Genomic DNA, 54,413 nt, shown 5'->3' on the forward strand with positions numbered 1-54,413 from the left:
CGCCTCGGGGAAGACGACGAGCCTGAACGCGGTCTCGCTGTTCATCCCCTCGAACGCGAAGATCGTCTCCATCGAGGACACCCGCGAGGTCGAACTGCCGCAGCGCAACTGGATCGCCTCGGTCACCCGCCCCTCCTTCTCCGACGACGACAAGGGCGACATCGACGAGTTCGACTTACTGGAGGCCGCGCTCCGGCAGCGCCCCGACTACATCGTGATGGGCGAGATCCGCGGTGAGGAGGGCCGGACCGCCTTCCAGGTGATGTCGACCGGCCACACCACGTACACCACCTTCCACGCCGACACGGTCGGCGAGGTGCTCAAGCGGTTCACCACGGAGCCGATCAACGTCTCGAAGACGATGTTCACCGCCCTCGACCTGGTCTCCGTTCAGACGTCGACCCGGGTGCAGGGAAAGAAGGTGCGCCGAAACAAGTCGCTGACCGAGATCAACCACTACGACGCCGAGAACGACGAGATCAACGTTCAGGACGTGTTCCAGTGGCAGGCGGAGACGGACGAGTTCCTCCAGATGGGCGACTCGAACACCCTCGAAGACATCATGTTCGACCGCGGGTGGAGCCGCGAGACGCTGAACGAGGAGCTCCGGAAACGCCGGGTCGTGTTAGCGTACCTCATCGACCGCGGGCTCAACAGCTACGCGCAGGTGGCGGCGACGTTCCAGGCGTTCATCAACGACCCCGAGACGGTGCTCGCGCTGATGGCGAACGAGGGGCTGGAGCGCTCGCTGGAGGACCTCCGGGAGATGGAGTCCGTGCTCATCAACGTCGACCGCGACAAGGAGGAGATGATCCCCCGCCCCGAGCCGGACGAGGCGGGCCGCGCGGAGGTAGAGCGGATCCTCGCCGACGCCGGGGACCTGTTCGCCGAGTACCGGGGACGGATGCCCGACTCCGTCGCCGACGCGCTGCTCGACGTCGCGCCCGCCGCCGACGTCGAGGCGACGCCCGACGACCACGGGACGCTCGCGGAGGCGGCCCGCGAGGCGGCGGCGCTCCACCCGGAAGCGGCCGGCCCCGAACTCCCCCAGATCGCCGCGGAAGCCGAGAGCGCACCGATCGACGGAACGCCGCCGGAGGCGGTGACGGCCGACGTCGGTGCCGGCGTCGAGTCGAGCGATCGGTCCCCGTCGTCGGAGGAACCGGCGAACGGGACGGAGGCGGCGGATGGATCGGGGTCGGGCACCGGGGTCCGTGACTCGAATGGCGCCGATTCGGGCGGTGGAAGCGGCGCTATCGACTTCGACGAGCCGTTCGAGGAGGGGATCGACGTGTTGGACCCGGCCGCGGAAGACGGCGAGGCAGGGCCCGATGACGACGCGGAGAGCGACGGCGAGGAGGGAGAGGCGGAGAGCGACGACGGGGAGAGCGCTGACGACATCGACGACTGGGGGTTCGGCACGGTCGAGTCCCCGGAGGAGCGGTAGCGCCGTGACCCCGACGAGGTGGCTCGCGTGAGCCTCGACGCGGGGGTCGGCGACGGCTCCGCCGACGCCGACGTCCTCGCGGAGCTGTTCTACCCCGTCTTCGAGCTGCTGTTCGACCCCGACGGCGACTTCGTCGGCGACGTCGAGCGCAAGCTCGCGGAGGCGCGGATGCCGGACCAGGTCGAGATGTACGTCTCCCGAGCGCTCGGCGCCGGGCTGCTCGCCGGTGGGCTGCTCTGGGCGCTCGGCACGCTGATCGGGTACGGCGTGTTCTCGCTCGGGCTGATCGACCCGAACACGCTTTCGCTCGGGATGCCCGCGCCCACGCCGGCGATCCAGGAGCTGTTGCGGTCGCTGGTCGTGCCGACCGCGGTGCTGATAAGCGGGCTCGTCTTCGGGTCGATCGGCTTCGCGCTCGGGTTCGGCGCCCTCGTCGCGGTCCCCTACTCGCGCGCGTCGTCGCGGAAGCGCGAGATCAACCTCCTGCTCGCTGACTCCGTCTCGTTCATGTACGCGCTCTCCGTCGGCGGGCTCAATCAGCTCGAGATCCTGCGCGCGATGGCGACGGCGGAGGACACCTACGGCGAGGTCTCCCGCGAGTTCCAGAGCATCGTCAACGAGACGGAGTACTTCGGCACCGACTACCGGAACGCGATCCGCCAGCAGTCGATGGAGACCCCCTCCGACGAGCTCTCGCAGTTCCTCGCCGACATGCTCTCGATCGTCAACTCCGGCGGCGACATGGAGAGCTTCCTGAAGGACAAAAAGGAGAAACACCTCCGCACGTCGAAACAGGAGCGCGAGATGACCCTGGAGACGCTGGAGCTGTTCGGCGAGATGTACATGACGCTCTCGCTTTTCCCGCTCCTTCTCATCATCATCCTCGTCATCATGGGGATGATGGGGGAAGCGGACGACCGGCTGCTGTACGCGACGGTGTACGTCCTGATCCCGCTGACCGGGATCGGCTTCCTCGTGCTCGTCTCGACCGTCAAGCAGGACGAGCCCGGCGACGGCTACCTCCGCCCCGACGGCGGCAGCGAGCGGCTCCGACAGACGAGCCAGGAAGGGCTGCTCCACTTCGGACTCATCGAAGGGTTCGTCGGTCGATTCGGCGTCTTCGACCGGATCCGCGACCGGGAGGGGACGTACAAGACGAAACGGATCGTCTCGGCGCCGCACCTCTTCCTGCGCGACAACCCGCTGTACACGCTGGCGCTGACCGTGCCGGCCGCGGGTCGCCAGTCGTTCGCCTCGGCGGGCTCAGGCAACGCGCACGACGACCTTGCGATCGGATGGGTCGCACGCCGGTCTGGTCGGCGTTCGCTGGGTCTACGTCCGGCGTAATCCGTGCGGGCCCTCGCATTGTTCCAACGAGTGGAGCCAGCGCTCGAAGCGGCGATCACGGGCAAGGCTCTCCGGAAGAGCCTCCGGAAGTCCTCTCCTCGGCCGAACGGACACGGACAGAACCCTGGCTGGAGTCGGTCCAGACGGTCTCGAGACCGTCGACGGCCAGCTCGCCGAGAGTTTGAAGTTGATTCACGCGAAGGTGAACTACGGATGACCTCCGGGACACCATGGCGAGTTCAACAACACGTAGCGTCCCGCGGCTCGCCCGGACCGGTGAGCTCCATCTGGAGGCGCAGGAGGCCTCCTCGCCCAGATCACGGACGTGCTGACGACGGCGGCGCAAGGCCTCGAGAACAGGACGACATCGAGCGCGAACGGATCTCCCGGACCCGGTATGCAGGTGGCCATCATCCGTGATGACGTACCGTCACGCTGCTCGGCGTGATGGCATCCTCCCAGACCCAGTTCATCGACGTGATGGGCGACCTCTCGTGCAGGCGGACGGCTACGGCGCGGGGCGGCCGGGGTGGCGGCGCCGGCTGGGGGCGGGGCGGCGTCGACCCCGACGTCCTCTCATTGCTGTTCTTCCACGCGGTGACCCTGCAGGCGGTGCTCTCCGGCTTCATCAGCGGCTACATCCGCAACGCCGACATCGTCTCCGGGGTCAAGTTCGCGGTGGTCCTGATGACGCTCGCGCTGGGGGTGTGGATCTATGTCGGGTGAGTCGCGAACGGGGGGATTCGCGTCGGGCGGAGCGGGCCGAGCGCAGACCCCGATCGACTTCGCCGTCGGCGCGAGCGTGTTCCTGCTGACGCTCGGGTTCGTGATCGCGTTCGTGCCGACGGTGTTCGACCCCTTCGCCGGCGCCGAGACCGCCTCGCCGGTCGTGAGCGACCGCGTCGCCGCGGGGCTCGTCGGCGACTTCCTCGCCGCGTCGCCCGCGGAGCCAGCGGTGCTGTCGCCGGCGTGTACGGCAGCGTTCTTCGACGGCGACGGCGGCAACGCCACCCTCGCCGCCGCGGCCGGGTGTCCGGCCGGCGTCGCGAACGACACGGCCGCGGAGTTCGGCCTCGACGACGACGTCCTCGTCGTCGTCCACGCGATGGGCGAGGCGGACCCGGTCGGAAACGCCTCGACCGTCACCGTCGACACGCGATACGGGACGCACACGGTCGACATGCGCCGCAGCACGAGGGACCCGGTCCGCGTCGACCGCGGCGGCGTCAGCGTCTCGCAGCGGCTCGTCTCGATCGAGGGGACGCAGTACCGGCTCACGGTGTGGGTGTGGTGACCGTGTTCCCGGACGACCGCGCGCAGGCGCACACGCTGGAGGCGTTCGCCGCGGCGATCCTGATCGTCGCCGGGCTCACCTTCGCGCTACAGGCGACCGCGGTGACCCCGCTGTCGGCCAGCACGTCGAACCAGCACCTAGAGAACCAACAGCGAGCGGTCGCGAACGACCTGCTGGAGACGAGCGCGGCCAGCGGCGACCTCGAGGCCGCCCTGCTCCGCTGGGACCCGGAGAACGAGTCGTTCACCGACGGCCGGAGCCCGAGCTACTTCACGGGCGGCGGCCCCCCGAACGCGTTCGGCGAGGGGCTGAACGCGACCTTCGGCGAACGCCGGATCGCGTTCAACGTCCACGTCCGACACGGGCCGGACGGCGCGGCGGAGACGACGCTGGTGGACATGGGATCGCCGAGCGACAACGCCGTGACGGCGACGCGTACCGTCGTCCTGACCGACGACGCGAACCTGACCGCGCCGGGGTACGAAGACACGACGCTCCGAGCCCTCTCGAACGGGTCGGAGCCGGGCGAGTTCTACGCGGCCGACGTCGGCGGCGGCGCGGTGTACGACAGACTGGAGGTGCGCATCGTCGTATGGCAGCTGTGATCCCCGGACCGTCCGACGGCGACGGGTCCCGCGACGGTCCCCGTGGTGACGACTCCACCGGCGACGGTCCGCGCGGCGACCGGCGGTTCCGCGACGCGGACCGCGGCCAGCTCCTGTTGATCTCCGGGCTCGTCGTGGCCGTCTCGCTCGTGGCGCTCGTGGTGCTGCTGAACGCGAGCATCTACAGCGAGAACGTCGCGACCCGCGGCATCGAGGCCGCCGACGGCGAGGCGCTGGAGGTCCGCGCCGCCGCCGTCGAGGAGACCGGCGCGCTGATCGACGGGACGAACCGGAACCGGCCTTCGGACCACGATGCGGCGGCCACCGCCGTCGAGGACGGGATCGCCGATCTCGACGCGTACCTCGCCCGGGCGTACGCCGATCGCGGTGGAGTGACGCACGTCTCGGGGAACCGGACGACGATGGAGAACGGGAGCTACGTGACCGGCGATCTCACCGCGAACGGCACCGGAGACGCGAACGCGACCCTCGCGGCCGACGTCGATCGGACGCGCGGGTTCGTCGTGGCGGTCGATCCCGCAACGCTCGCCTCCACCGACGCGGCCGGGGCACCGACCGACGCCTTTTACGTCGAATTCGACGACGGCGTCAACGAGACGCGGGAGGTGTACGTGTACAACGCCACCGACGACAACGTCACCGTCGCCGTCGGCGAGAACGGGAGCGACCTGACCGTCGTCTGCTCGGCGCCGGCCGCCGACCGCGTCGCCGTCGACCTGACCGGCGGGACGCTCGGCGACGAGCGCTGTCCGGGGCTCTGGACGACGAGCGCCGGGGCGCTGGGCGCTCCCTACGACGTGACCCTCGAGCGGACGGACGAGGCGAACGGGACGGCGACCGCGACCGCGCTCCCCGCCTCCGGGAAGTCCGTCAGTTCGGATCACAATGCGACTCCCGCCGTGTACGAGGCGCGGATCGAGCTCCGCTACCGGACCGCGGACCTTCGGTTCGAGACCACGGTCCGGGTCGCGCCGGGTGAGCCCGATGCGTGACCGCGGACGGAGCGACGAGGGCCGCTCGCTCCGGAGCGACGAGCGCGCCGTGAGCGTCACCGTCGGATACGTGTTGACGCTCGCGATCGGCGCGGTGCTGCTCTCCGGGGTCGTCATCGGGATCGGCGGCGTCGTCGACTCGCAGACGGACCGGGTCGTCAGGGGCGACCTCGCCGTCGTCGGGCAGACCGCCGTCGCGAACCTCGAGAGCGCGGACCGGCTCGCCCGCGCGGCGGAGGTCGACCGTCCCGGCGGCGCCGGCGACGCGACCGTGGCCGTCGATGTCGACTTGCCCACCCGTATCGCCGGTCGTCCCTATCGGATCGCGGTCGACAACGAGTCGGTGACGCTGCGGACCGACGACCCCGAGGCGGTCGCCGAGATCCCGCACGTCGCGAACCTGTCCGTCGAATCGTCTCGCGTCCGGGGGGGACCGATCCGACTCCGGTACGACAGCTCCGCCGGCCGGCTGGAGGTGACGGAGCGATGAGCCGGCGGCGGAGTCGGACGGTCTCGGTCGGGGGCCTCTCCTCGTTCGCCGATGACGACCGCGGCGTGAGCGACGTCGTCGGCTACATCCTCGTGTTCTCGCTGATCACGGTCACGATCGGCACGGTGTTCGCGGTGGGGGTCACCGGCGTGGAGGACCGGCGGGAGGCCGAGCGCGTCGCCAACGTCGAGCGCGCGTTCGACGTGCTCGACGACAACCTCCGGGACGTTCAGCGGTACGGCGACCCGAACCGCGCGACCGAGATCCGGCTGGCCGGCGGCACCCTGTCGACGTCCGCCGAGTCGCGGTTCGTCCTCGCGAACACCAGCAACGCCAGCGACGTCGCGAACGGTACCCTCGGCGAGTGGACCTCCGGGACGATCGCGTACGAGGAGGGCGACACGACGATCGCCTACGAGGCCGGCGCCCTGGTCCGCGGCGACGGCGACGGCTCGGTGATGCTCTCGGAGCCCCGCTTCGCCGCCGCCGACGGTCGGACGACGATTCCGATAATGGCGTTGGTCCGCGGCGGCGGAGAAGGGAGCGTCACCGGCGAGGGAACCGTCCAGATAACCGCGGTCGACGAGGCGAACGCCGACTCGGAGACGACCCGGTTCGACGCCGCGAGCGGCGAGACGCTGTACCTCTGGGTGGAGACGGACCATCCGGACGCGTGGGCGCGCTACTTCGAGCGCGCCGACGACTTCGCGGACGCGACCCCCGCCGACGCCGACGGCGTCGCCGTGGCGGAGCTCGAACACGGCGACTCGGTGTACGTGCGCGAGGTCGTTCGCGTCGTCGGGTTGCAGCGCTGACGGTCGCCCCGCGAGGGGCCTCGTCCGACCGGCTCGGCCGAGCTAGTCGTCCTCGATCGTCACGCGGTGGCGGGAGACGTGCAGGTGGCTCACCACGGGAACGGACGCCCCCCCGAACGGCTGCAGCGTGGCGAGCGACTCGTCGTAGTGGAGGTTGAGGTCGGCGTCGTTGAACGTGAAGCTCCCGGAGGTGAACGACCCTCTGAAGGTCATATTGTTTGTAAGCGTCATGTCGCTCGTCGGCGCGTATACCACTCCCGCGACGTCGATGCCGTCGCTCGGAGCCCCCTGAAAGTCGATACTGCCGCCGCTCGAGTACACCCATAGGTTCCCCGTTACGTCGTCGTCGGCTGCGATTCGCGCCTGATGCGTCACGTCGACGTTCCCGGTGTTGTACAGCTCGAAGCGGGTGCCGGTGGCCGCCGTGATCGCCGCGTCGTCCCGTACCCCGACCGCGCCGTCGACGAACAGGTCGCTGCTGCCGCCGCCGCGCGCGCGGAGGGTCGATCCATCCCGCATGGAGAAGCCGCCCTCGGCGAGGACCGCGACGTCGCCGCCCCCGCCGTCGAACTCGACTCCGCTGCCGTCCTCGCTCACGTCGAGCCGCCCGTCGACGTGGACGGTCGCCCCGTCCTCGATCCGGAGCGTACTCCCGTCCGAGACCGTGACGTCGCCGTCGACGTATGTGTCTTCGTCGATGGTGCGGACGGTTCCGTCGTCGTGGACGAATCCCGTCGTGGAGGCGCCGCTGGACTGGAGGTTCAGATCGCGGACCCGTTCGATCCGTTCGGCGATGGCTCCCGCGACGGGGTCCGCGCTCCCGACCGAGTCGTCGACCCGCTTCTCCCCCGTGATTGTCAGCTTCTTCTTCGCCTGTCCCTTCGGGATCTTGAACGACTCCGCGACGAGGTCTCCGCGGATTTCGATCGATTCGGTGTTGCCGCCCCCCTTCGACGTGAGGTGGAAATCGCTGGTCGTCTGGAGCACCGCGTTATCGCTCGCGTTGCCCTTTCCCGGATACGATCCGACGGTGGAGTCGTAGCTGTCGGCGTACAGGGTGTTTATGCCGCCGAACTCGAGCCGTGACGTGCCGAGCGCAGAGACGCCCGCGCTGAGCGTCGGGTGGACGGTCTCGGTTCGGAGCGCGACGCGGACCTCCGTCGGCGACACCTGCGTGACGTTCGCTCGCGTCCGGGTCTCGAAGAACCGCCCCCACGCCTCCGCGTACTGGCTCTCGACCGTGACCGTCACGTTCCCGCCCAGCAGCGGGTTCGAGACGTTCTCGGAGGGGAACAGCCCCTCCGGGTGTTTCGAGGTGCCCGTCACGACGGCGTCGTCGCCGAGCCGCCCGTCGACCCCGTCGATCGTCACGAGCGGGAGCGTGAGGGTGTCGCCGCGGTAGTGGAACTCGGGCGGGGACACCATCCACGACCCGTCGCCGTTCGACCGCCAGACCCCGCCGCCCTGATACGCCACCCGGTCGTCGCCCCGCTCGTAGACGACGGCGCCGAGCGTGACGTTCTCCGTCACCGTCTCGATCCCGCCCGTCTCGTTTTCGGCTTCGACCTCGATCCGCATCACTCCCGCCTCGTCGTCGACGCGCACGTCGGCGCTCCGGCCGGGATCGAGCCGGATGCGCTGGCTCGTCGACCCGCCGTGCGCCACGAGGCTGGCCTTCGAGTCGACCTGCGTCATCGCCCCCTCGATCCGCTGGACGTCGGCCGACGACTGCACGTCGCCGAGCGCCGTCGACCCGAGCGCGACCGTGACCCCGACCGCCGTGATCGTGAGCCCGAGGAGGAGCACGACGCCGATCACCTCGCTCTGGGCGCGGTCGGGACCGTTCATGAGGCCGCCTACGTCGGGAGCACGCATAAACGTCGACGTCCGAGTATCGGATCTGAGATCGTCTCCGGTCTCGACCCCGACCGCGCCGTCGCCGTCACCACTCCCGGCGCGCGCCGCTCCCCGAGCGCACCACCTAAGCCGGCGGAGCCGATCTCTCTCGGTATGACCGAGGAGCTGTACCTCGCCGACGACACGGTGACGACGTTCGAGGCGACCGTCGAGCGCGCGCTCGAGGACCGCGTCGTCCTCGACCGGACGCACTTCTACCCGACGGGCGGCGGGCAGCCGCACGACACGGGGACGCTCCGCCTCGCCGACGGGGAGCGCGACGATCGGTGGCGGGTGGTCGACGTCCGGAAGAAGGACACGATCTACCACACCCTCGCGCCGGCGGCCGAGGCGGGTGACGGCGGTGGCGCGGCGACCGACGGCGACGCGCCCTCGCCGCCCGAGCCCGGTACCGCGGTCGTCGGCGAGGTCGACGCGGCGCGCCGGGCGGCCCACTCCAAGTACCACACCGCCCAACACCTGCTGTCGGCGCTCCTCTTGAACGAGTTCGACGCGCAGACCACCGGAAACCAGCTGTACGACGACCACGCGCACCTCGACGCGGCGTACGACCGCTTCGACGACGCGGACCTCGACCGCATCGAGGCCCGGCTCAACGACCTCGTCGCCGACGAGCGTCCCGTGACGAGTTACGCGATGGACCGCGCCGAGGCCGAGGCGACCCTGGACTCGGAGCGAACCCGCATCGACCTCCTCCCCGACTCGATCGAGGAACTCCGGATCGTCGAGATCGGCGCGGCCGGCGCGGACGACGCGGGCCTCGGGACCGACGCGGACCCCTACGACCGCACCGCCTGCGCCGGAACTCACGTCGGTAACACCGGCGAGATCGGCGAGGTCGTCGTCACCGGCCGGGAGACGAAGGGGGCGGACGAGGAGCGCGTCCGGTTCGCGCTCGCCGAGCACCTCGACGGCGCCGAGTGAGGCCGTCGACCGGCGGACTCGGCTCCGTCGTTCGGTCGCGATCCCGCCGCTTATATACGATCCGCGGCTGGTTCCGCCATGAAGTTCTGCGACGAGTGCGGCTCGATGATGAAGTCCGGCGAGGGCGAGGACCACTGGGTGTGTAGCTCCGCGGACTGTGACAACGAGATCGGCCGCGAAGACGGCGACGACGAGTGGACCACCGAGTCGCAGGTCGAGTCGGAGGTCATCGACGTGAGCGACGCGGAGGACAAGGGACTGCCGCAGACGACCGCGCACTGTCCGGAGTGCGGAAACGACCGCGCCTACTGGTACATGCAGCAGATCCGCTCGGCCGACGAGTCGGAGACCCGCTTCTTCGTCTGCACCGAGTGCGAGCACAAGTGGCGCGAAGACGACCACTGACCCGATCCGCGGCGGCCCGCTCTCCCCTCGCCGGCCGCGCCGCCCCCGTCCCCGCTCGCTTTTAATTACCTCCCCGGCGAACGGCGACCATGGACCCGCCGGTCGTCCCCCCGGACCGCCTCGACGGCTGGCGACGCGTCGCCGAGACGACGGACCGACCGTTCGCCGCCGGCCCCGTCTCCGTGACCGCGAGCACGGTGCGGTACGAGCGGGCGACCGACCCGCCCCCGCGGCCCTTCTGTTTCGCGAGTCGCCTGCGGATCCGCCCGGAGACGGCGCCGAACGCCGCGCTCACCCGTCTGGTCGAGCGACGGGCGAGAGAGGGGTTCCGCGACCGGCTCGCGGCCCGCGACATCGCGGCGGTCGAGCGCCGCGGCGACCGCGAGATGGCCGTGGACGACCCGGCCGCCGAGCGCGCGACGGTCTGGACCTTCCGCGGCGACTGCCGGCTGGAGGAGGACGGGACCGGCGGAGACCGCGAGGTCCCGATCGAGGCGCTGCTCGCGGTGTGGGCGGCCGACGAGTACCTCCTCGCCGGCGGCGCGTACCCGGTCGTCGCCGCCGCGTACCCGGAGGGTCGGGGTCCCGAAGACGCGCGCCGCGAGCTGTTGGGGATCGTTCGCGGTGTCCGCCCGCCGGCGGACAACGGGGATGAGGAGGACGGGGAGTAGCAGAAGCGAGGCGCGCTCCGGGTCAGCAGGCCGTGACGCCGGCACCGGACTCGATCGGAGAGCCGCTGTCGCTGTACTCCGAGTCGTCGATCGCGCCGCCGAACATCGGGAGGGTGAGCTCGTACGCGTACAGCACGCCGAACGCCGCGAACGGGTCGACTCCGTTCGCGACCGCCTCACGCGCGGTGAGGCGGACTCCCGCGGCGAGCACCACGATCGGATCGCCGCCGAGCGCGCCGGCGGCTTCCAGCCCGATCTCGTTGCCGGCGGCGGGGTCGGTCAGCACGGAGAGGTGGACGACGGCGTCGATCGTCGCGCCCGTCTCCCCGATCGAGATCGGGTAGCCGTCGCCCGCGAAACACCGCGTGGGCGGCGTCGCGGCGTCGTCTGGTGTGCCGCCGTCCGAGGCGTCGCCGCCGGACGCGTCGCCGCCCGTTTGCGCCGCCCCGATACCGACGGCCGCTCCGCTCGCGGCGAGCGCCGAGACGAGGAGCAGCGCGGCCGCGACCGCCGCGATCCGGGTCATCGGGTGCCGGGTCATCAGTGCGGGGTACGACGGACGGACGTAAAACGCCGCGGCTCTCGGTATCCGATATGATACTTGGACTCGGGGAGGCTCACGTCGAGCCGAGGAGCCCCTCGACGAGCAGTTCCCCGGAGGCGACGTTGGTCGCCAGCGGGACGTCCTTCACGTCGCAGACGCGCAGCAGCGCGGAGATGTCCGGCTCGTGCGCCTGCGCCGTGAGCGGGTCGCGGAGGAAGACGACGCCGTCGATCGCCTCGTCGGCGATCATCCCGCCGATCTGGAGGTCGCCGCCGTACGGCCCCGACGCCTGCCGGTTCACGGCGAGGCCGGTCTCCTCGGCGATGCGTTTCCCGGTCGTCCCCGTCGTCACGAGCTCGCAGTCGTCGAGGGCCGCGGCGTGCTTTGTGACGAACTCCACCATCTCGTCTTTCAGCTCGTCGTGGGCGATGAGCGCGAGACGCATACCGTCCGTTCACGGGTATGGTATAAGTGTATACTGAAAAGCAGTATCTGTATTGATAGGTGGGCCGACGAACTCATACGACCCCCACCGAACAGGCGAGTATGATATCCGACTGCGTCGCCGGCGACGGGGTGATCGATGCGCGGTAGCGACGACCGCGGCGTCAGCACCGTGGTCGCGACGATTCTCATGGCCGCTATCGTCGTGATAATCGCGGCGAGTATCGGCGTCACAGTTTTCGATATCGGCAGCGCGCTCACGGAACCGCAGGAGCCGCGCGCGTTCGGTGACACCGAGGTGACGCTCGGACCCGAACACCGGGCGTGGGGCGGGTGGAACTCACGGGTCAGCGATCCGCCCCGAGGCGACGTCGACGTCGTCCGCATGGAGTACGTCGCCGGCCCGTCGTTCGAGGGCGACGAGGTGGGTTCGATACTCGTCCGCTGGGAGGGCGGTGACGGCGAGGGCGGACAGGTTCGCTTCCTGAACCCGAACCTGTTCGACGAGGACTCCGAACAGGAGTTTCACTCGCAGAACGTCGGTGAGTTCTGTACCGGCGATTTCGCGGTCGGCGACGCGTTGACCGTCCGGATGGTCCACAATCGGTACCAAGAGGACGGGGAGACTGGGGTCGACGGTCCGCCGTACGAGTACGTCGAATCGGGTCAGAACGACGTTGCCGGCGGCGCCGGCGACGAGCCGTTCTTCCGCGTCGAGAACAGGTACCCGATCGAGTTCAGCGGCGACCGTCCGATGGAGCCCGGCGACTCCGTCGAGATCCGCTTCATCGGCGTCGAGGAGGAGCAGCCCATCGCGCGTACGACGGCGGTCGCGACCGCGGCCACCGACGGACCGACCGAGCGGGACAAGCCCGGTTGCGACGCCTGACAGCCGCGTCCCCGACGCCCGCTCCACCGATGGCCGGCGTTACTTGAACCGGAACGTCTCCAGGTTCTTCGGCGCGAACGTCCGCATGTTGTAGTCGTGGTACAGCGCCGAGGAGAGGTCCTGCACGGAGCGCTCGTCGCCGTGGACGCACAGCACCTTCTCCGGCCGCGGGTTCATCGTCTTCACGAAGTTCTCTAACCCCTGCCGGTCGGCGTGGCCGGAGAAGCCGTCGACGACCTCGGTCCCCATCTCTAGGGTGAGCGTGTCGCCGCGGCTCCCGCCGCCCCAGCCGTCGACCGGGATCTCGTCCCAGCCGTTCTGGATCCGGCGGCCGAGCGTTCCCTGCGCTTGGTAGCCGACGAAGACGAGGTTCGAGTCCGGGTCGGGGCCGATGTGGCGGAGCCACGACATGATCGGCCCGCCCTCGATCATCCCGGAGGTGGAGATGACGATGCACTCGTCGCCGTCGGCGACCTCCTGTCGCTCGTCCTCGCCGGCGTCGATGTGGTTGAACTGCTCCGCGAGGAACGGGTTCTCGTCGTCGTGGAAGATCCGGTCGCGGAGGTCGTCGCGGAGGTATTCGGGGTAGGTCGTGTGGATCGCGGTCGCCTCCCAGATCATCCCGTCGAGGTGGACGGGCATCGTCGGGATCTCGCCCTTCCGCATCGCCTCCTCTAAGACGAGCATGATCTCCTGGGAGCGCCCCACGGCGAACGCGGGGATGACGACCTTCCCGCCCTGCTCGTACGTCTCGTTGATGACCTCCTTGAGCGCCTCCTCTGAGTCGGCCTGGTCGGTCTGGTAGTCGTCGCGGCCGCCGTAGGTTGACTCCAGCACGAGCGTCTCCACCCGCGGGAAGTCGTTGACCGCGCCGTTGAACAGGCGGGTGTCCTCGTAGTGGATGTCGCCCGAAAAGGCGACGTTGTAGAGCCCGTCGCCGATGTGGAAGTGCGTGACGGCGCTCCCGAGGATGTGGCCCGCGTTGTGGAAGGTGAGCTTCACGTCGGGCGCCACGTCGGTGACGTCACCGTACTCGAGCGGAATGGTGTGTTTGATCGCCTCGCGGACCTGCGCCGATTCGTACGGCGGCGTCCGCCCCTCCTTGGCGGCGACGTCGAGGTAGTCCAGCGTGAGCAGGCCCATCAGGTCGCGGGTCGGCTCGGTCGTGTAGATCGGGCCGTCGTAGCCGTACTTGTACAGGAGGGGGATCAGCGCCGAGTGGTCGAGGTGAGCGTGCGTGAGAACGACGGCGTCGAGCGTCGCCGCGCCGGCGCCGAGCGCCTCGGGGACCTGCAGGTACGGCACCTCGCCCTCCGCGCCGGGCTTGTCGCCGCAGTCGATGAGGATCCGGGTCTCGGGCGTCGAGAGGATGAACGCGGCGCGGCCGACCTCGCGACAGCAGCCGAGCGTCGTGATCCGGACCCACTCGTCGTCGGACATCTCCTCGCGGTGGATCTGGCGCCCGACGCGCTCGAGGATGTCGCGGCGCTCCTCGCGCTCGGTCTTCAGGAAGCCGCGCACGTTCGAGACGGTCGAGGACTCGATCGGCGGCGTCCGAACGACCTCGGGGGTCCAGCCGACCTCCTGGGTGATCTCCCGCAGCGTGGAGCCGCGTCGGCCGATCACCATCCCCGGCTTCTCCGCCTCGATGACGACCTCGCCGGTGTCCTCGTGGAAGTCGAGGTCGGTGACGCCGGCGTCGTCCGGGATCACCTCGCGGACCTCCTCCTCGGCGCGGGCCGGCGGAGAGAGGGCGCTGGGGTCCGGGCGGACCGTGATTCGTTTCCGGAGCTTGGAGGCGAGCCGGCGGATCAGGTCGCCGTCGCCGGCGAACCGCTTCGGGTCGCGGGTGTAGACGACCAGTTCCGGGCCCTCGTACTTGACGTCGGTGACCGTGATGTCGTTCGGAATCTCCTGTTCGATCTCTGATTTCAGTGTATCGAGCTGCTTGTCGACTTGACTCATATCTTACCGCGGGTAGTCGGGGTCGCCGCCGCCGTCGAACGCGTCCGCGCGCCGGTACGTGGCTCGTCGCCGAACGGTCGACCGTGACGGGGTAGGCATAGTGGTAGTACTGTCCGTAGGTGGTACCGTGCGGGAACAGCCAGCGAAAACCCGCTTAGGTGGACGTATACCCCCGTTATTATAAAACCCTTCGCAAAGGGCAAGCCCCTTGCCCGGCGGTGGCGTTCGAATCCCCATGCGCGTTACCCCCGAAACGGTCCGCGACGAGCGCGCGTGGGTCCGCGACCGCGCGCCGGTCGTCGTTCCCCTGATCAACGAGACCCGCGAGCGACTGGGGACGCTGTTCGAGACGGACGTCGCCCCGGTGAGCCGCGAGGCGTACCGCCGCGAGGTCGACGCCGTCTTCGCCGACGGCGAGGTCGCGGTCAACGTCGCCGGCTGCGTCGCGCTCCTCCGTGACCTCGACGTCGCCGACGACTACCCCGGCTTCGTCGTCGACGAGGCCCTCGGCCGCGAGCTCGCGGCGACGCTCGCCGGCGGCCGGCCGCTCTCGCTGCTCGGGCAGGCGACGTTCCACTTCGTCGACGTTCACGTCAGCGAGGACGAGACCGCGTCTGGCGACGACGCCGGCACCGCCGGCGCCGACGACCTCGACGCGGCGCTCGCCGCCGGCTTCCAGACGCGGCTCCCGGGCTGGGAGTGGCGGGAGGGAGAGAGCCCGTTCGCGTTCGCGCCGGGCCGCGACGAGTCGGGGACCGGCGGCCCGGAGCGGGGCGGCTGACGCTACGACGTGAATTTCAGGACGAACTCGTAGCCGCGGTCGAGCACCGCGTCCGGGAGGAAGCGCGCGAGGACGCCGACGCGGGCGGCGGTGCCCGGTTGCACGCGCGCGGGCGGTTGCGTCGCGCTCGCGACATCGTAGATCGCGCCGGCGACGACTTCCGGCTCGACCGCGCCGGGACCCCCGCCGCCGACGAGCTTCGCGTCCTCGAACAGCGCGTAGAACTCCTCGTAGGCGCCGGAGCGGTCGTCGTCGCCGTTCGACGCGCCGCTCCCGCCCGCGTCGTCTCCGTCGCCCTCGCCCCCGTCCGAACCGACGCCCGCCTCCGCCTGCGCGCGCTTCGAGAAGTTCGTCTTCACCGGTCCGGGCTCGACCACGACGACGTCGATCCCGTGCTCGGCGACCTCGTTGCGGAGCGCGTCGGACATCGCCTCGACCGCGAACTTCGAGCCGCTGTAGACGCCGCCCCCGGGGAACGAGACGCGCCCGGCGACCGAGGAGACGTTGACGATAGTCCCGTCGCGCTCGCGGCGCATCGCCGGCAACACCGCCTTCGTGAGCCGGTGCGGCCCGTACACGTTCACGTCGAACTGCTCGTGGACCGCCGCCGTCGACACGTCCTCGATCGGGCCGAACTGGCCGTACCCCGCGTTGTTGATCAGGGCGTCGATCGCGCCCTCCTCGTCGAGGATCCGGTCGACGACGCGGTCGTCGTCGGACTGGTCGGTGACGTCCAGGGTGGCGAGCTCGCAGCCCGCCTCGCCGAGCGTCTCGATGTCGGCGGGGTTCCGCGCGGTCGCGTACACGGTCCACCCCTCGTCGTTGAACGCGTGCGCCGCGGCGCGGCCGATACCCGAGGAACAGCCGGTGATGAGTACCGTCTTCTGCACGCGTCGTCGGTCGGCCCCCGACGGCATAACTCTCCCGACCCGAGCGCCGGTCTCCCCCGCGACGCCCGGAGCAGGATTCGCGTCACAGCTCCTCGGTCCGGATCCCCATCGCCCGCGACGCGGGCGCGGTCCGCTCGAACCCCCACCGCTCGTAGAAGCCGTCGACGTCGGCGAGGAGGTCGACGTACGCGCCGTCCGGCGCGTTCGCGCGGAGCCACGCGACGAGCGCGTCCATCATCGCCGTTCCGATCCCTCGCCCCTGATGCGGCTCCGCGACGGCCGTATCCGAGAGGTGAAATATCGATCCGCCGTCCCCGACGATCCGCGCCATTCCGACCGCCGACCCGGTCTCGGTCTCGACGACGTGAACGCCGTGCGTCGTGTTCGGGAGCCCCCGTTCGACCGCCTCTCGCGACCGGTCGCTCATCTCGGCCTCCCGCCGGAGCCGCCGGAACGCGTCGACCGACGGCGTCGTCTCTCGCAGCTCGTAGCCGGCCGGGAGCGCGTGGCCGTCCCGTCCCGGATCCGGCCCGTCGGACTCGACCGCGTGGTCGTCGCTCATGGGTCCCCGTTCGCGCCTCGAAAAATGGACGTTTCGACCCGGGGCGACCCGACCTTACTCCTCGTCGGCGTCGCCGGCGTCGTCGGCGTCGTCCTCGTCCTCCTCGCTCTCGAGCAGGTCCCGCTCGTCGAGGATCGATTCGATCTCCTCGTTCGACCGCTCGGTGTAGCCGTCGTCGTCGTCGACGGTGATCGTGGCGACGCCGACGCCGTCGGGCGCCAGTTCGCCGTCGTTCGACTGCGCGAGGGTGTCGAGCGCGAGCCCGACCGCCTCGTCGGTGGAGATACCCTCCTCGTACTCCTCCTCTAGGTAGTCGCGGAGGTCGCTCCGGTCGGAACCGATCGAGAGCGCCTGCCACTCGTAGGGGGTGCCGGAGGGGTCGGTCTCGAAGAGTCGCGGCTCGCCGTTCTCGATCCCACCGACGATCAGCGCGACGCCGAAGGGGCGCGCGCCGCCGATCTGCGTGTACTGCTGGATGTGGTCGGTGATGTTCTTCGTCAGCGTCTCGATGCCGACCGGCTCGCCGTAGCGCAGGCGGTTCACCTGCGCCTGCCGGCGCGCGAAGTCGATGAGTTGGCGGGCGTCGGCGACGTGACCGGCGCTCGCGACGCCGACGTGGTCGTCGGCCTTGTGGAGCTTCTCGATGCTCTCCGGCTCCATCAGCGGGGAGCGGGCGCGCTTGTCGGCTGCGAGGACGACGCCGTCCTCGGCGCGGACGCCGACGCTTGCCGTCCCGCGTTTCACCGCCTCCCGGGCGTACTCGACCTGGTAGAGCCTGCCGTCGGGAGAGAAGATGGTGATTCCTCGGTCGTACGCCTGCTGTTGGGATTGGCCCTGCATGATATCACTCGATGTCGAACGCCGCCGCGCCGACGTAACCCGACCCGACCCACACGTCGCACGCGTCCTCGCGCACGACTGCGGGTCGCTCGGCGTCCCCGAACGCGACGTCTCGCTGTGTTGAATTAGCGCCCGCGCGACGCATATATCTTTCCTCACAGGCACGCACCGTCCCCGAGATCCCACGGACGTGGATCCCGACCGGGTCGCCGTCGACCTCGCTCACGCAGGCGATCGCCGCGCGCGCCTCGGCGACGTGGCCGTGCCGGACTTTGACCACCGCTTCCCCGGTCCCGTCACCGTGCATGAACGAGAGCAGGGTCAGGTCGGCGTCGGCGCTCCCCGCGTCGCCGATCAGGTTGCCGGCGGCGTACCAGAGCGCGCGCTGGAACGCGCGGCGCCCGAGGTCGGCGTCGGGCCACGTCTCGATCCCGACCGCGAGGTACCGCCACCGCGGCCGGAGGTGCTTCGGGAGGTGTTTCACGGTGTGGTCACCCGGAGCGCTCGGCCCCGGGCTCGCCGTCGCTCCGGTCGCCGAGCCGCTCCGCGACGATCACGGCGACTTGGTCGTGGACGCGCTCGACCGCGGTCACCGCGAACCCCTCGGCGGTGAACGCCTCGACGAGGGTGCCGACGGTGGCGGGGTCGTCGACTTCGGGACCGTAGAACGGCGCCTCCGGGTCGGGCCCCTCGAAGAACGCCACGTCGCCGAGGACGATCCGGCGGGCCCCCGTCGCGGCCATCTCGCGGATCGCCTCGCGCTTCTCGTCGTCGCCGAGGTGGTGGAGCGCGAAGTTCGAGGTGACGATATCGATCCGCTGACCGGGGTCGACCTCGGGCTCGCGGAACTCGCCGTACGCGAACTCGACGTTGGCGAGGCCGCGCTCCTCCGCCTTGCGTCTCCCCTCGTCCATCATCCCCTCGCTGATGTCGCGGGCGAGCACCCGCTCCGCGTCGGGCGCGAGCGCCAGCGAGATGGCGCCCGTGCCCGCGCCCAAATCGAGGACGACGTCGTCCGGGTTCGGGTCGGCGTACTCGACGACGAGGCTCGCGCAGGCGTGGTACTCGTCGCTCTTCGAATCGTCGTACTCGGCCGCCTTCTCGGAGAAGCGCGCCGCGTGCTCCTCAACGCTCTTCTTCATACCTGCCACGTCGGACCCCCGGCTCTATGAAGGCCTCGGAGCGCCGCTCCCGGTTGCGCGCCGCGATAGCGCCCCACGCCCGGAGCCCGTCCCGTACCCACTCCGGGTCGAAGCCGACCGCCTCGGCGGCGGCGACCAGCTCTCGGGGCGCCCGGAGCGCGAGGTGGGACCGCGCGTTCGCGCTGACGACGTGGGGCGCGTCGTAGTAGGTCACGATCTCGCGGAGCTTCCGCAGGTCGGCGAGCGCCCGCACCCGCCTGCCGCCGCTGGAGCGGAGCAGCGGCCCGAGGTCGAACTCCACGTGGACCGCGTTGTCGCGGGCCGCCTTCGCGAGGACGTGGTTGACATCGCCCGGGCCGTCCATCGGACGCGCGAGCACGTCGACGCGGGGGTCCTCGACCGCGAACCGGTTGAGGCCGTCGTCGCCGCCCGCGAGGCGGACGACGGTGCGCTCGGAGCGGTAGTTTCCGACGGCGCCGGAGGCGCTCGTGGCGTCGGCGACGTCGATCTCGACCGCGTCGACGACGTCGACGCCGTACTCCTCGCGGAGGGCGGCCGCCGCCGGCGGTCCGTCGTCGGCTCCTCCCCGCTCGCTCTCTCCGCCCTCGCCGGCCGGCGCGAGCGCGTCCCGCGTGCGGACGACGACCCCGTCGTAGCCGTACCGCGCCGCGGTGGCGGCGTGGCGGGCGACGGTCGCGTCGCCGTCGGGGTGGGCGTGGACGGCCTCGTACATGCCCGCCCGTTTCGGCTCCGCCGGTATCGTCGTTGCGCTTTCCGCGCCGGGCGCCGCGCCCCGGCGGGGTTACCCGTCTCCGGTCGACTCCTCCGTCTCCCACTCCCGCCTCGGGTCCTCGCCGGTGAACCACGTCGCGATCCCGTCCGGTTCCGCCTCGCGGTGGGCCCGTCGCCGACTCCACTCCACCGTCGCCTTCGCGATCGTGATCGGCAGGAGGTACGGGAGAACGACCGCCTCGACGCCGACCGCGTCGACGGTCGCGTCGATCAGGCCGGGGGCGACGAACCCTTCGACCGCGACGAGTCCGGCGGTGACGGTGACCGCGGTCACCACCCCGATGACGAAGTAGAAGAAGACGACGCGCTGCGCCGCCTCGACGACCATGTACGGCGACCGCTCCTCGTAGGCGCGCTCGGCAAGGAACTCCCGGTGCACCTCCGCGACCTGCGCGCCGCAGATCCCGAGCGTCGCCAGCCCGACGGTCGGCGTGAGATAATCGAGCGCGTCCCATCCGACCCCGAGCAGCGGGAACAGGAGGAACCCGAAGACCCCCAGCGACCGGACGACGACGCCCGCTTTTCGGCGGTACACCGGCGGAAGCCACGAGGCGACGCGTATCGGTTCCGGATCGCTCTCCCAAACCTCGCCGCGCTCCGCGTCGTCGGAGTAGCCGACGATGTAGAACGACCGGTCCGCTAAGACGATCGGGCGCTCGGCGAACAGCGCGACGACGCTGTACGCGAGCACCATCACCGCCACTTCTATCCAGTAGACGGCGAGCAGTTCACCGACGCGCCAGTCGAACGCGACGACGCCGACGAGCGGGAGGAGGTTCGTCGCGACCACGAGTCCGAGGGCCGCGCGGCCGGTCGGGTCCAGCGGACGAGACGGGCCGAGACCGGAGTCGGGCGATCCGTCGGAGGGCATCGTTCGGTGTCGGGGGCGCGTCGGTATTAAAATCGGCTCTCTCGGGGCCCTTCGCGCCGTCGTCCGGGGGTATCGCCGTCCACGCCTCGCCCTCCGGGGGCCGCAGTCGCCCGCGGGCCCGACGCTCTTTTCATCGCCTCCGCGCAACCCCGACGCATGGCCGCCGACTTAGAGGAGAAGACGGACCGATACGAGCGCATGCTCGCCGACGCGCTGGCGGCCGCGGAGCCGCGACCGCCGGCCGACACGCCCCTCGGCGAGGCCGCGGCCGACGTGGCCGAGATGGCCGAGTCGTACCTCGAAGACGGACGTCACTTCCGCGGGGACGACGACCCGGTGAACGCGCTCGCCTCGTACTCGTACGGCTACGGGTGGCTCGACGCCGGCGTCCGGCTCGGGCTGTTCGCCGTCCCCGACGACACAGAGCTGTTCACGACGTGAGCGGCGGCGCGGCTACGAATCCTCGAGCCGCGACCGCGCGGCGCCGTCGGCGTCGCCGAGAATCCGGATCGGCGCGCCGGTTTCGATCGCGCCGTCCTCGACGATCCTGGCGCGGAGCCCGCCCCGGTGGACGAGCGCGTCGCGGAGCCCCTCGCGTTCGAGTAGGGATTCGAGGTACGAGCACGGCTCGCAGAGCTCGACCCCCTCGCAGACAGCGTCGCCGACGCGGAACCGCGCCCCGACGAGGCGGTTGAGCCCGATGTCCCTGGTGGTGAGGTTGCGCCGGTGCTCGTCCGGGCCGACGGCGATCCCGTAGTCGCGCTCGACGGCGTCGAGCGTCTCGCCCTCGATCAGCGACAGCTCGCGGCTCACGTCGCGCGCCGACCGCGAGTAGGTCCCGCTGTCGAGGAAGTACCGGTCGCCGCGCAGTCCCCGCCCCGAAACCGCCTCGACGCTGTCTCGCTCCTCCATGGGCGCGCCCGACTCGGGAGCGACGTGAATCGCCTCGATCCGTCCGGTCATGACGCGTCAGACGACCAGGACCGACAAAGCGGTTGCGGGGCGTCGCGGCGGCCTCGGGCCCGCCGACGGCCGCGGCCAGTCACCCGCTCCGCTCGCGCAGCTCGGCCAACAGCGCCGCCGTCCCGTCCATGTACCCCTCGTCGAGGACGGTGTCGGCGGCGTCGCGGGCGGTCGCGTCAGCGTTGGCGACCGCGTACGACTCGCCGGCGACGGCGAACGTGGACGCGTCGTTCTCGCTGTCGCCGACCGCGGCGAACTCGTCGGGTGCGAGCCCGAGCGCGTCGGCGACGCGTTCGAGCGCCTGCCCCTTGCTCACGGCGGGCGACTTGACGTGGTACGCGTAGCCGGTGTCGACGACCTCGACGTCGCCGTCGGCCGCCGCGGCGACCTCGCGGAGCAGCGCCTCGTCGGCGTCGAGCGACAGCGCGACCTCCGTCTCCCGCCAGCGGTTCACCGTGTTGCCTGCGCCCCAGCCGACCTCCCCGCCGCGCTCGCGGAACGCCTCCACGACGGCCCGCGGGGCCGTCGGGTCGCCGAGCACGGTCGTTTCGCCGTCCGCGTACGCGATCCCGCCGTTCTCGGCGATCACGAGCTCGGGTCGGCCGAGGAAGTGCGCCAGCGCGACCGGATAGGGGAACGCCTTCCCGGTCGCGAAGACGACCGGCGCGTCCCAGCCGGGCAACAGTTCGAAGACGCGGGGGTCGATCCGACCGCTCGGCGTCGTCAGCGTCCCGTCGATGTCCAGCGCGAGGGGCGGCGCCATACCCGCGGTCGGGAGGCCGGGCGCAACTGTCTTGCGTTCTCTCGGCGGCGCCCGTTCGCGGGCGTCGATAAAGAGGGGTCCGCGGCCGTCGGCCGCGGCGGCTTGGTCTATGACGGCGGGTCAGGCCGGCCACGACGGCCGGTCGAACAGCTCTCGGAACACGAGCGTCGGGAACCGCGGGATGAGCCGACTCGGCGGGCGGCCCTTCCCGTGGCTCTGGCTGACCGTCACCCGGTCGAGCAGCCCCGCGTCCGCCAGCTCGTACAGCACTCGGCGCACGGTGGACGCCGAGAGGTCGACCGCGGGCCGCGAGGCGATCGTCTCCGTGGCCGCGCTCACCGAGGCCCGGTCGTCCTCCGGCAGGCTGACTAGCTCGTACAGCAGCCGCCGTCGGCTCTCGGAAAGGGCGAGCACGCGGCCCAGCGCGACGCCGGGCTTCGGCACCTCCTCGATCCCCGCGTCGAGGTCGGTCGGCCGGATCGTGGAGGCGCCCGCGCGCTCCGCGCTGATCGCGGCGCCGGCGATCGCGGCGAGCGCGTCGTGGGCGTCGCCGTCGGCCCACTCGCTGACCTCGCGGATCTGGTCGTGGCTGATCGCGTCGCGACCGAGCCCGGTCGAACACCGGCTCGTCAGCAGCTCGACGAGCACGTGGCGCCGGTACGGTTCGAAGGCGACCGACTCGTCGGGCTCCCACTCGATCGCGTCGGGCGGGTCCCGACCGAGGCAGACCGGCGAGATGTGCCCGCCGATGTCCGAGAGCCAGTCGACGACGGTCGTCGCGTCCGGCGTCTCCGGCTCGTTGGTGTGGTCGACCGCGACGACGATATCCGGACCGGTGCGGACGCCCTCCCGCAGTTTGTCCGCGAGCTCGTCGGTGCCGATCCCGTGTTCCGGGACCGGGTCGTCGCCGATCGTCGAGAGGACGTCGTGGTAGAGCCGGAACCGGGTCGAGCCGCGGCGGGCGTCGACGTACACGAACCCCGGGAGAGTGGGTTCGACCGCCCTCGTCGTCGTCTGGATCGCCCGCCGCGGGCCGCTGTGGGACGCGAGGCGGTCGAACAGCGCGGAGACGACGGCGGACTTCCCGCTCCCCTTCGGGCCGTGCACGTAGGCGCTCGGCGGGAGCGTCCCGGAGAACGCCGGGCTGAAGACGTCGAGCAGGCGCTCGAACACCGGCCCCCGACCGGTGGGCGAGTCCACGTGTGAGACGGGGGAGACGGCGTCGAGGTCGACGAGGACGCCGGCCCCGGCGTCGTACCCCAGCCTGCGCTCGATCCGGTCGTCGATGTTCACGCTCGACCCTCCTGTGTGTCCGAATAAAACAGGCACGAAGCGCGGCGCTCGGTCCGACCGGCTCGCCGCCGCGACCTCACCAGCCGTCGGGCTTGTACCGGTTTATAAGGAGCGTCGAGGCGACGAACACGGCGGCCGCGACCGCGCCGACGATCGCGCCGGCGACGACGCGCGCCCCGACCGGTCCCTCCGCGGTCGCCGCCACCACGAGAGTGACGATTCCGGCGACCACGAGCATGTTTCGACCGTCGCGCCTCTCGAGTCCCAGCGTCTCCGCGTTCATATCGGCCCCTCTCGCCCGGCGACGTTAAATCCACCTCGAACGCCGTCGCCGGCCGGCGGTCGCGGCCGAGAACGGCACCGGCGACGACAACGGCGACGCGATCGCTCCCGCCGCCGTCCACAATCTTAACACCCCCGGCCGCCTCCCGCGGAGTATGTCCGAACCAGAGTTCGACGAGTCGGTCGTCAAGGCCGACAAGCGGAGCAAGGCGGTCGCGCTGATCGTCGCGATCGCCGCGTTCCTCGTCGTCCGCGAGCTCGTCGTCGACGTCCAGTTCGCCTCTATCGTCGCCGCGACCGCCGGCGTCGGCGTCCGGCTGTACGTCCCGTATCACGCGAGCGTTCGGGTCCCGGAGTCGGACCGGACGTCGCTCAGCGACCACCCGACGGTCGGGGCGTACCACCACGGCGCCGCCGGAATCGGGCTGGTGGTGCTGTCCGTCATCGCCGTCGCCGCGTTCGCGTTCACTCAAGGGTTCGTTACCTCGGTTGGTGTCGGGATCATCGCTGGTGTCGTTGCGTACGTGGTTCTTTCTTCGACGCTTCCGGCGGGATAAAAGCCGGAAGGCGACGCTTAGGTTCCCGGCACCCAGATGGAGCCGAGGACGCCGAGGATCGCCAGGACCGCGAGGATCGACGACGAGATGAAGATCGCCGCGGCCGGCGGGTCCACGTGAGTGTCACCGTGCGCGTAGAAGACGCGCTGGAAGGCCTCACCGATCACGGCGCCGAGGAGGCCGAACCCGGCCCCCGCGACCAGTCCGACCGTGCCGCTGAAGCCCGCTCCCGTGAACGCCGCCCACGCCGTCGCGCCCGGTAGCGTCATGTGGTGAGTGACCGGGATCCGGTCGACGCCGAGGTTCAGGAACAGCAGCGTCGCCGCGCTGATACCGAACCCGAGGAACACGTTCCCGGTCTGGATCGCGGCGTAGGAGGCCGCCAGTCCGGCGGCCGCACCGATCGCCGCGACGTGCGACCACTTGTACATGTTCGGCAGCCACGGCTCGACCGCGAGGCGGTCCTCGCTGGACTTGTCGCCGTCGCCGGGGACCTCATTCGGATCGCGCATCTCCTCGCGTTCGAACGGTCCCATGTCGAAGTAGCCGCTCGCCTTGCTGCTGACGTTGCCGATCACCGAGTAGCCGAACACCGCCCGGTGGACCAGCGCGCTGGCGACGACGGTGAACGCGATCGGGTCCGTCGGGATCGCCAGGTTCCGCAGCGTCTGTTCGAGCACGATGCCGAACACACCGAACGCCGCACCGACCGCGAGGATGTCAGGTCGACTCCCGAGCGCGAAGCCGATGTCCTTCGCGTTGTGGTAGTCGAAGCCGGACTCCATCGCGCCGTTCTTCGCCGCGTACGCCGACGCCGCCGCACCGCCGGCGAAGGAGATGTGCGGCCCGAAGACGGGACCGAACCCGACGCCGACGCCCGACCCCATGGCGGCGTCACCGCCCCACACGCCGGCGATGACGAGGAAGCCGGTGAAGATGAACGCCGGGAGCGCACCGAGCGCGGCGCCGAACGCCCCGCCGGCGGCCGCGCCGAGCCAGATGGTCGGGTCGAGCAGGATGTCGAGCACCGCGCCGATCGAACCGGCGCTCCACTGTGCGAGCACCCCGCCGGACTGCGCGAGCAGGTCGCCGGACGCGAGCAACGCCGAAGCCTCGGCGCTCATCTACTCGTCCTCCTCGTCGTCCTGTGCCCAATTGAGGGAGCGCTCGACCGCGTCGTCCCAGCGGTCGTACAGCTTGTCGACCTCTTCCTGCTCCTTCTCCGGCGAGAAGTCGCGGTCGATCTGCCAGTTATCGCGGAGCTCGTCGACGGTGTCCCAGTAGCCGACGGCGAGGCCGGCGGCGTACGCCGAGCCGAGCGCCGTGGTCTCGTCGACCTCCGGCCGGACGATGTCCGTCTGGATGATGTCGGCCTGCAGCTGACAGAGGAAGTTGTTCTTGACCGCGCCGCCGTCGACGCGGAGGCTGGTCATCTCGACGCCCGAGTCGGCCTCCATCGCCTCCGCGAGGTCGCGGGTCTGGTAGGCGATGCTCTCCAGCGTCGCCCGGACGATGTGTTCCTTGGCGGTGCCGCGAGTCATCCCGACGATGGTCCCGCGAGCCCGGCCGTCCCAGTGGGGGGCGCCGAGCCCGGTGAACGCCGGAACCATGTAGACGCCGTCGGTCGAGTCGACCGATCGGGCCAGCTCCGCGGTCTGTGCGGCGTTGTTGATCAGGTCGACGTCCTCGAGGAACTCGATCGCCGCGCCGGCGATGAAGATCGACCCCTCCAGCGCGTACTGTACCGGCTCGCCGGACATCTGGAAGCCGACCGTCGTGAGCAGCCCGTTGTCGGACGCGACGGCTTCCTCCCCGGTGTTCATCAGGTAGAACGCGCCGGTTCCGTAGGTGTTCTTCGCGTCGCCCTTGTCGAAGCAGGTCTGCCCGAAGAGCGCGGCCTGTTGGTCGCCGAGTGCGCCGGCGACGGGAACCGCCTCGCCGAGGAAGCCGTCCGCGTCCGTGTGGCCGTAGTAGTCCTCGTCGGAGGACGGTCGGACCTCGGGCACCATCTCACGCGGCACGTCGAACTCCTCGAGGAGCTCGTCGTCCCACTCCATGTCCCGGATGTTGTACAGCATGGTCCGGGAAGCGTTCGTGACGTCCGTGATGTGGTTGCCCGTCAGGTTGTAGATGAGCCACGCGTCGATCGTGCCCATCAGCAGCTCGCCGTCGCGGGCCCTGTCGCGGAGGTCTCGGCCGCGGGACGCGGACATCTTGAGCGGCTCCGCGTTGTCGAGGATCCATTCGGTCTTGGTCGCGGAGAAGTACGCGTCGCACTCCAGTCCGGTCTTCTCGCGGATCTCCTCGACCTTCCCGGCCTCCTGGATCTCCTCGACGCGGTCCGTCGTCCGCCGGTCCTGCCACACGAGGGCGTTGTGGACCGGCTTTCCGGAGTCTTTGTCCCACACGATCGTCGTCTCGCGCTGGTTGGTGATCCCGATCGCGTCGAGCTGGTCCGCCTCCAGCCCCGCGTCCGCGAGCCCGTCGAGGACGACCTGTTGGGTGTTCTCCCAGATCTCGATCGGGTCGTGCTCGACCCATCCGGGGTTCGGGTAAATCTGCTCGTGCTGTTCGTAAGCGTTCGTGACGACCTGGCCCTCGTGGTCGAACACCATGAATCGGGTGCCGGTCGTCCCTTGGTCTATCGCACCGACGTACTGTGTCATGTTTTGGATCCCTCCTGTGGCGCTGGTCCGCACGCGGCGACGCCGCCGATCCCGTCCCGGGCGCGTCCCGAGAGGGTCGCGTCCCGGCTCGGCCGGGATTCGGCTCCGTGAGGCGACCCCCGAGCGACCGCGTCCGACCCGCAGGCCGGACGCGCGGCCGCGTTTCGACGGGGGTCACCGCCGTCGCCGCGGTATATCTTCACGGAAGCTACCACGCCGTTCGTGAACATAATGTACTACCATAATAATCTAACTGTTAAAATCCGCTTTTGAGCGCGGTTCAAAAAGAGGATATATAAACAAACCGTTGGCGCTAACGCTTGCACTACTTGAACGTCCCTGATAGTTATGCGAACCCGTAAAGAGGAGGTAAAGTAAAGTGGACGGGGTCCGAGCGGTCGGTTATGGACCATCAGGTGGACGTCGTGGTCGTCGGGGGCGGCTCGACCGGCTGCGGCGTCGTCAGGGACCTGGCGCGGCGGGGGCTCGACGCGGTGCTCGTCGAGAAGGGGAACCTGACGCACGGCACGACGGGACGGATGCACGGGCTCCTCCACAGCGGGGGTCGGTACGCGGTCTCCGACCAGAAGAGCGCGAGGGAGTGTATCGAGGAGAACCGGGTGCTCCGCGACATCGCGTCCCACTGCGTCGAGGAGACGGGGGGGATGTTCGTCAAGCGCCCCGAGGACTCCGAGGAGTACTTCCAGGAGAAGCTGGAGGGGTGCCGCGCGTGCGACATCCCCGTCGAGGTGCTGGACGGCGAGGAGGCCCGCCGCCGCGAGCCGTACCTCGCCCGCGACGTCGAGAAGGCGATCGCGCTCCCGGACGGCGCGGTCGACCCCTTCCGGCTCTGCGTCTCCAACGCGGCCGACGCCCGCGAGCACGGCGCGCGGGTCGAGACGCACGCCCCGGTGACCGACGTGCTCGTCGAGGACGGCGAGGTCGTCGGCGTCGAGATCGAACACGAGACCGGCCCCGGCAAGCGGGTCCACCGCGAGCCCGGGACGACCGAGGAGATCCGCGCGCGACACGTCGTCAACGCCACCGGCGCGTGGGCCGGCAACGTCGGCGAGATGGCGGGCGTCGACGTAGAGGTGCGCCCGTCGAAGGGCGTGATGACCGTGATGAACACCCGACAGGTCGACACCGTCATCAACCGGTGCCGACCGAAGGGCGACGCGGACATCGTCGTCCCGCACGAGACGGCCTGCATCCTCGGCACGACCGACGAGGAGGTCGACGACCCCGAGGACTACCCCGAGGAGGAGTGGGAGGTCGACCTGATGATCGAGACGCTCTCGGAGCTCGTGCCCGCGCTGAAGGACGCCCGCACGCTGCGGTCGTTCTGGGGGGTCCGCCCCCTCTACGAGCCACCGGGAACGGGCACCGAGGACCCGACCGACATCACGCGCGACTACTTCCTGCTCGACCACGGCGACCGCGACGACCTGCCGGGGATGACGACCATCGTCGGCGGGAAGCTCACCACCTACCGCATGATGGCCGAGTCCATCTCGGACCACGTCTGCGAGGTCCTCGGTCACGAGGCGACCTGCGACACCGCCGAGGCGCCGCTGCCCGGGTCGGAGAGCGACGCGCGGATGGAGGAGCTGATGGACGAGTTCGGGCTCCGCTCGCCGGTCGCCCGCCGTTCCGGGCAGCGGCTCGGGTCGCGCGCGGACGAGGTACTCGACGAGTACGACCCGAACCCGATCGTCTGCGAGTGCGAGGGCGTCACGCGCGCCGAGGTGCAGGACGCCATCGGCGAGGCGGGCAGCGACCTCAATGCGGTCCGGCTCCGCACCCGCGCCTCGATGGGGAACTGTCAGGGCGGCTTCTGCACCCACCGCATCGCCTCTGAGCTGGCGCGGGAGTACCCGGAGCCCGTCGTCCGCGACGCGGAGGACGAGCTGTACCAGGAGCGCTGGAAGGGCCAGCGCCACGCGCTGTGGGGGCGGCAGCTCTCGCAGGCGATGCTGAACCACCTGCTGCACGCGACGACGATGAACCGCGACGGCGACCCCGCGAACCTCGACGGCGAGGTCGACTTCGGCGCCTTCGACGCGGGCGCCGGGTCCGGCCCGGCGAGCGCCGACGCCGACGAGGGCGGCGACGCCGGGACCGCCGCCACCGACGGGGGTCGCGCAGGCGACGACGCGACGACCGACGGGGGTCGCGCAGGTGACGACGCGACGACCGACGGAGGGCGCTGATGGCGATCGACAGCGACGTCCTCGTCGTCGGCGGCGGGCTGGCGGCGATCACGGCGGCGATTTCGGCGTCCCGCGAGGGTGCCGACGTGCGGCTCGTCTCCCACAAGTCGAGCACGCTCCGGCAGGCCTCCGGGCTGATCGACGCGCTCGGCTACGTCCCGGCGACGGAGCCGGCGCAGCCGCTCCGCGAGGGACCGCCGACAGCGGGCCGCGAGCTCGACCGCGACGAGTGGCCCGACCCCGAGGGACCCCTCGCCGACCCCTTCGAGGGGATCGACCGGCTCCCCGAGAGCCACCCCTACCGGGTCATCGGCGCGGACGCGCTCCGGGAGGGACTCGACCTGTTCGACGAGCTCGCCGGCGACGCGTACCGCGGGAGCCACACCGACCGTAACGCGCTCCTGCCGACGTTCGGCGGGAGCGTGAAGCCGACCGCGCGGTACCCGGCGGCCGCGGAGAGGGGGCTCGCGAGCGACGACCGGCCGGCGCTCATCGTGGGGTTCCGGTCGCTGACGGAGTACGACGCGCGGGCGTTCGCGGGCCGGCTGGAGGCCGCCGGCGTCCCGTTCGACGTCGCCGGCGCGGAGGTGGAGTTCGCGGAGGCGTTCCGGGCCGACGCGAAGGTCACCCGGCTGGCGAAGGCGCTCGACCACGACGAGGAGATCGACGGCGTCCCCGCCCGCGAGGCGCTCGCGAAGGCGGTCGCCCCGCACCTCCACGACGTCGTTGACGAGGCGGGCGGCGTCGACCGCGTCGAGCGCGTCGGCTTCCCGGCGTTCCTCGGCGACGACCGCGGCGACGAGGTGCGCGCGGAGCTGGCCGACCGGCTCGGCGCCGACGTGTTCGAGATCCCGATGGGGCCGCCGAGCCTCCCGGGGCTCCGCCTGGAGGACACGCTCTACGACGCGCTCGACGCCGAGGGCGTCCGGTTCGAGACCGGCAACCCAGTCGCCGGGATCGAGACCGAGGCGGACGGCCGGATCGAGACGGTCGCCGTCGATCGGAAGGGGAGGGAGACGCCGTACGGCGCCGACGCCTTCGTGCTCGCGACCGGCGGGCTCGTCGGGAAGGGGCTCGACTCGGACCGCGAGGGCGTCCGCGAGCCCGTCTTCGACCTACACGTCGAGCAGCCCGACGACCGCTACGAGTGGTTCGTCGACGACGCGTTCGGCGACCAGCCGTACGCGCGGTTCGGCGTGCGCCCCGACGAGCGCGGGCGCCCGCTCGACGGCGACGGCGAGGCACAGTACGCGAACGTATTCGCGGCCGGCGGCGTCGTCGGCGGCGCGGACGCGGCGCGGGAAAAGTCCGCGAGCGGGGTGTCGCTCGCGACCGGCCTCGTGGCCGGGCGGCAGGCGGCGACGGAGGCGACCCAATGACACGAGACACACCGGACGACACGGGGGCGACGGACGGAACGGGGGGAGAGCGCGGCGACGGGAGCGAGCCGCGGGCCAGTCCCGGCGTCCCGGAGGCGGGCCGCGACGAACAGCCGTCGATCTTCGTCCCCGACGACGGGGAGCGGGCCGGCGGGAGCGAGGCCGACGAGAGCGAGGCCGACGAGAGACCAGCCACCGACGGCGGCGTCGAGAGCGCGACCGGCGGCTCCGACTCGGCGGAGCTCGACCCGGACGCGTACGACCCGGTCGACGTGTTCCCCGGCGGCGACCTCGACCTCCGCGAGGGGGCCGACTCCTGCTACAAATGCACGAGCTGCGACACCTCCTGCCCGGTCGCCGAAGTCGACGACGAGTTCCCGGGGCCGAAGTTCCAAGGGCCCGAGCAGTGGCGCCTCAAGCGCAAGGACGACCACGACATCGACGAGTCGATCACCTCCTGTTCGAACTGCATGCGCTGCGACGACGCGTGCCCCTCTTCGGTGCCGCTCTCGCAGATGCACAACGAGGCGCGCGGCCAGTTCGTCGAAGAGCAGATGGAGAAGCTGTCGGTCGAGTACGTCCGCAACCGGATCTTAGCGAACTACCGGACCTCGGCGCGGCTGGCGAGCGTCTTCCCGCGCACCGCGTCGTTCGCGATGAACTTCGGGCCGGTCCGCTGGGCGATGGAGAAGACGCTCGGCATCCCGAAGGAGCGCGACTTCCCCGAGTTCGCCACGGAGACGTTCCGCGAGTGGTGGAAGGCTCGCGGCGGCGCGCAGGTGGAGGACCCGGACAAGCGCGTGGCCTACTTCCACGGCTGCTACTCCAACTACAACACGCCCGAGGTCGGCAAGGCGATGGTCCGGGTGTACGAGCACTTCGGCTACGAGGTGATGGTACCCCCGCAGAAGTGCTCCGGCACCCCGATGTTCGCGAACGGGATGCTGAAAGACGCCCGCCGGCACGCGGAGACGAACGTCGAGAGCCTGATCGAGGCCATCGGCGAGGGCGCGGACGTGATCGCCTCCTGTACCTCCTGCTCGATGTCGCTCCGGCAGGAGTACCCGGAGCTGTTCGACATCCACGGGATCGAGGACGTCTCCGAGCACACCTACGAGGCGCTGGAGTACCTCCGGATCCACGAGGACCTGGAGGGCGAGCTCGCGGGCAGTGAGCTCGCGGACGATCGGTCGTACGCCTACCACGCGCCGTGTCACGCCCGCAATCAGGGGCTCGCCCGGCAGGCCGTCGAGACGTTCCGCGACGTCGACGGCGTGAACATGGAGGACGTCGGCGACTCCTGTTCCGGTATCTCGGGGACGTACGGCTGGAAGGAGGAGAAGTACGAGAAGTCGATGAAGATCGGCGAGGAGATGTTCGAACACATGGAGGACGCCGAGGGCGACGTGGGGATGACCGAGTGCCCCACCTGCGCCATGCAGATGGAACACGGGACGGGGTACGAGATCAAACACCCGCTGCAGCTGCTCGAAGAGACCGTCGGCGCCTGAGCGAGAGGCGCTGAGCGGGAGGCGATCCGACCGCTCCCGCGGTCGGTCGGTTCGACTCGGAACACCGTCGGTTCGACTCGGAACACCGTCGGTTCGACGCCCGGTCAGCTCGGCGACGCGTCCGTTTCTCAGACCGGATAAGCGCGGACAAACGTTTAATGAGCGGAGTTCCCGAGACGGCCTACGTGACGCTCGAACAGCTCCTCGATCGATACGACGACGTCGAGCGATCCATCGTGGTCGTCAACCGTACCGACCCCGACCCCGTTCTCAACATGCTCACGGACACGTTCGGCGACGCGGTGCAGGTGGCGGACCGGAGCCTCGCGGGCGACGGGGGCACCGGGTCCGACCGGACCGAGACCCGATCCGACCATCCCGGCGCGCGATCCGACGGACCCGCTGATGCGAGCGGGGCGGGGCTCTCCGCCGAGCGGCTGACGATGCGATCCCCGGACGCGGGCGAGAGGCCGGTGATCGACGTCGACGCGCTCCGGCGGAACGACGCCGTCCCGTTCGACGGCGACGACCCCGGCGGAGTGGAGAACCTCGCGCTGCTCGTCGAGGGCGACGAGGTCGTCGCCGGCTCGACGCTCGGCGAGCTCGGCGACGCGGTGTTGTTCGTGAACTCGGACTTGTACGTCACCGGGAGCCGAACGCTGGAGGATGTCGACCTCCCGTCGGTGATAAGCGGCCTCGAAGACACGACGTTCACCCTTCGAGGCTACCCCGAGTCGAACCGCCAGAAGCTCCTCCTCATCACCATCTCCCGGTTCATCGAACGCGCCGCCTGGGTGGCCGGCGACGGGACGCTGCGCTCGTCGTTCCAGCGCCTCTCGCGGATCGAAGACGAGGTCGGTACCCGCGAGGTGTACGAGAGCGTGGTCGACGCCGGCGTCGACACCCACCTGTACGGCGTGCCGGACGACCTCCCTCGCGGCCTCGACGCGGTGGTCCACGGCGGCGACAGCCGGGACTTCACCCACAGCTGGTTCGTCGTGTACCGACCGCCCGGGGGACCCACCTCGGTCGACGGCGGCGCGGGATCGGACCTCGATCGCGGCATGGACGGCGGCGTTGGCCTCCTCGCCGTCGAGGCGGAACCGCGGGTCTGGCGCGGGATGTGGACGTTCGACGAGGGGCGCGTCCGCGCGATGAACCGGTACATCGAGCGGAACCTGTAGGGACGGCGAGCGAAATCCGTAACGAGAAATCGGAGCCGGATTTACGCGTCTCGGGCTGAATCCAACCCGTGAGTTCATATTCTCCCAGCGGTGACGGGATATCATGTTCACGGAGCGGTCCGACCTCGTCGGCGACGACGACCCGATGCGCGGGTACGGCGTCACGGTGACGCCGGGACGGGACGGACCGCTCGTCTTCGTCGCTGGCTACGGCGAACCGAACCGACTGTACGCCCGCGAAGGCGACCGGTTCGTCGATACGGCCTGCGGCATCGTCGCCGACGGGACCCGCCACGGGATGGGCGTCTGCGCGGCCGACCTCGACGCCGACGGCTGCGAGGAGGTGTACGTCCACAACTGCACCAAGGGCGTCGACGGCGGCGGCGACCCCGACCTCCTCTTGAGCCGCCTCGAATCCGACGGCTACCGCTGGACGGACGTGTTCGCGCTCGACGTGAACGCCGACCGCCTCGACGTCCGCGCCGGCCGGTCCGTCGCCGCGCTCGACCGGCTCGGGACCGGCCGGTACGGGGTCGCCGTCTCCGGGTACGCCGCGCCGCTCGCGTTCTACGAGCTCGGTGACGACGGCGAGATAACCGACATGGCCGGCGCCGTCGGGCTGGAGGTCGACGGCGGCTGTCGGTCCCTGCTCGCGGTCCCGCACTGCTCCGGGGAGGGCGATCTGTTCGCGGGCGTCGAGCGCGGCCCGAACCGGCTGTTCCGCAACGAGAACGGACACTACGACCCGACCGGCGGCGGCGCGCTGGCCGACCCCGCGGGCGACACCCGCGGCGCCTCCCTCGTCGACGAGGGCGGGACGTTCGCCTTCGCCGTCGGCAACGAGGACGGGCCGAACCGCCTCCTCCGTCACGGATCCGGCGGCGAGTTCGAGGACGTCGCGTCGGCGGCCCTCAGCGAGCCCGACCGCGTCCGGACGGTCGTCGCGGCCGACTTCGACGACGACGGCCGCGAGGAGCTGTTCTACAACGTCTCGGGCGAGCCGAACCGGCTCTACGAGCGGGTGGGCGGGAGGGTCGGGACGCGTGGGACGACGCCTCCCGCTGGGAGCCGGTCGACCCCGGTCCCGCCGCCGAACCGGACGGCTTCGGAACGGGCGCGGTGGCGGCCGACCTCGACGGAGACGGCGTCTTGGAGCTCCTCGTCGTCCACGGCGAGGTCGCCGCGCAGCCGATCGCGGCCTACGAGGTCCCGGGCGCCGCCGACGCCGGGTGGCTCCGCGTCCGGCCGACGACGAGACACGGGGCGCCCGCCCGCGGCGCCGTCGTCAGGCTGGAGACGACCGCCGGGATCCAGCGCCGCACCGTCGACGCGGGCGGCGGCTGCCTCTGTCAGACCGAGCCGGTCGCGCACTTCGGGCTCGGCGGCGCGACGCCGCGCCGGGTCGTCGTCCGGTGGCCGGACGGTCGCGAGCGGATTCTGCCGGACCCCGCGTCCGACGCGGAGATCGCGGTCGAACACCCGTCGAAGCGGCGATCTCCCCCGGGCGGAGGGCGCCGGCCCCGCGGCGACCGACCCCTCGGGCGGTAGCGGCCGGTACCGGACGCGAGGGGGCGACGGGGGTGATTCCTCTCCGGACCGGTCGGCGTCGACGGACGGTCTCCGGATCGCCCGGCCAGAACTGCCGCCCTTCGCGGGTTCAAGTGTCCGGGGACGCACGGACGGGTATGGTAGATCCGACTTCCGACCTCGAGGAGGACGTCGACGAGGAGTCCGCCCCGCGCTGTGCGACCTGCGGCGGCCCGGCGCTGGGCGTCGGCCGTCGAACCGTCACCTGGGTCGACGGCACCGACGTCGAACACCGACGCTTCTGTTCGCAGGTCTGTCGCGACGACTGGGAGGACGAGCGTTCCTGAGGGGACGGCTGACCAACGGCCGGGACGCGGGATCGGCGGGCTCCATCTCGCGGGAGGCTTTTTCAGTGCGGGGGTGGTATCTCCAAGTATGATTTCGCTCGACGAGGCCGTGACGGCCCGACTGGAGTCGCACGGCGAACGGTTCGAGGTGCTGATCGACCCGGACGCGGCGCTCGCGATGAAGCGCGGTGAGTTCGACGGCGACTTGGAGGACGTGATCGCCGCCGAGGACGTGTTCGAGAACGCCTCGCGGGGCGATCGCCCGGCCGAGGAGGACCTCGAGACCGTCTTCGGCACGACGGACGCGCTGGAGATCATCCCCGAGGTCGTCGAGCGCGGGGAGATCCAGATCACCGCCGAGCAGCGCGAGGAGATGATGGAGCGGAAGCACAACCAGCTGGTCACCACCATCACCCGGAACGCGGTGAACCCGCAGATGGACGACTCCCCGCACCCGCCGGAGCGGATCGAGCGCGCCCTAGAGGAGGCGGGGTTCCAGATCGACCCGATGGAGCCGGTCGAAAACCAGGTCGACGACGCGCTCGAGGCGCTCCGGCCCGTCATCCCGATCCGGTTCGAGGAGGTGACGATGGCGGTCCAGCTCCCCGCGGACTACGCCGGCTCCGGCCAGGCGCAGATCCGCGAGTTCGGCGACTTGGAGCGCGAGGAGTGGCAGAACGACGGTTCGTGGGTCGGCGTGCTCACGTTCCCGGCCGGCCTGCAGAACGACCTGTACGACCTCGTCAACGAGGTCACGTCCGGCGAGGGAGACGCCCGCGTAATTAAGGACAAAGACGAGCTCCGGACGCGGTAGGTCGTCGACGGCGCCGCTTCTCTCCCGAACGACCGCCATACGTGCCGCGGCCGAGAGCTTCATACTCCGCCGCGGGCCTCCTTTTGTCCATGGACGAGCGCGCGGCGGAGTTCGCGGCACGGGCGCGGGACCGCTACGGCGTCGACCTGGATGTCCTGGAGTTCGACGCGGGCACGGAGACGGCGGCTTCGGCGGCCGACGCGGTCGGCTGCGACACGGCGGCGATCGCCTCCACGATCGTGGTGTCGCTCTCGGGCGGAGACACCGGAGCCGATGGTGGCGGCGGCAGCGCCGACGGAGACACCGGCGATCGACTCGTCGCCGCGATCACCAGCGGCGCGAACCGGCTCGACCTCGACGCGGTCGCGGCCCACTTCGGGGCGGCCGAGGCGACGATGGCGGACCCGGTGCGGATCCGCGAGACCGTCGGCTGGAGCATCGGCGGCGTGCCGCCGCTGTGCCACGACGTCGCGCTCCCGACCGCCTTCGATCCGACGCTCGCGGGGTACGACACGGTCTACGGCGCGGCCGGGACGCCGAGCGCGGTGTTCGCCGTCGATCCGGAGCGGCTCGCCGCGCTCGCCGACGCGACGACCGTCGATCTGACGGAGTGAGGGCGAGCGGCGGCGTCACCGCCTCTGCGACCGCGTCGCCGGTCGGCGCTGACAATCGATCGCGGTCTCGCGGCCTGTGTTATTAACTATGAGTTGTGAAATAACAATACTTTTCTATTAACAGTTGGTATCGATAGGTATGACTCACTCACGCCGATCGGTGCTGAAGCGCGGAGGCGGACTGTTGGCCGCCGGAGCGGCGACCTCGCTCGCCGGCTGTTCGGGCGCCGCGGACGAGGGGTCCGCCGAGTTCGACGGCGGGTACGCGGCCTTCTTCACCCTCAACGACTGGGCTAACGAGGTCGTCGGCGACCGAGCGAGCTTCGAGGACCCGGTCGAGGTCGGCCGCCTCGGGCACGGCTGGACGCCGGACGGGACCCTCGCCGCGGACGTCGCCTCGACCGACGCGTTCGTCTACCTCGACAGCCCCGAGTTCGCGTGGGCGCAGGACCTCGCCGCGACGCTCGAAACCGATTACGACTCCGTCGCAGTCGTCAACGCGCTCGCCGACGTCGAGGACGACCTGCTCGACTGGGACCACTCGCACGAGAGTCAGGACGAAGAGAATCACGACGAGGAGAATCACGACGAGGAGAATCACGACGAAGAGAATCACGACGAGGAAAACCAAAATGACCGCCAGTACGACCCCCACGTCTGGGTCGACCCGGTCCTCGCGGGGCGGATGGTCGAGACCATCGCGACGGGACTCGGCGAGGCGGACCCCGAGAACGCCGACGCCTACGCCGACAACGCGGCCGCGTACGCGGAGGAACTCGACGACGTCGACGACGCCTTCGCGTCAATCGCCGAGAGCGCCGAGCGCGGCGTCGCCGTCATCGCGGGTCACAACTCGTTCCAGTACCTGGAGGCGCGCTACGGGTTCCGGCTCCACTCGCCCGTGGGCGTCTCGCCGCAGAACGAGCCGAGTCAGGGCGAGATCGCCGACACCATCGAACTGGTGAACGCGGAGGGGATCGACACGATACTCTACGACCGCTTCGCGTCGACGACGCTCGCCGAGACGATAGTCGAGAACAGCGACGCGACGGAGACGCGGGCCGTCAGCCCGGCCGGCGGGACCACCGAGGAGTGGAACGACGCCGGCTACGGCTACCTCGAACAGATGACCGAGGTCAACGTCCCCGCCTTCGAGCGCGCGTTCGGGGCGCAGTGAGTCGGAGCCTCGACGCGTCGGCGCCGGCCGGCGGTCCCTCACCCGCCGCCGGACCCGTCCTCGCCGACGGACTAAAAGAGCTAAACGTTCGGACGACCCAGAGTCGGGACACGCAGTGACCGCAATCGTCGACCTCGACGGCGTGACGTTCGCCTACGGCGACACCGTCGCCGTGAGCGACGTCTCTCTGACGGTCGAGGAGGGGGAGTTCCTCGGGCTCGTCGGCCCGAACGGCTCCGGGAAGACGACCCTGCTCCACCTCATGCTCGGGCTCCACGAACCGGACGAGGGGACCGTCGATCTGTTCGGCCGTCCGGTCGACGAGTTCGACGACGGCGGGCGGATCGGCTACGTCTCGCAGAAGGCGACGAGCCGCGGCGGGTCGATGCCGGTCACGGTTCGCGAGTGCGTCACCATGGGCCGGTTCGCGCACGCCGGCCGAGGGCGCCTCTCCGAGGCCGACCGCGCCGCCGTCGCAGACGCCATCGAGACGGTCGGGATCGGCGACCTCGCCGACCGGCTCGTCACCGAGCTGTCCGGCGGGCAGAAGCAACGCGCGTACATCGCTCGCGCCCTCGCGAGCGACGCGGACCTCCTCGCGCTCGACGAGCCGACCGTGGGCGTCGACGCGGAGTCGCGCGACGCCTTCTACGCGCTCCTCGACGAGCTGAACGACGACGGGATCACCATCATCCTCATCGAGCACGACATCGGCGTCGTCACCGACCGCGCGAACCGCATCGCCTGCATCAACACCGAGCTGTACCACCACGGCGACACCGAGTCGTTCGTCGAGAGCGACGCCCTCTCGGAGGCGTACGGCGCGACCGGACAGGTCGTCCACCACCACCACTGATGAGCGGGACCACGGCCGCGGACGGCGGGGGGGAGGCGAACCCGACCGCGGACGCGAGGCCCGACCGCGGACTCCGACGCACGGCCGAGGTCGCCGCGCTCGGGCTCACGGCGGTCGTCGCGGTCGGCATGCTCGCGTTCCTCCTCCTCTACTGGGCGCGGGACCTCCCGGTCATGAGCGACCTCTACGCCGCGTTCCGGGCGCTCGGGCGGGGGATGGACGCCGCGTTCGGCACGAACGTGTTCCGGCACCCGATCATGTGGCAGTCGATGGCCGTCGGCGTGCTCGTCGGCGTCGTCGCGCCGCTCGTCGGCTCCTTCCTCGTCCACCGGGAGATGGCGCTGATCGGGGAGACGCTGGCGCACACGGCGTTCGCGGGGGTCGCGATCGGCATCCTCGTCAACGCGTCGACCGGCTGGGACAGTTCGCTCCTGCTCGTCGCGCTCGTCGTCGCGATCGCGGGGGCGCTCGCCGTCCAGTGGCTCACGGAGCGCACCGACGCCTACGGCGACGTGCCGATCGCGATCATGCTCAGCGGGAGCTTCGCGGTCGGCACCCTGATCGTCAGCTACGGGCGCGGGCTGACCGCCATCAACATCGAGGGGTACCTGTTCGGGAACCTCGCGATCGTCACCGCCGAGGGCGCGCGGCTGATGGGCGCGCTCTCGCTGCTCGTCGTCGCCGGCGTGGCGCTGACGTACAAACAGCTCCTCTTCATCACCTTCGACGAGCAGGCGGCGCGCGTCGCCCAGCTCAACGTCACCGGCTACAACACGCTGCTCGTCGTGCTGACCGCGGTGGTCGTCGTCGGCGCGATGCAGGTGCTCGGCGTCATCCTCGTCGCCGCGATGCTCGTCGTCCCCGTCGCGGCCGCCTCGCAGGTCGCGCGGAGCTTCCGTGAGACGACGTACCTCGGCGTCATCTTCGGCCAGGTCTCCGTGCTCGGCGGCTTCGCCGTCTCCATCGGGCTCGGCCTCCCCTCCGGGGGCTCGATCGTCGTCACCGCGATCGCAGTCTACCTCGCGAGCATCGCGCTCTCCGGCTTCTCGGTGACGGCCATCTCGGCGCACGGGTAGCCGCCGGGCGACGAGGGCGGGAATAGCGGCGAGGGCGGCGATAGCGGGGAGGACGGCGATGGCGGCGGGCGCGGAGAAGCCCGGCTCGCCGGACTCGACACGCGCGTGCGTCCGCCACGCGCGTTTTCCACAGACCCTTATGTCCCGACCGCGACCGAGACGTATGGGAGAGACGGAAACCTACACGATCACCGGTCCCGACGGTGACGAGGAGTCGTTCGAACTGCCCGCCGGTCTCGTCGACGTGCTCAGCGAGCAGGGCGAGCAGGGCACCCGCGTCGTCAGCGATGTCGTGGTGCAGGCGATGGCCCAGCAGGCGCACGTCATCGTCCACCACAGCGAGGGCGACGTGCCGGAGGACATCGCGGAGATGAACGAGACGGCCGCGGAGCTGTTCGAGGACCGGTTCGGGCAGTCGCTGGAGGACGCGCTCGGCCACTCGCACTGAGACACTCGCGTTTTTCGCCCCGTTTCCCGCGGCGCTTCGGCCCGCCGGCCGGTCGCTTAAGCCGCCGTGGCACCTACCGATCATCATGAGTCACGACTCGGACGCGCCGGTGCTGATCTTCGACGGCGACTGTCCGTACTGCTCGGTCGCGGCGCTCGCGCTCCGCCGACTGGAGGGCGTCGTCGCGGTGCCGTGGGAGGCCGACCCGGTCGGCCCGTTCCTCGAGGCGCAGTTCGGCTCGCGCCCGTTCGCGATGGTGCTCGTCGACCCCGGCCGCCTCCGGGTGTACGCCGGGCGCTCGGCGGCCGAAGAGCTCGCCGACCGCGCGGGCACTCCGGGGATCGTCGGCGGACTCGTCCGCGACAACTACGACCGGATCGCCGACGTCGTCGGGACCCTGTCGGGCCGCGGGCGCGACCCCGCCGACGTCCACGAGACGTACCGCCTGACCGACGCGGCGCGCGACCTCGTCGACGACCTCCGCCCCGCCGCGAGCGCCCCGCCGGAGGCGCTGTCGTGAGCGGGGACGGCGCCGGCGACCCCGAGCGCGACGGATCGGTCGCCGACTCGACCGGCGGCACGTACACCCTCCTCGTCGAGTTCGCGGCTTCCGCCGAGATCGGCGTCGGCGCGCTCGGGGAGCGCCGCTTCGGCGCCGGCCGCTACGCGTACACCGGCAGCGCGCTCGGCGCGGGCGGGTACTCCCGCGTCGACCGCCACCGGCGGACCGCGCGCGGCGAGCACGGCGTCCGCCACTGGCACGTCGACCACCTGCTCGGTCACCCGGACGCCCGGATCGACCGCGTCGTTCGGAGCGTCGGCGCCGACGTCGAGTGCGCGGTCGCCGAGCGCCTCCCGCCGGGCCCGGTCGACGGCTTCGGCGCGTCCGACTGCGACTGCGCCAGCCACCTCGCCGCCGCGGAGGCGGGTCGCACCCTCGACGAGTTCGGCGCGCGGGTCAGGGACGCGCACGAGGCGGCGGTCGGATCGGCCGGTTCCGTCGGGCCCGGCGGCGAAGCGCCCGGCGACGACGACGCGACCGCCGAGCGCGCCGCTCGGGTCGACGTCGTCGACGGCGAGTAGGCCCCCGATTGTCGATCAGAGGTCGTACCGCTCGACGATGTCGCTGAGCTGTTCGCGCCGCCCCTCGACCGCCTCGTCGCGCAGGGCCTCCTCCTCCGGCGTCGGACAGGTCAGCTCCGGGACGCTCGCCGGGGCGCCCCCCTCGTCGAGCGCGACGAAAGTGAAGTAGGAGGTCGTCGTGCGCCGTTGCTCGTCGGTTCGTGGATTCTCCGCGCGCACGTCGACCTTCACGTCGAGGCTCGTGCGCCCGACGTTGAACACGTACCCCTCGATCACGGCGACCTCGCCCATCTCGATGGGGGCGATGAAGTCGACGTGGTCCATCGAGGCGGTGACGACCTGCCGGTTCGAGAAGCGCATCCCGGCGATCGCGCCGCAGATGTCCATCCAGTGGAGAACGGCGCCTCCGAGCGCCCGCCCGAGGTTGTTCGTGTCGTTCGGCAGCAGCATCTCGGTCATCTCGGTGTACGACTCCGCGACGGTCGCCGTCTCGTCCATACCGGCGGTGGGGAGGCGGGCGACTTGAACCTCCGGCTCTCGTCGTCAGGAGCCGTCTTGGGGTCCGTCGTCGAAGCGGACGGAGTCCGGGGAGCGACCGGCCTCGTCGACCACCTCGTCGGAGACGATGACGGGGCAGTCGATCCGGACGGCGAGCGCGAGCGCGTCGGAGGGGCGCGCGTCGAAGACGAACCGCTCCGGCTCGCCGTCGTCGTACCGCTCCGCGTCGACCTTCGCGTAGAAGGTGCCGTCGCGGAGGTCGTCCACCCGGACGCGGTCGATCGCCCCGCCGAACTCGGTGAGGATGTCGACGAGCAGATCGTGCGTCAACGGCCGGTCGAACGGCTCGCCCTCCAGCGCCATCCCGATCGACTGCGCCTGGTCGGCGCTGACGAAGATCGGGACGTACTCGTCTCGGACCGAGAGGATGACCGCCGGCACGTCGCCGCCCGGCGCGGAGCCCGCTCCGACCCCGACGACCTCGGCTTCGTGTTCCATACCGGATCGTGGTGGCGGCGGCATGAATAGCTGTCCCACGGGCGACGCCGCTCGGCGCCAGCGGAGCGCTCCCGTCCTCGGCGGGCTCCCGCCTCAGGCCCCGCTCGTCCGGTACCAGTACGCCCACGCGACCGTGAAGACGAGCGCCGCGCCGATGAAGAAGACGACGCCCGGTTCGAGCAGCGAGACGGCGTACTCGGCGAGCGGGTCGACGACGTACTCGACCGTGCCGTCGACCGCCGCGTCGCCGCCGTCGGCGGCTCCCCCGCCGTCTCCCCCGGACTGCTCCGCGGTGACGCCGGCGTCGTCGCCCCCGGTCGTGGTCGTCACGCGGGCCGTCGGTCCCGCCACCGAGAGGAGGCGCTGGGCCGCGACGGCCGCCAGTCCGATGAGGCCGTACCCCCCGAGCAGCCGCATCAGCGCGCTCTTGATCCCGGCCGACTCCTCCTCGCCGCCGGCGAACAGCACGAGGGGCTCGTCGGCGGCGGCGTACACGTCCATCTCGCGGCCCTTCTCGGAGTAGGTCGTGTCGACGACGTCGACGAGGTCGGCGCCGTCGAGCTTCGAGAGGTGGTACTGCACGTTCTGGAGCGACGTGTCGACCTCGGCCGCGAGCTCGGACTTCGTCGCCGGCTCGTCGTGGAGGTGGGTGAGGATCTCGCGAGCGGTCTCGGAGCCGAGCGCGGCGATGAGATCGTCCGCGTCCTCGTCGTCGACGCCCACGACCCGCGGTTCTCGGTCCTCGGGCGTCGCGTCGGGCAGGGAGGGCAACAGCCGCGACATGATCGCCATTCTACGCCGTGAGGATACAAATTTGTTGGATCGGTTACGCGCCCGACGATCCGATATCGACTCACAAACCCTAAACGCGGCGAGGGGGTACGTCACGGCAATGACAGAGACGCCAGGGGGCTCCGACGGCGCGTCCGTGCCCCCGACGGCGAGCGACCCCGCGGCGGCGTCCGGGCCCGACGAGGCACCCGGGTCGGGCGGGAGCGACGGCGACGGCGACGGGGGCGCGGCCGGCTCCGTGACCGTCGTCGGCACCGCGCACGTCTCCGAGCGCTCGGTCGACGAGGTCGAGGAGACGATCGATCGCGAGCGCCCCGACGTCGTCGCGGTCGAGCTCGACGAGGGGCGGTACCGTCAGCTGCAGGGCGAGACGCCTGACGACCTCGATGCGAGCGACCTCCTGCGCGGCAACACCGTCTTCCAGTTCCTCGCCTACTGGATGCTCTCGTACGTCCAGACCCAGCTCGGCGAGCGCTTCGACATCGAACCGGGCGCTGACATGCGCGCGGCCATCGACGTCGCCGAGGGGCTCGGGATCGACGTCGCCCTCGTCGACCGTGACATCCAGACGACGATCCAGCGCTTCTGGGCGCGAATGACGGTCACGGAAAAGCTCCGGATGGTCGGCGGGCTCGCGTTCGGCGTCACCGACTCGCGGATCGTCGGCGTGCTCGCGGGGCTGTTCGTCGGGGTCCTCGCGGGGCCGGCGATCGGCCTGTTCGGCGGCAGTTTCGGAGTGACCACCGCGCTGCTGACGCGCGTGACCGCGGGCGTCCTCGTCGCCGTCGCCGCCGGGATCGCCGTCGATCAGGTCGGGAAGCTGGCGCTCTCCCCGGACGGCCGCCTCTACGCGGCGAGCGGGCTCGGCGTCGGCGCCGGGGTGGCCGCGGCGGCCTCCGGCGTCGCGAACGGGCTCGTCTCGACGTACCTCGGCGGCTTCGCCGTGACGGCGATCGGCAGTCTCGGACTCGGGGTCTCGCTCGGGCTGACGCTCGGCGTCGTCGTGGCGGCGCTGCTCGGCCTGACCGACCGCGGCGGCGAGCCGGAGCACGGCGGCATCGAGGAGCTCGGCGTCGAGGAGCTCACCGACACCGACGTGGTGACGATGATGATGGAGGAGTTCCGCCAGTTCTCGCCGGGCGGCGCCGAGGCGCTCATCGACGAGCGGGACGCGTTCATCGCCCACCGGCTCGTCGCCCTCCGCGACGCCGGCAAGGACGTCGTCGCCGTCGTCGGCGCGGGGCATCAGACGGGGATCGAGCGATACCTCGCGAGCCCCGAGACGCTCCCGCCGATGGAGGAGCTCGTCGGCCGGGAACGCGGCGGGAGCAGGCTACCGTGGAAGAAGGCGGTCGGCTACGCGATCACCGTCGGCTTCGTCGGCTTCTTCGTCCTGCTCGCGCTGGCGGGCGTCGAGAACGCCTTCCTGTTCCGGCTGTTCGGCGCGTGGTTCCTCATCAACGGCGCGTTCGCCTTCGCCTTCGCGAAGGTCGCCGGCGCGCGGTGGACCGCCGCGGGCGTCGGGGGCGCGGTCGCGTGGATGACCTCGATCAACCCGGTGCTCGCGCCCGGCTGGTTCACCGGCTACGTCGAGCTCCGGCACCTCACGGTGAACGTCGGCGACATCGGGACGCTCAACGAGCTGCTCTCGGACGAGACGCGGTCGCCCTCCGAGCTGGTCTCGGCGATGCTCGACGTCCCGCTGTTCAAGCTCATCGTCGTCGTCGCGATGACGAACGTCGGCAGCATCGTCGCGAGCTTCCTGTTCGCCGTCTACGTGATCCCGGCGATGTTCGGCGCCGAGGTCGGCGGCGTCGACGAGGTCGGCCGCCTCATGATCGACGGCGCCGGCACCGGCGCGGAGCTGATACGGAACGCCATCCTGGGCGGTGGTGGGGCGTGACTCGGTCCGCCGTCGGGGGTGGCGCGTGAGCTCCGCCTTCCGCGGTCGCCGGATCGCCGGCCTCTATTTCAGCGGCACGGAGCTGCGCGACCTGCTCGTCGCGTGGCTCGCGCTCGGCGTCGCGTTCACGTTCTTCTTCGTCAACGGCACCGCCGGCTTCGGCCGGCTCCTCGCCGCGGGGGTGCTCCCGCCGCTGCTCGTCGGCCTCCTCACCGCGGGCGTCGCGTTCCTCCTCCACGAGATCGCGCACAAGGTCGTCGCGGTCCACTACGACCAGGTGGCCGAGTTCCGGGCCGACAACAGCATGCTGTTTCTGGCCGTGATGAGCTCGCTCCTCGGATTCATCTTCGCCGCGCCCGGCGCGGTCCACCACCGCGGTCGCCTGACGCCGCGAGAGCACGGCCACATCGCGCTCGCCGGCCCGGTCGTCAATCTGCTTCTCACCCTCGTCTTCCTCCCGGCGTTCCTGCTCGGTCCCGTCGTCGGCAGCCCCGTGATCACCCTGATCGGCTCCCGCGGGATCGCGATCAACGTCTTCCCCGCGGCGTTCAACCTGATCCCGTACGGCCCGCTCGACGGGAAGACCGTGTTCGACTGGAGCAAGGGCGTGTGGGTCGGCTTCTTCGTCGTCTCCGTCCTGCTCACGATCGGCCTGGTCTTCGTCGGCGGGCTCGGCTTCGGCGGGCCGTTCTGAGGGGAGCGACGCGACGGGGGCGGTCGCGCCGGCCGGAACGGTGCGCTTTTGCTCCGCGGGCGTCCCTCGACACACATGACCGAGGGCGACGGCGACGAGACGGGGGGAGAAGCGGACGAGGGCGACGACGAACTCACGTACGCCGACGCGGGCGTCGACATCGACGCGAGCGAGGCGGCGACCGCGGCGCTGATCGGCGCGGTCGGCGAGGCCGAGGGCGACTACGCCGGCCTCCTCGACATCGGCGATCGGTACCTCGCGCTCGCGACCGACGGCGTCGGGACGAAGCTCCTCGTCGCCGAGGCGCTCGGCGACTACTCGACGGTCGGCATCGACTGCATCGCGATGAACGTCAACGACCTGGTCGCCGCCGGCGTCCGCCCCGTCGCCTTCGTCGACTACCTCGCGGTCGACGAGCCGGACGAGCGGTTCGCCGAGCAGGTCGGCGACGGCCTCGCCCGCGGCGCCGAGCTGGCGGACATGGAGCTCGTCGGCGGCGAGACGGCGGTGATGCCGGACGTGATCCGGGGACTCGACCTGGCGGGCACCTGCGCCGGACTCGCCGCGAAGGACGCCGTGTTCGACGGCGAGGCGCGGCCGGGCGACGCGCTGGTCGGCTGGCGCTCCTCTGGGATCCACTCCAACGGGCTCACGCTCGCCCGCGAAGCCGCCACGCGGAACCACGACTACGACGACCCCTGCCCGTTCGACGGCTACGAGACGGTCGGCGAGGCGCTCTTGGAGCCGACTCGGATCTACACCGACCTGCTCGACCCGATGCGCGAACGCGACGTGCGCGGCGCGGCCCACGTCACCGGCGGCGGCTGGACGAACCTGACGCGGCTCGGCGACCACGGGTACGTCGTCGAGGACGCCTTCGACCCCCAGCCCGTCTTCGAGTTCGTGCAGTCCGAGGGGAGCGTCTCCGACGAGGAGATGCACCGGACGTTCAACATGGGCACCGGCTTCGTCGCCGCCCTCGACCCCGACGACGCCGAGTCGCTGGCGGCCGAGACAAACGGGCGCGTGATCGGCCGGGTAGCAGATGCCGACGGCGGCGAGACCGGGGAGCCGTCCGGAGCAGTCGCGATCCGAGGACTCGAACTGTAAGCGCGTCAGTCCGCGTCGTCGGCCGTCTCGTCGAGAGCGGCCGCGACTCGGTCCGCAGTCGACTCCAGCGCCTCGGCGAGCGCTCTCGCCTGTGCCGCGGAGAGTTCGATCTCGTCGGCGTGTGCCGGAAGGGAATCGAACGCGGTGTCGTCGAGTTCGACCTGCAGCGTCACGTGGTCCGGTTCCTCTCGCGGCGCGGTGACGTTCACGACGCCAGGCGCGTCCTCCTCGAAGTCGTGACCGCGAACCCGCCCGTCGACGAGGTCGAGCGTGGTGTAGGCGTTCACGCGGAGCAGGCGGTTGCTCATTCGCTCGCCCTCGGCGTCGTCGAAGGCGTCGGGGACGTCGCCGTCGTGGGTGTCGTCGAGGCCTGCATCGTCAGTCGTCCGCCGGCACCGGCGGCCCCTCGTCGATCCCGTCGTTCTCGGCGTACGGGTACCACGTACGCTTCGTGTTGTGCATCATCGGGTCGTCGTAGTCGGTCTCCTCCGGGTCCACGAGGGCGTCGAGTTCGTCGTCGTCGTGGCGGGCGACGAAGGCGCGGAACGACTCGCCGTCCTCGCGCCGGGCGGCGAAGCTCTCGATCAGGTTCGCGATCGCGCCCGGGACCTCGTCGACCGGGACGCGTTGGGTTACCCAGCGGGCGAACTGGGGGTTCTCGCCGAGGCCGCCGCCGAGGCCGACGTCGAGCGCTTCCACCGGGTCGCCGTCCTTCCTAGTCTTCATGCCGCGCAGGCTCACGTCGGCGATCTGCGGCTGCGCGCACGACGCCGTACAGCCGGACAGGTGGATGTGGAACTCGTCGACGCCGTCCGGGAGGTCGACGTTCCCCTTTAGCCACCGGGCGAAGCGGACCTGCCGGTTCTTGGTCTCGACGATCGACAGCGAGCAGAACTCGGTCCCGGTACACGCGACGGAGCCCCGCATGAACGGCGACGGATCCGGCGAGTAGTGGTCGAGCAACGGCTCGTCGAGGAGGTCGTCGAGTTCCGCGTCGGGCACGTCGGTGAGGATGACGTTCTGTCGCTGGGAGAGTCGGACCTCGCCGGAGCCGTACTCCTCGGCGAGGTCGGCGAGGTCGAGGACGTCGGCCGCACCCATTCGGCCCACGAGCACGTTCAGACCCACGAAGTTCCGCCCGTCCTTCTGATCGTAAACGCCGATCAGGTCGTTCCGCTCGCCCTCGCCCGCGTTGTAGGTGTACTCCTCGCGGACGTCCCGGCCGGCGGTCTCCAGTTCGAAATTGACGTACTCCTCCTGAAGGGTCTCGCGGACCGTCTCCGCTCCCCACTCGTCGACGAGGAACTTCACGCGGGCGTTGTATCGGTCCTCACGGTCGCCGTAATCACGGAAGAGCGCGGAGAGGCCGCCGGCGACGGCCGAGACCTGCTCCGGCGGGACCCAGACGTCGATGTCGCGGGCGAGGCGCGGTTCGTTGCGGGCGAGCCCCCCGCCGACGCGGACGTTGAAGCCGACGGCGTCCTCGCTTTCGGCCCCGTCCGTCTCGACCTGCTTATAAGCGGGCTCGAACGCGAGGTCATTGATATCGCCCTGTCCGGAGCCGTCGGCGGAGCCCGTCACGGACACCTTCCACTTCCGCGGTAGGTTGGTGTGATCGTCGTTCCCTTTGAACGTCTCGTTGAGTTCGCGGATGACCGGCCACGCGTCGACGACCTCCTGGCCGTCCTTCCCGGCGACCGGATTGCCGACGATGTTCCGCCACGAGTCCCCACACGCCTGCTGCGTCGAGAGTCCGTTCGCCGCCAGTTTCTCGAAGACCGCCGGCACGTCCGAGAGCTCGATCCAGTGCAGTTGGATCGACTGACGGGTGGTGAAGTCGGCGTACGCGTCGCCGAAGATCGGATTCGTCCCCGGGCCACGGGCGTACTCGTCGGCGATCTCGCCGACCGTACGGAGCTGCCCCGGCTCGAGCACGCCGTTCGGGGTCCCGATCCGCATCATGAAGTACCCCTCCTGTCCGTTCCGCTGGTGGTACAGCCCCCACCACTTGAACCGCTCGAACCAGGCGTCCCGCTCGTCGTCCGGGATCGAGTCGTACCCCTGCTCGGCGAACTCGAATAGGCGGTCACGAACCTCGTTCCCGTAGACCTCCGACTTCCAGTTCTCGACGTCTGTTGGCATCGTTGTCGGCTACACCCGACGCCCACATAGGTGACCGCGTGGAGTCAACCTTCCCCGGTGGTTTATTTCAGAGGCGGTTATTGCCGGTGGTTTGCCGTCCGCGAACGTCGAACCGACGATCGGTCGAATTCGACGAACTCACCGTCCCGTATCCGTCCAACCGGCAGCCAGGCCGTCGTTCCCGTCACGCCACACGCGATACACTGGCCATGGACGCGAGTCTCGATCGTCGCCCCGTCGACGCCGACCGTCTGGAAGTTCTCGACGACCAGATCGGCGAGATCGCAGTCACAGAAACCGGGCGCGTCGAGGCGCCAGAGTTCGCTAACACGCACTTCTCGGGTGTCGTCGATGGATAGCCACGCCCCGTCATCGAGGACGCGTAAGCGGGTGGTCACACACCGGGTTCGGTCTCGACGAATCAAACGGTGCCGATGCTCGCAAACGCGGACGCGGTTGATAACGCCGAGATGACGGGGAACCGCCCGACTACGGTCGGGTTGGAGGGGGTACGTCAGTCACGGATACCGGAATTCCTTTCCGGTACCATGGAGTAGTGGTTCGATTTACTCGTGTGACGAGGCTTATGATCGATGGAGTCGTACCTCGACGCGATGATGGATCCGACCCCCGATCGTGCCGTCGATCGATCCGTCGATACCGATGACGAAAGAGTCAACCGACAGCACACCTCCGCGGACGTCGCTCCCGAGCTCTTCGAGGACGTTCCGCGAGAGCGATGACAGATCGATCCGCGTCGAGCGCAGGCGACGACGAGCCGGAGACCGAGTCCAGTGATGACGCCGACCCGGAGACTGAGCCGGAACAGACTCAGGAGGGCGATGGCACGGAACATCTCGACGACATCGATGACGGGGTCGGGTGTACGGAGATCTGGGAACACCTTTCGGAGCGGCGGGAGGCGGAGCGGGACGCGTAGCGGGACGGCCGATCGTCGGCCGCGGTCCGGTTACGACAGGTGCGCGGCGATGTCCGCCTCGGTGATGATCCCGACCGTCTCGCCGCCGTCGGTGACCATCACCGCCTTGTAGTGGTCCAGCAGGTTCCGGACCTCGTCGACGGTCGCGCCGGGTGCGACCGTGGGGAACGACTCGCTCATCACCTCGCTGACCGGGTGGTCCCCGACGTTCTCGCCCGCGTGGACCACGTCGCCCTGACTGATCGAGCCGACCGGCACGCCGTTCTGGAGCACCGGGAGCTGCGAGTACGCCTCCTCCTCCATCAGGTCCACCGCCTCGCGCACCGCGTCGTCGGGCGCGACGCTGATCACCGTCTCGTTCATCAGGTCGCTCGCGCGAACGACCTCGCCCTCCGCCTCTTGGAGCGCGTTGACGATCCGCCGGAGCGTCGAGAGCCGCGGGTCGACGTCGCCGCCCTCGATCCGGGCGATCAGGGGCTGTGAGACGTCCGCCGCGTCCGCCAACTCGCTCTGTGTCAGCTCCAGCGTCGTCCGCCGTTCGCGGAGGTCCTGCGGCGTGGGGAGTTCCATACGGTCAATAACTCCGGGTTATTAGAAAAGGTTTCGACGGCGACCGATATCGCGGCGACGGTCGGGGCTCTCCGCGATCGGAGCGCCTTACTCGGCGTCGCCGTCGTCGTCTCCGTCCGTCTCGACGATCTCGATGACCTCGAGGGGAACGTCCCGCAGCGCGCCGCCGACCTCGCTTTTCGCGATCCGCTCGGCGTGCTCCTCGCTGTCGGCGTTGAAGATGTCGATCTCCAAGAGGAGTCCGACGAGGGCCGTGTTGGCCGCGAGGAACGCGGCGTCGAACGGCTCACCGCAGGCCGGACAGCCGGTGACGCCGGGTTCGACCTCGACGTACTGCTTGTCCGTCTCGTTGAGTCGCTTGCCGGCTTCGCTGACCGCGACGCCGATGGCGTCGTCGGTCTCCTCGACGTCACGGACCAACCAGGCGGCTTCCATCGCGACTTCGTAGTTGCTCATATCCGGGTGGACGGGCCGCAGGGTTTCCTTTCTTGTGGTTCGCCCGCGGTCGCCGTGCGAGAAGGTGTCTCCCGGAGGGTTACGGCCCCGAGAGCTACAACCGCTCGACGATCGCCGCCGTGATCTCGTCGGTCGTCGCGTCGCCGCCGAGGTCGCCGGTGCGCGGCCCGTCGGAGAGCACGCCCTCCACCGCGTCGCGCACCCGTTCGCCCTCTTCGCCGTAGCCGAGGTACTCCAGCAGCATGGCGGCCGACAGTATCGCCGCCGTCGGGTTCGCGACCCCCTCGCCGGCGATGTCGGGCGCGGTGCCGTGGACCGGTTCGAACAGCGCGTTGTCGTGGCCGACGTTCGCGGAGGGAAGGAGGCCGAGCCCGCCGACGAGCCCGGCGGCCAGGTCCGAGAGCACGTCGCCCGCGAGGTTCGGGCAGACGATCACGCCGTACTGCGTCGGGTCGAGCGGGAGCTTCGTCGCGAACGCGTCCATCAGCTCCTCGTCGGCGTCGACGCCGCGCTCCGCGGCGACCGCGAGCACTTCCTCGCGGAACCGCCCGTCCGTCTCGCGCATCACGTTCGCCTTGTGCGCGACCGTGAACCCGTCCTCGGGGCCGCCGGCGGGGCCGCGCCCGTCGGCGACGAACTCGCAGGCGTACGCCGCGAGCTCCCGCGACGCCGACGAGGTGACCACCCGATTCAGCGTCGAGAGGTCGTCCGAGAGCCGGTCCTCGTGGCCGGCGTAGACGCCTTCGGTGTTCTCGCGCAGGAAGACGACGTCCGTCTCCGGGCGCAGCGCGTCGACGCCGGGGTACGCCTTGGCGGGTCGGACGTTGACGAACGAGTCCACGGCGTCCCGCAGCGGGAGGATGACGTCGGCGGCGGTCTCGCCGGCCGCGCCGAACAGCGTCGCGTCGGCGTCCGCGGCGAGCTCGTACGTCTCCGCCGGGAGCGCCTCGCCGGTCGCCTCCTTCGTCGCGTCGCCGGCCTCGCCCCGGACGAACTCGAAGCCGAGGTCGAACGACTCCAACACCTCCAGGGCCGCGGGGACGACCTCCCGGCCGATCCCGTCGCCCTCGATGACGGCGACCTCGTGGCTCACGCCTCGTCCCCCGGGATGTCCGCCTCCGGGACGTAGGGCAGCGACCGGGCGGTCTCGCGGACCGCGCCGGCGTTCGCGCCCATCAGCGCCGTGGTGTCCCAGACGCCCTCGACGAGGGCCTTCCGCTGGGCGTCGTGGACCGTCGCGTCGATCGCGGTGTCGTCGTAGGTGATCGTCTCCGCGGCCACGTCGATGTCGACCTCCGCGTCGGGGTTCGCCTCGACGTAGTCCTGAAGCGCCTCGATCGACTCCTGGTCGGCCGTGACCGTCGGGATGCCGAGCGCGAGGCAGTTCCCCGCGAAGATCTCCGCGAACGACTCGCCGACGACGGCGTCGATCCCCCAGCGCATCAGCGCCTGGGGGGCGTGTTCGCGCGAGGAGCCGCAGCCGAAGTTGGCGTTGACGACGAGGACGTTCGCGCCCCGGTACTGCTCCTCGTTGAACGGGTGGTCCTTCTCGTTGTCGTCGTCGTCGAACCGCTGGTCGAAGAAGGAGAACTGGCCCAGCCCGTCGAAGGTGACGACCTTCATGAACCGCGCCGGGATGATCTGGTCGGTGTCGATGTCGTTGCCCCGGACCGGGATCCCGGTACCGGAGACTTCGGTCACCTTCTCCGCCGGCGCCTCGCCGGCGCTGAAATCGGGCGAGCTCATACGGTCGCCACCTCCTCCATCTCGCGGACGTCGGTGACCTCGCCGGTCACCGCCGCGGCCGCGACCATGATCGGGCTCATCAGCACGGTCCGCCCGTCCTTCGAGCCCTGCCGGCCGACGAAGTTCCGGTTCGAGGAGGACGCGCTCGCCTCGTCGCCCTCCAACTGGTCGTCGTTCATGCCGAGACACATCGAACAGCCCGGCTCGCGCCAGTCGAACCCGGCCTCGACGAAGATCTCGTCGAGCCCTTCGGCCTCGGCGGCGTCCCGGACGCGCTGGCTGCCGGGGACGACCATCGCGCGCACGTCGTCGTCGACCTCGCGGCCCTCGACGAACGCCGCGGCCTCGCGGAGGTCCTTCAGGCGCGCGTTGGTACAGGAGCCGAGGAACGCCACGTCGATGTCGTACCCCTCCATCGTGTCGCCCGGCTCGACGCGCATGTGCTTCTGCGCGCGACGCGCGGTGTCGCTGTCCTCCTCGGGGAGGTCGTCCGGGTCCGGGATGGGCTCGGTGATGCCCGCGGTCTGTCCCGGCGTGGTCCCCCACGTCACGGTCGGCTCGATCGCCGAGCCGTCGATGGTGACGATGTCGTCGTACTCCGCGCCGTCGTCGGTCCGGATCGACTCCCAGTAGGGCTTCAGCCGCTCGAACTTCTCGGGGTCGTCGGCGAAGGCGTCCGTCTCCCGGAGCCACTCGTAGGTGGTCTCGTCGGGGTTGACGTAGCCCGCGCGAGCGCCGCCCTCGATGGACATGTTACAGATGGACATCCGTCCCTCCATCCCGAGCTTCTCGATGGCCTCGCCGGCGTACTCGTAGACGTAGCCGACCCCGCCGTCGGTCCCGAGCTTCCCGATGATCGTGAGGATGATGTCCTTCGCGGTGACGCCCTCACCGAGCTCGCCCGTGACCTCGATCCTGCGGACCTTCTGTTTCTCCATCGCGACGCAGCCCGTCGCCAGCACGTCGCGGATCTGCGACGTGCCGATGCCGAACGCCAGCGCGCCGAACGCGCCGTGCGTCGACGTGTGCGAGTCGCCGCAGACGATGGTCATGCCGGGCTGCGTGAGCCCCTGCTCCGGCCCGATGACGTGGACGATCCCCTGATCGCCGGAGTCCGGGTCGGAGAAGTCGATGCCCGAGCCGCGGACGTTCTCCTCCAGCTCCGCCATCATGCTTTCGGCGGCCTCGTCGCTGTAGGGCCGGTCGCGGTTGCCGGTCGGCACGATGTGGTCGACCGTGGCGTGGGTGCGCTCCGGGAAGGCGACCTCCCGCCCGCGCTCCTTCAGCATGCCGAACGCCTGCGGGCTGGTGACCTCGTGGACGAGGTGGAGCCCGACGAACAGCTGGTCCTGTCCCGTTGGCAGCTCCGTCACCTTGTGGTGGTCCCACACCTTGTCGTACAGGGTCCCCTCGCTCATCGGGGATCACCCGCGCGGGGCGCGGTCGCCGTCGCTTCGGTCCCGTCGCCGCGGACGCCCATCAGGCCGTCACCTCGGCCGACTCCTCTTCCTCCTCGCCCTCCTCCTGCCACGCGAACAGGCCGCGAAGCTCCTCGCCGACGGCCTCGATCTCGTGGTTCTTCTCGGCGTTGCGGAGCTGGGTGTACGACGGCCGGCCCGCCTGGTTCTCCGAGATCCACTCGCGGGCGAAGGTGCCGTTCTGA

Annotated in this window: 59 protein-coding genes and 2 pseudogenes (2 of these 61 cut by a window edge); 32 read left to right on the forward strand and 29 right to left on the reverse strand. The window is 70.5% G+C overall.

The window, feature by feature from the left end; translation table 11 throughout:
• The 7 genes and pseudogenes from DJ82_RS10340 to DJ82_RS10370 all read left to right on the forward strand — a co-directional run.
• Nucleotides 1–1,447 carry the final stretch of an ATPase, T2SS/T4P/T4SS family gene (locus tag DJ82_RS10340; RefSeq protein WP_094581742.1) on the forward strand. Its footprint begins 2,204 nt before the window's first position, so the window shows 1,447 of its 3,651 coding nt (coding positions 2,205–3,651); the start codon falls outside the window, past its left edge; it ends in the stop codon at nucleotides 1,445–1,447.
• A gap of 27 nt (nucleotides 1,448–1,474) precedes the next feature.
• A pseudogene (locus DJ82_RS15585) lies at nucleotides 1,475–3,520 on the forward strand (type II secretion system F family protein).
• A complete protein-coding gene (locus DJ82_RS10350; protein WP_094581743.1) occupies nucleotides 3,510–4,088 on the forward strand; it encodes a hypothetical protein in 579 nt (192 codons plus the stop codon). Before DJ82_RS15585 ends, DJ82_RS10350 begins: the two are co-directional and overlap by 11 nt.
• Nucleotides 4,085–4,693, forward strand: coding sequence for a hypothetical protein (locus DJ82_RS10355; protein WP_241881499.1), 609 nt, complete (start codon nucleotides 4,085–4,087; stop codon nucleotides 4,691–4,693). Before DJ82_RS10350 ends, DJ82_RS10355 begins: the two co-directional genes overlap by 4 nt.
• A complete protein-coding gene (locus tag DJ82_RS10360) occupies nucleotides 4,681–5,706 on the forward strand; it encodes a hypothetical protein (protein ID WP_094581745.1) in 1,026 nt (341 codons plus the stop codon). Before DJ82_RS10355 ends, DJ82_RS10360 begins: the two co-directional genes overlap by 13 nt.
• Nucleotides 5,699–6,196, forward strand: a complete 498-nt coding sequence (locus DJ82_RS10365) for a hypothetical protein (RefSeq protein WP_094581746.1) — start codon at nucleotides 5,699–5,701, stop codon at nucleotides 6,194–6,196. The genes DJ82_RS10360 and DJ82_RS10365 overlap by 8 nt, the downstream gene beginning before the upstream one ends.
• Nucleotides 6,193–7,011, forward strand: coding sequence for a hypothetical protein (locus DJ82_RS10370; protein ID WP_094581747.1), 819 nt, complete (start codon nucleotides 6,193–6,195; stop codon nucleotides 7,009–7,011). The genes DJ82_RS10365 and DJ82_RS10370 overlap by 4 nt, the downstream gene beginning before the upstream one ends.
• 42 nt (nucleotides 7,012–7,053) lie before the next feature.
• Here DJ82_RS10370 and DJ82_RS10375 read toward each other — a convergent pair whose 3' ends face one another.
• Complete coding sequence (locus DJ82_RS10375; protein ID WP_094581748.1) at nucleotides 7,054–8,859, reverse strand: archaellin/type IV pilin N-terminal domain-containing protein; 1,806 nt, start codon at nucleotides 8,857–8,859, stop codon at nucleotides 7,054–7,056.
• A gap of 162 nt (nucleotides 8,860–9,021) precedes the next feature.
• On the opposite strand from DJ82_RS10375, the gene DJ82_RS10380 reads away from it, so the two are divergent.
• The 3 genes from DJ82_RS10380 (at nucleotide 9,022) to DJ82_RS10390 (ending at nucleotide 10,928) form a co-directional block, all read left to right on the forward strand.
• On the forward strand, nucleotides 9,022–9,852 hold the full coding sequence (locus DJ82_RS10380) for an alanyl-tRNA editing protein (protein ID WP_094581749.1): 831 nt from the start codon (nucleotides 9,022–9,024) through the stop codon (nucleotides 9,850–9,852).
• 78 nt (nucleotides 9,853–9,930) lie between these two features.
• Entirely contained in the window at nucleotides 9,931–10,257 is a 327-nt protein-coding gene (locus DJ82_RS10385) for a transcription factor S (RefSeq protein ID WP_094528251.1), read from the forward strand.
• 89 nt (nucleotides 10,258–10,346) lie between these two features.
• Complete coding sequence (locus tag DJ82_RS10390; RefSeq protein WP_094528250.1) at nucleotides 10,347–10,928, forward strand: hypothetical protein; 582 nt, start codon at nucleotides 10,347–10,349, stop codon at nucleotides 10,926–10,928.
• 22 nt (nucleotides 10,929–10,950) lie between these two features.
• Here DJ82_RS10390 and DJ82_RS10395 read toward each other — a convergent pair whose 3' ends face one another.
• On the reverse strand, nucleotides 10,951–11,469 hold the full coding sequence (locus tag DJ82_RS10395) for a hypothetical protein (protein ID WP_094581750.1): 519 nt from the start codon (nucleotides 11,467–11,469) through the stop codon (nucleotides 10,951–10,953).
• Nucleotides 11,470–11,545: 76 nt separating this feature from the next.
• Nucleotides 11,546–11,917, reverse strand: coding sequence for a methylglyoxal synthase (locus tag DJ82_RS10400; RefSeq protein ID WP_094528246.1), 372 nt, complete (start codon nucleotides 11,915–11,917; stop codon nucleotides 11,546–11,548).
• A gap of 138 nt (nucleotides 11,918–12,055) precedes the next feature.
• On the opposite strand from DJ82_RS10400, the gene DJ82_RS10405 reads away from it, so the two are divergent.
• A complete protein-coding gene (locus tag DJ82_RS10405; protein ID WP_170938214.1) occupies nucleotides 12,056–12,805 on the forward strand; it encodes a type IV pilin in 750 nt (249 codons plus the stop codon).
• 39 nt (nucleotides 12,806–12,844) lie between these two features.
• Here the strand turns inward: DJ82_RS10405 and DJ82_RS10410 are convergent, their stop codons facing one another.
• Nucleotides 12,845–14,770 (reverse strand): beta-CASP ribonuclease aCPSF1, encoded by a 1,926-nt coding sequence (locus DJ82_RS10410; RefSeq protein ID WP_094522256.1) that lies wholly within the window; start codon nucleotides 14,768–14,770, stop codon nucleotides 12,845–12,847.
• A gap of 235 nt (nucleotides 14,771–15,005) precedes the next feature.
• Between DJ82_RS10410 and DJ82_RS10415 the strand changes: the two genes are divergently transcribed.
• A complete protein-coding gene (locus tag DJ82_RS10415; RefSeq protein WP_094581751.1) occupies nucleotides 15,006–15,551 on the forward strand; it encodes a hypothetical protein in 546 nt (181 codons plus the stop codon).
• A 2-nt stretch (nucleotides 15,552–15,553) separates the two neighbouring features.
• Here the strand turns inward: DJ82_RS10415 and DJ82_RS10420 are convergent, their stop codons facing one another.
• From DJ82_RS10420 to DJ82_RS10450, 7 genes are all read right to left on the reverse strand, one after another.
• A complete protein-coding gene (locus tag DJ82_RS10420) occupies nucleotides 15,554–16,468 on the reverse strand; it encodes an SDR family oxidoreductase (RefSeq protein ID WP_094581752.1) in 915 nt (304 codons plus the stop codon).
• 55 nt (nucleotides 16,469–16,523) lie between these two features.
• Nucleotides 16,524–17,003, reverse strand: a complete 480-nt coding sequence (locus DJ82_RS10425; protein WP_094528238.1) for a GNAT family N-acetyltransferase — start codon at nucleotides 17,001–17,003, stop codon at nucleotides 16,524–16,526.
• A gap of 54 nt (nucleotides 17,004–17,057) precedes the next feature.
• A complete protein-coding gene (gene psmA / locus DJ82_RS10430) occupies nucleotides 17,058–17,843 on the reverse strand; it encodes an archaeal proteasome endopeptidase complex subunit alpha (RefSeq protein ID WP_094522260.1) in 786 nt (261 codons plus the stop codon).
• Between the two features lie 4 nt (nucleotides 17,844–17,847).
• Nucleotides 17,848–18,327, reverse strand: coding sequence for an Rpp14/Pop5 family protein (locus DJ82_RS10435; RefSeq protein WP_094522261.1), 480 nt, complete (start codon nucleotides 18,325–18,327; stop codon nucleotides 17,848–17,850).
• Nucleotides 18,328–18,334: 7 nt separating this feature from the next.
• Nucleotides 18,335–18,985: a class I SAM-dependent methyltransferase gene (locus DJ82_RS10440; protein WP_094522262.1), complete on the reverse strand. Its 651-nt coding sequence runs from the start codon at nucleotides 18,983–18,985 to the stop codon at nucleotides 18,335–18,337.
• Nucleotides 18,969–19,718 (reverse strand): RNase P subunit p30 family protein, encoded by a 750-nt coding sequence (locus tag DJ82_RS10445; RefSeq protein ID WP_094581753.1) that lies wholly within the window; start codon nucleotides 19,716–19,718, stop codon nucleotides 18,969–18,971. Before DJ82_RS10445 ends, DJ82_RS10440 begins: the two co-directional genes overlap by 17 nt.
• A gap of 69 nt (nucleotides 19,719–19,787) precedes the next feature.
• Entirely contained in the window at nucleotides 19,788–20,648 is an 861-nt protein-coding gene (locus DJ82_RS10450) for a DUF6498-containing protein (RefSeq protein ID WP_094581754.1), read from the reverse strand.
• A gap of 156 nt (nucleotides 20,649–20,804) precedes the next feature.
• Between DJ82_RS10450 and DJ82_RS10455 the strand changes: the two genes are divergently transcribed.
• On the forward strand, nucleotides 20,805–21,089 hold the full coding sequence (locus DJ82_RS10455) for a DUF357 domain-containing protein (protein WP_094522265.1): 285 nt from the start codon (nucleotides 20,805–20,807) through the stop codon (nucleotides 21,087–21,089).
• A gap of 12 nt (nucleotides 21,090–21,101) precedes the next feature.
• On the opposite strand, the gene DJ82_RS10460 is transcribed toward DJ82_RS10455, so the two are convergent.
• From DJ82_RS10460 to DJ82_RS10475, 4 genes are all read right to left on the reverse strand, one after another.
• Complete coding sequence (locus DJ82_RS10460; protein WP_094522266.1) at nucleotides 21,102–21,611, reverse strand: MOSC domain-containing protein; 510 nt, start codon at nucleotides 21,609–21,611, stop codon at nucleotides 21,102–21,104.
• Nucleotides 21,612–21,690: 79 nt separating this feature from the next.
• Entirely contained in the window at nucleotides 21,691–22,374 is a 684-nt protein-coding gene (locus tag DJ82_RS10465; RefSeq protein ID WP_094581755.1) for an HAD-IIB family hydrolase, read from the reverse strand.
• A 120-nt stretch (nucleotides 22,375–22,494) separates the two neighbouring features.
• On the reverse strand, nucleotides 22,495–23,667 hold the full coding sequence (locus DJ82_RS10470) for a Cdc6/Cdc18 family protein (protein WP_094522268.1): 1,173 nt from the start codon (nucleotides 23,665–23,667) through the stop codon (nucleotides 22,495–22,497).
• Between the two features lie 76 nt (nucleotides 23,668–23,743).
• The gene (locus tag DJ82_RS10475) at nucleotides 23,744–23,950 is read right to left on the reverse strand and encodes a hypothetical protein (protein ID WP_094522269.1); all 207 of its coding nucleotides are present in this window, start codon (nucleotides 23,948–23,950) and stop codon (nucleotides 23,744–23,746) included.
• Nucleotides 23,951–24,104: 154 nt separating this feature from the next.
• On the opposite strand from DJ82_RS10475, the gene DJ82_RS10480 reads away from it, so the two are divergent.
• On the forward strand, nucleotides 24,105–24,506 hold the full coding sequence (locus tag DJ82_RS10480) for a hypothetical protein (protein WP_094522270.1): 402 nt from the start codon (nucleotides 24,105–24,107) through the stop codon (nucleotides 24,504–24,506).
• 17 nt (nucleotides 24,507–24,523) lie between these two features.
• Here the strand turns inward: DJ82_RS10480 and DJ82_RS10485 are convergent, their stop codons facing one another.
• Together DJ82_RS10485 and glpK are read right to left on the reverse strand one after the other, a co-directional pair.
• Complete coding sequence (locus DJ82_RS10485; RefSeq protein WP_094522271.1) at nucleotides 24,524–25,630, reverse strand: hypothetical protein; 1,107 nt, start codon at nucleotides 25,628–25,630, stop codon at nucleotides 24,524–24,526.
• Entirely contained in the window at nucleotides 25,631–27,172 is a 1,542-nt protein-coding gene (gene glpK / locus DJ82_RS10490) for a glycerol kinase GlpK (RefSeq protein WP_094522272.1), read from the reverse strand.
• Between the two features lie 404 nt (nucleotides 27,173–27,576).
• Between glpK and glpA the strand changes: the two genes are divergently transcribed.
• The 14 genes and pseudogenes from glpA (at nucleotide 27,577) to DJ82_RS10560 (ending at nucleotide 41,401) form a co-directional block, all read left to right on the forward strand.
• Nucleotides 27,577–29,385: an anaerobic glycerol-3-phosphate dehydrogenase subunit GlpA gene (gene glpA, locus DJ82_RS10495; RefSeq protein ID WP_094522273.1), complete on the forward strand. Its 1,809-nt coding sequence runs from the start codon at nucleotides 27,577–27,579 to the stop codon at nucleotides 29,383–29,385.
• The gene (gene glpB / locus DJ82_RS10500) at nucleotides 29,385–30,764 is read left to right on the forward strand and encodes a glycerol-3-phosphate dehydrogenase subunit GlpB (RefSeq protein WP_094581756.1); all 1,380 of its coding nucleotides are present in this window, start codon (nucleotides 29,385–29,387) and stop codon (nucleotides 30,762–30,764) included. Before glpA ends, glpB begins: the two co-directional genes overlap by 1 nt.
• On the forward strand, nucleotides 30,761–32,275 hold the full coding sequence (locus tag DJ82_RS10505; protein WP_094522275.1) for an anaerobic glycerol-3-phosphate dehydrogenase subunit C: 1,515 nt from the start codon (nucleotides 30,761–30,763) through the stop codon (nucleotides 32,273–32,275). The genes glpB and DJ82_RS10505 overlap by 4 nt, the downstream gene beginning before the upstream one ends.
• Nucleotides 32,276–32,460: 185 nt before the next feature.
• Nucleotides 32,461–33,459: a hypothetical protein gene (locus tag DJ82_RS10510; protein WP_094581874.1), complete on the forward strand. Its 999-nt coding sequence runs from the start codon at nucleotides 32,461–32,463 to the stop codon at nucleotides 33,457–33,459.
• 103 nt (nucleotides 33,460–33,562) lie between these two features.
• Nucleotides 33,563–35,007: pseudogene (locus tag DJ82_RS10515) on the forward strand (CRTAC1 family protein).
• 137 nt (nucleotides 35,008–35,144) lie between these two features.
• Complete coding sequence (locus tag DJ82_RS10520) at nucleotides 35,145–35,333, forward strand: hypothetical protein (protein WP_094523370.1); 189 nt, start codon at nucleotides 35,145–35,147, stop codon at nucleotides 35,331–35,333.
• An 88-nt stretch (nucleotides 35,334–35,421) separates the two neighbouring features.
• Nucleotides 35,422–36,147 (forward strand): ribosome assembly factor SBDS, encoded by a 726-nt coding sequence (locus DJ82_RS10525; RefSeq protein ID WP_094523368.1) that lies wholly within the window; start codon nucleotides 35,422–35,424, stop codon nucleotides 36,145–36,147.
• Between the two features lie 89 nt (nucleotides 36,148–36,236).
• A complete protein-coding gene (locus tag DJ82_RS10530) occupies nucleotides 36,237–36,761 on the forward strand; it encodes a YbaK/EbsC family protein (protein ID WP_094581757.1) in 525 nt (174 codons plus the stop codon).
• Nucleotides 36,762–36,900: 139 nt separating this feature from the next.
• Nucleotides 36,901–37,938, forward strand: a complete 1,038-nt coding sequence (locus tag DJ82_RS10535; RefSeq protein ID WP_094523364.1) for a metal ABC transporter solute-binding protein, Zn/Mn family — start codon at nucleotides 36,901–36,903, stop codon at nucleotides 37,936–37,938.
• Nucleotides 37,939–38,053: 115 nt separating this feature from the next.
• Nucleotides 38,054–38,794, forward strand: coding sequence for a metal ABC transporter ATP-binding protein (locus DJ82_RS10540; RefSeq protein WP_094523362.1), 741 nt, complete (start codon nucleotides 38,054–38,056; stop codon nucleotides 38,792–38,794).
• Nucleotides 38,794–39,870 (forward strand): metal ABC transporter permease, encoded by a 1,077-nt coding sequence (locus tag DJ82_RS10545; protein ID WP_094557094.1) that lies wholly within the window; start codon nucleotides 38,794–38,796, stop codon nucleotides 39,868–39,870. The genes DJ82_RS10540 and DJ82_RS10545 overlap by 1 nt, the downstream gene beginning before the upstream one ends.
• 163 nt (nucleotides 39,871–40,033) lie before the next feature.
• Nucleotides 40,034–40,318 carry a hypothetical protein gene (locus DJ82_RS10550; RefSeq protein ID WP_094525965.1) on the forward strand — a complete coding sequence of 95 codons (285 nt, stop codon included), beginning with the start codon at nucleotides 40,034–40,036 and terminating at the stop codon, nucleotides 40,316–40,318.
• A gap of 85 nt (nucleotides 40,319–40,403) precedes the next feature.
• On the forward strand, nucleotides 40,404–40,838 hold the full coding sequence (locus tag DJ82_RS10555) for a DUF393 domain-containing protein (RefSeq protein ID WP_094581758.1): 435 nt from the start codon (nucleotides 40,404–40,406) through the stop codon (nucleotides 40,836–40,838).
• The gene (locus tag DJ82_RS10560; RefSeq protein WP_094581759.1) at nucleotides 40,835–41,401 is read left to right on the forward strand and encodes a DUF123 domain-containing protein; all 567 of its coding nucleotides are present in this window, start codon (nucleotides 40,835–40,837) and stop codon (nucleotides 41,399–41,401) included. The genes DJ82_RS10555 and DJ82_RS10560 overlap by 4 nt, the downstream gene beginning before the upstream one ends.
• A 15-nt stretch (nucleotides 41,402–41,416) precedes the next feature.
• On the opposite strand, the gene DJ82_RS10565 is transcribed toward DJ82_RS10560, so the two are convergent.
• The 3 genes from DJ82_RS10565 to DJ82_RS10575 form a co-directional block, all read right to left on the reverse strand.
• Nucleotides 41,417–41,899: an acyl-CoA thioesterase gene (locus tag DJ82_RS10565; RefSeq protein ID WP_094523352.1), complete on the reverse strand. Its 483-nt coding sequence runs from the start codon at nucleotides 41,897–41,899 to the stop codon at nucleotides 41,417–41,419.
• Nucleotides 41,900–41,944: 45 nt separating this feature from the next.
• Entirely contained in the window at nucleotides 41,945–42,397 is a 453-nt protein-coding gene (locus DJ82_RS10570) for a bifunctional nuclease family protein (protein WP_094523350.1), read from the reverse strand.
• A gap of 93 nt (nucleotides 42,398–42,490) precedes the next feature.
• Nucleotides 42,491–43,180 (reverse strand): winged helix-turn-helix domain-containing protein, encoded by a 690-nt coding sequence (locus DJ82_RS10575; RefSeq protein ID WP_094557092.1) that lies wholly within the window; start codon nucleotides 43,178–43,180, stop codon nucleotides 42,491–42,493.
• Nucleotides 43,181–43,289: 109 nt separating this feature from the next.
• On the opposite strand from DJ82_RS10575, the gene DJ82_RS10580 reads away from it, so the two are divergent.
• The 3 genes from DJ82_RS10580 to purM all read left to right on the forward strand — a co-directional run bounded on the left by DJ82_RS10580 (nucleotide 43,290) and on the right by purM (nucleotide 46,896).
• Complete coding sequence (locus DJ82_RS10580; protein WP_094523346.1) at nucleotides 43,290–45,092, forward strand: TraB/GumN family protein; 1,803 nt, start codon at nucleotides 43,290–43,292, stop codon at nucleotides 45,090–45,092.
• Between the two features lie 25 nt (nucleotides 45,093–45,117).
• Nucleotides 45,118–45,786 (forward strand): metalloprotease, encoded by a 669-nt coding sequence (locus tag DJ82_RS10585; RefSeq protein WP_094581875.1) that lies wholly within the window; start codon nucleotides 45,118–45,120, stop codon nucleotides 45,784–45,786.
• Between the two features lie 75 nt (nucleotides 45,787–45,861).
• Complete coding sequence (gene purM / locus DJ82_RS10590; RefSeq protein WP_094581760.1) at nucleotides 45,862–46,896, forward strand: phosphoribosylformylglycinamidine cyclo-ligase; 1,035 nt, start codon at nucleotides 45,862–45,864, stop codon at nucleotides 46,894–46,896.
• A gap of 5 nt (nucleotides 46,897–46,901) precedes the next feature.
• On the opposite strand, the gene DJ82_RS10595 is transcribed toward purM, so the two are convergent.
• The 3 genes from DJ82_RS10595 to DJ82_RS15370 all read right to left on the reverse strand — a co-directional run bounded on the left by DJ82_RS10595 (nucleotide 46,902) and on the right by DJ82_RS15370 (nucleotide 49,436).
• Nucleotides 46,902–47,204, reverse strand: a complete 303-nt coding sequence (locus tag DJ82_RS10595) for a DUF6360 family protein (RefSeq protein WP_094523342.1) — start codon at nucleotides 47,202–47,204, stop codon at nucleotides 46,902–46,904.
• A 70-nt stretch (nucleotides 47,205–47,274) separates the two neighbouring features.
• A complete protein-coding gene (locus tag DJ82_RS10600) occupies nucleotides 47,275–49,038 on the reverse strand; it encodes a nitrite/sulfite reductase (RefSeq protein ID WP_094581761.1) in 1,764 nt (587 codons plus the stop codon).
• Nucleotides 49,039–49,115: 77 nt separating this feature from the next.
• A complete protein-coding gene (locus DJ82_RS15370; RefSeq protein ID WP_094523338.1) occupies nucleotides 49,116–49,436 on the reverse strand; it encodes a hypothetical protein in 321 nt (106 codons plus the stop codon).
• A 341-nt stretch (nucleotides 49,437–49,777) separates the two neighbouring features.
• Here DJ82_RS15370 and DJ82_RS10610 point away from each other — a divergent pair, with 341 nt between their 5' ends.
• Nucleotides 49,778–49,978 carry a hypothetical protein gene (locus tag DJ82_RS10610; protein ID WP_094523336.1) on the forward strand — a complete coding sequence of 67 codons (201 nt, stop codon included), beginning with the start codon at nucleotides 49,778–49,780 and terminating at the stop codon, nucleotides 49,976–49,978.
• A gap of 30 nt (nucleotides 49,979–50,008) precedes the next feature.
• On the opposite strand, the gene DJ82_RS10615 is transcribed toward DJ82_RS10610, so the two are convergent.
• The 6 genes from DJ82_RS10615 to ilvC form a co-directional block, all read right to left on the reverse strand.
• Nucleotides 50,009–50,548, reverse strand: a complete 540-nt coding sequence (locus tag DJ82_RS10615) for a CBS domain-containing protein (protein ID WP_094525959.1) — start codon at nucleotides 50,546–50,548, stop codon at nucleotides 50,009–50,011.
• An 87-nt stretch (nucleotides 50,549–50,635) separates the two neighbouring features.
• Nucleotides 50,636–51,004 carry a DUF555 domain-containing protein gene (locus DJ82_RS10620; protein WP_094522250.1) on the reverse strand — a complete coding sequence of 123 codons (369 nt, stop codon included), beginning with the start codon at nucleotides 51,002–51,004 and terminating at the stop codon, nucleotides 50,636–50,638.
• A gap of 94 nt (nucleotides 51,005–51,098) precedes the next feature.
• The gene (locus DJ82_RS10625; RefSeq protein ID WP_094581762.1) at nucleotides 51,099–52,097 is read right to left on the reverse strand and encodes an isocitrate/isopropylmalate family dehydrogenase; all 999 of its coding nucleotides are present in this window, start codon (nucleotides 52,095–52,097) and stop codon (nucleotides 51,099–51,101) included.
• Nucleotides 52,094–52,750, reverse strand: coding sequence for a 3-isopropylmalate dehydratase small subunit (gene leuD / locus DJ82_RS10630; protein WP_094525956.1), 657 nt, complete (start codon nucleotides 52,748–52,750; stop codon nucleotides 52,094–52,096). Before leuD ends, DJ82_RS10625 begins: the two co-directional genes overlap by 4 nt.
• Nucleotides 52,747–54,168, reverse strand: a complete 1,422-nt coding sequence (gene leuC, locus DJ82_RS10635; protein WP_094557085.1) for a 3-isopropylmalate dehydratase large subunit — start codon at nucleotides 54,166–54,168, stop codon at nucleotides 52,747–52,749. The genes leuD and leuC overlap by 4 nt, the downstream gene beginning before the upstream one ends.
• A gap of 61 nt (nucleotides 54,169–54,229) precedes the next feature.
• A protein-coding gene (ilvC, locus tag DJ82_RS10640; protein ID WP_094522246.1) for a ketol-acid reductoisomerase crosses the window boundary here: on the reverse strand, nucleotides 54,230–54,413 show its 3' portion. The gene runs 872 nt beyond the window's last position; 184 of the gene's 1,056 nt are visible here — the last part of the coding sequence; its start codon lies off the right edge, out of view; it ends in the stop codon at nucleotides 54,230–54,232.

Source organism: Halorubrum sp. Ib24 (genome assembly GCF_002252745.1).
GTDB lineage: Archaea > Halobacteriota > Halobacteria > Halobacteriales > Haloferacaceae > Halorubrum.

Bases quoted from the DNA above. Each gene is read 5' to 3' on its own strand.
- DJ82_RS10350 (WP_094581743.1), top strand. From the start codon at position 3,510: ATGTCGGGTGAGTCGCGAACGGGGGGATTCGCGTCGGGCGGAGCGGGC.
- DJ82_RS10360 (WP_094581745.1), top strand. From the start codon at position 4,681: ATGGCAGCTGTGATCCCCGGACCGTCCGACGGCGACGGGTCCCGCGAC.
- DJ82_RS10365 (WP_094581746.1), top strand. From the start codon at position 5,699: ATGCGTGACCGCGGACGGAGCGACGAGGGCCGCTCGCTCCGGAGCGAC.
- DJ82_RS10370 (WP_094581747.1), top strand. From the start codon at position 6,193: ATGAGCCGGCGGCGGAGTCGGACGGTCTCGGTCGGGGGCCTCTCCTCG.
- DJ82_RS10375 (WP_094581748.1), bottom strand. From the start codon at position 8,859: ATGAACGGTCCCGACCGCGCCCAGAGCGAGGTGATCGGCGTCGTGCTC.
- DJ82_RS10380 (WP_094581749.1), top strand. From the start codon at position 9,022: ATGACCGAGGAGCTGTACCTCGCCGACGACACGGTGACGACGTTCGAG.
- DJ82_RS10385 (WP_094528251.1), top strand. From the start codon at position 9,931: ATGAAGTTCTGCGACGAGTGCGGCTCGATGATGAAGTCCGGCGAGGGC.
- DJ82_RS10390 (WP_094528250.1), top strand. From the start codon at position 10,347: ATGGACCCGCCGGTCGTCCCCCCGGACCGCCTCGACGGCTGGCGACGC.
- DJ82_RS10395 (WP_094581750.1), bottom strand. From the start codon at position 11,469: ATGACCCGGCACCCGATGACCCGGATCGCGGCGGTCGCGGCCGCGCTG.
- DJ82_RS10400 (WP_094528246.1), bottom strand. From the start codon at position 11,917: ATGCGTCTCGCGCTCATCGCCCACGACGAGCTGAAAGACGAGATGGTG.
- DJ82_RS10405 (WP_170938214.1), top strand. From the start codon at position 12,056: ATGCGCGGTAGCGACGACCGCGGCGTCAGCACCGTGGTCGCGACGATT.
- DJ82_RS10410 (WP_094522256.1), bottom strand. From the start codon at position 14,770: ATGAGTCAAGTCGACAAGCAGCTCGATACACTGAAATCAGAGATCGAA.
- DJ82_RS10415 (WP_094581751.1), top strand. From the start codon at position 15,006: ATGCGCGTTACCCCCGAAACGGTCCGCGACGAGCGCGCGTGGGTCCGC.
- DJ82_RS10420 (WP_094581752.1), bottom strand. From the start codon at position 16,468: ATGCCGTCGGGGGCCGACCGACGACGCGTGCAGAAGACGGTACTCATC.
- DJ82_RS10425 (WP_094528238.1), bottom strand. From the start codon at position 17,003: ATGAGCGACGACCACGCGGTCGAGTCCGACGGGCCGGATCCGGGACGG.
- psmA (WP_094522260.1), bottom strand. From the start codon at position 17,843: ATGCAGGGCCAATCCCAACAGCAGGCGTACGACCGAGGAATCACCATC.
- DJ82_RS10440 (WP_094522262.1), bottom strand. From the start codon at position 18,985: ATGAAGAAGAGCGTTGAGGAGCACGCGGCGCGCTTCTCCGAGAAGGCG.
- DJ82_RS10445 (WP_094581753.1), bottom strand. From the start codon at position 19,718: ATGTACGAGGCCGTCCACGCCCACCCCGACGGCGACGCGACCGTCGCC.
- DJ82_RS10450 (WP_094581754.1), bottom strand. From the start codon at position 20,648: ATGCCCTCCGACGGATCGCCCGACTCCGGTCTCGGCCCGTCTCGTCCG.
- DJ82_RS10455 (WP_094522265.1), top strand. From the start codon at position 20,805: ATGGCCGCCGACTTAGAGGAGAAGACGGACCGATACGAGCGCATGCTC.
- DJ82_RS10460 (WP_094522266.1), bottom strand. From the start codon at position 21,611: ATGACCGGACGGATCGAGGCGATTCACGTCGCTCCCGAGTCGGGCGCG.
- DJ82_RS10465 (WP_094581755.1), bottom strand. From the start codon at position 22,374: ATGGCGCCGCCCCTCGCGCTGGACATCGACGGGACGCTGACGACGCCG.
- DJ82_RS10475 (WP_094522269.1), bottom strand. From the start codon at position 23,950: ATGAACGCGGAGACGCTGGGACTCGAGAGGCGCGACGGTCGAAACATG.
- DJ82_RS10480 (WP_094522270.1), top strand. From the start codon at position 24,105: ATGTCCGAACCAGAGTTCGACGAGTCGGTCGTCAAGGCCGACAAGCGG.
- DJ82_RS10485 (WP_094522271.1), bottom strand. From the start codon at position 25,630: ATGAGCGCCGAGGCTTCGGCGTTGCTCGCGTCCGGCGACCTGCTCGCG.
- glpK (WP_094522272.1), bottom strand. From the start codon at position 27,172: ATGACACAGTACGTCGGTGCGATAGACCAAGGGACGACCGGCACCCGA.
- glpA (WP_094522273.1), top strand. From the start codon at position 27,577: ATGGACCATCAGGTGGACGTCGTGGTCGTCGGGGGCGGCTCGACCGGC.
- glpB (WP_094581756.1), top strand. From the start codon at position 29,385: ATGGCGATCGACAGCGACGTCCTCGTCGTCGGCGGCGGGCTGGCGGCG.
- DJ82_RS10505 (WP_094522275.1), top strand. From the start codon at position 30,761: ATGACACGAGACACACCGGACGACACGGGGGCGACGGACGGAACGGGG.
- DJ82_RS10520 (WP_094523370.1), top strand. From the start codon at position 35,145: ATGGTAGATCCGACTTCCGACCTCGAGGAGGACGTCGACGAGGAGTCC.
- DJ82_RS10525 (WP_094523368.1), top strand. From the start codon at position 35,422: ATGATTTCGCTCGACGAGGCCGTGACGGCCCGACTGGAGTCGCACGGC.
- DJ82_RS10530 (WP_094581757.1), top strand. From the start codon at position 36,237: ATGGACGAGCGCGCGGCGGAGTTCGCGGCACGGGCGCGGGACCGCTAC.
- DJ82_RS10535 (WP_094523364.1), top strand. From the start codon at position 36,901: ATGACTCACTCACGCCGATCGGTGCTGAAGCGCGGAGGCGGACTGTTG.
- DJ82_RS10545 (WP_094557094.1), top strand. From the start codon at position 38,794: ATGAGCGGGACCACGGCCGCGGACGGCGGGGGGGAGGCGAACCCGACC.
- DJ82_RS10550 (WP_094525965.1), top strand. From the start codon at position 40,034: ATGGGAGAGACGGAAACCTACACGATCACCGGTCCCGACGGTGACGAG.
- DJ82_RS10555 (WP_094581758.1), top strand. From the start codon at position 40,404: ATGAGTCACGACTCGGACGCGCCGGTGCTGATCTTCGACGGCGACTGT.
- DJ82_RS10565 (WP_094523352.1), bottom strand. From the start codon at position 41,899: ATGGACGAGACGGCGACCGTCGCGGAGTCGTACACCGAGATGACCGAG.
- DJ82_RS10570 (WP_094523350.1), bottom strand. From the start codon at position 42,397: ATGGAACACGAAGCCGAGGTCGTCGGGGTCGGAGCGGGCTCCGCGCCG.
- DJ82_RS10575 (WP_094557092.1), bottom strand. From the start codon at position 43,180: ATGTCGCGGCTGTTGCCCTCCCTGCCCGACGCGACGCCCGAGGACCGA.
- DJ82_RS10580 (WP_094523346.1), top strand. From the start codon at position 43,290: ATGACAGAGACGCCAGGGGGCTCCGACGGCGCGTCCGTGCCCCCGACG.
- purM (WP_094581760.1), top strand. From the start codon at position 45,862: ATGACCGAGGGCGACGGCGACGAGACGGGGGGAGAAGCGGACGAGGGC.
- DJ82_RS10595 (WP_094523342.1), bottom strand. From the start codon at position 47,204: ATGAGCAACCGCCTGCTCCGCGTGAACGCCTACACCACGCTCGACCTC.
- DJ82_RS10600 (WP_094581761.1), bottom strand. From the start codon at position 49,038: ATGCCAACAGACGTCGAGAACTGGAAGTCGGAGGTCTACGGGAACGAG.
- DJ82_RS10610 (WP_094523336.1), top strand. From the start codon at position 49,778: ATGACAGATCGATCCGCGTCGAGCGCAGGCGACGACGAGCCGGAGACC.
- DJ82_RS10615 (WP_094525959.1), bottom strand. From the start codon at position 50,548: ATGGAACTCCCCACGCCGCAGGACCTCCGCGAACGGCGGACGACGCTG.
- DJ82_RS10620 (WP_094522250.1), bottom strand. From the start codon at position 51,004: ATGAGCAACTACGAAGTCGCGATGGAAGCCGCCTGGTTGGTCCGTGAC.
- leuD (WP_094525956.1), bottom strand. From the start codon at position 52,750: ATGAGCTCGCCCGATTTCAGCGCCGGCGAGGCGCCGGCGGAGAAGGTG.
- leuC (WP_094557085.1), bottom strand. From the start codon at position 54,168: ATGAGCGAGGGGACCCTGTACGACAAGGTGTGGGACCACCACAAGGTG.